Consider the following 57,671-nt stretch of genomic DNA (forward strand, 5'->3'; position numbering starts at 1 on the left):
TAGCCATCTGCTTTTAAGAGACAACTTGAACAGTCTAACATATCGACTGTTTCTTGTCAACACACAATTTCGATGGCTTATAAATAATTATATTGTTTGTCCTATCAAAAGTCAACAAAAAAGCATAACATCGATGGGAACAACTTTTACAATATACCATCGTTGAATCAAACTGTCAACGATTAATTTCAACGTTTTATTCTGAGCACAATCCTTCATTCAATTAATACAATCTAAGGCGGCTCGCGTTTCTGATACCCATGTTCGTGCCGCATAAGATAAATAGTGGTTTTTCTTCCATATCATTGACAGTCGCCAATTAAGCTCAGAATCTTCTATCGGAAGTGTAACGATTGACGCTGTTTCCTGTTCTAATTTTTTAATAATACGCTCTGGCAAAAATGCAATGCCGAATCCTTCAGAAACCATCTTCACAATAAACTCCCACTGTGAACTTTCGAATACAATTTTTGGTTGATAACCAGCTTTATTACAACAATTGATAATCATTCCACGCAAAGCAAAATCTTCTGGAAATAAAATAAAATGTTCATCACGAAGGTCTTCCAGGGCCACTTGGGACCTATTAGCCAGCGGATTCGATGCATTCACGACAAGACGCAAACAGTCATCAAAAAAAACAAATGAGTTAAAAAATTCTTCATTAACAGTTCCAACTGTGACCCCCACTTCTAACAATCCCTCAGTTACACAATCAGCAACCCTTTTAGCACCATATTCTGCAATATGAAGGCTGATCCCAGGAAAATCCTTGCGAAATTGACTGAGAATCGAGGGAAAAAAATGAATTCCGATCATCGGTGGAAGCCCGACTGTCAGTTTTCCTCTTTTAGCATGAGTCAAATCGCTTAATTCGTCAGACAAATGAGCAAAGGATTGAACAATTTGCTGCGCTTGTTCAAAAACAATCTTTCCTGCATCAGTTAATTCAATTTCTTTTCCGGTGCGATCAAGCAACACCATACCAAGTTCATCCTCTATATCTCTTACCATTTTACTAATCGTCGGCTGTGTTACATAAAGGTGATGTGCTGCCTTTGTGAAACTTTTTCTTACAGCTACTTCTAAAAAGTAGTGAAGATGTTTAATATCCGTGGTCACCGCCTCCAAGCTATAGGTGAAAGGAATACAAGTATTCTCGAAATCTATTGTACCTGTAAATTTAACTTTTGTATAATACACTGTGACATAGATCACATTCGTTTGTTCATAAATAAGGAAGTGTCTGTAATTTGTTAAAGCTTTTTCGCGTGGCTCTCCAGGTTTGCTATCTATATTTATTTGCTTTGCTTGGTAACATTTTGGTCAGGTGGTTGCATTTGCCGGTATCCGGCAGTATTATTGGGCTTTTTATCGTTCTTGCCCTACTACACTTCAAAATTTTGAAGTTGTCTGCAATAGAACTCGGAGCTGGTTTTTTAATGTCTGAAATGCTCCTTTTTTTTGTTCCTTCTGCAGTCGCAATTATTCAGTACAAAGATGAAATTCTTCAGCATGGTTCACAGTTTCTGTTTGTGATTTTGTTAAGCACAATTACAGTCATGATTGTCACAGGTCTAGTCGCCCAATTTTCTATTCGCAGGCTGGCAAATAAAAAGGGAGAGATTGAAAAATGATTGCATTCATTTGCATCCTGCTCACGGTTCTTGTTTATCTCTTATCAAAACAATTGTACAAAAAAATCAGATTTGCACTCCTTTCACCATTGCTTATTGCCCCATGCATCCTTTCATCCATGTTGGTTGGGTTTCATATAGATTATTCAGATTATGACAGCGGTGGACGTTGGTTAAGCAATATGCTTCAGCCTGCTGTAGTTGGTTTTGCCATACCGCTCTATAAATTCCGCAAGGTCATGAAAAAATATGCGAAGATCATTGCAATCAGCATGAGCTCAGGTGTTACAATTGCAATACTGAGTTCTGGTGTATTTAGTCATCTCGTAAAATTAAATGACAACTATTTACTTAGTCTGCTGCCTCGTTCGATAACTACGCCGATCGCAATGGCAGTGTCCGTTGATATTGGCGGGATGCCGACGATGACAGCTATCTTTGTCATCGTTACCGGAATTACGGGTTTGATTCTGGGCCCAATGATCATCCGATCTTTGCATATCAGAGAAAAATTGGCAAAGGGATTGCTCTTAGGCATGGGAGCCCATGGTGCCGGCACCTCAAAAGCGCTTGAATTTGGCAGTGAAGAAGGCGCAGCCGCAAGCCTTGCTATGGTGCTTGCAGCAATATTCACTCTTGTATTCGCACCAATCCTAACTCCGTTGATTCTTTTATAAAAAATCCTTATTATTAACATGATCAATGCCCTCCGTCACTTTGTCGGAGGGCATTTTATGCCTATACTTAAGGTTCTACGCGCCAGTCATTCATGGTATGATGTTTTATAGAATCTTTAGAGAGGCAGGTGACCGCTACGCTGGATTTTTGTGCCTATTTATTAAATGATCCAGTGTTCCCCACGCTTCTGATCGCCTTGGAACTCTCATTTTACATCATTCAACACTCATTCCGGACCGAACGCACTCAGTTCAATAAGTACATGCAGAAAGGCGTGCCTTCCGGCGCATGTATGCCAATTGCATTGGTTTTCAGTTCTTTGAATGCGGAAATGAGACATGTTATGTTCTGTCTCGTTCGAACGGTCAGACGCAGAGATTCCAAACAATCAGATTCGAAGGACCACTGTTCCCTCCTAGCATTCAGTTAATTGCTTCTTAAAAATGCTGGGGGGAACCGAATCTATGAATATGCTCATTGAACCTTTTACATTGATGATCCAAAGTACCGCATCTTTTTTTGGAAATAGTTATGGTGTGGCCATTATCGTTCTGACACTCTTGATCCGTTTACTGTTGGCTCCATTAATGATACGGCAATACGTCCGGCAATTTGACGTTAAGCAGAAAATGGACAAGTTGAAACCCGAATTAAACGACATTCAAAAAAGAATGTCAGAAACCAAAGACGCTGCAGAAAAACAAAAAATTCAAATGGAAATGATGGGACTCTATAAAAAGCATAATGTTAACCCGTTTTCAGCGGTCGGATGTCTGCCGATTATTGTGCAGATGCCGATATTGATGGGATTTTATTATGCCATCAGAAGTTCACATGAGATTGCAACGCATCATTTTCTCTGGTTTAGTTTGGGACACACAGATTTAGTACTTACGATTATCGCCGGTGTTGTTTATTTCTTGCAGTTTAAAATCAGTCAAAAAATGATGCCAAACGTTGGCGGTGCTGAGCAGCAATCTTCACTTCAGTGGATTGGATTAATGTCTCCGATCATGATCATATTTGCATCTTTGTCGACATCAGCTGCACTGCCGCTTTATTGGGTTGTAGGCGGGCTCTTTTTAATTGTACAAACCTATTTCTCACACATGTTGCTCCAAAGAATTAAGAAACAAACACCCGCCGTTTCAAAGGCGTAAAAAAAGAAGCGAATTTGAGGAAATCCTCAAATCCGCTTCTTTTTATCTGGTGAGCATTATTTTTCTTTACCAATGCCCTGAGCTGAAATAACATTGCCGATTGCAGCAGATGCTTCGTCAGCGTCTGAGCCGTCCGTAACAATTTTGAATTCTGCACCTTGCATAATGCCAAGAGCCATAACACCCATAATACTCTTCAGGTTGGCTTTCTTGCCATTATATTCGATGTTGATATTCGATTCAAACTTGCTTGCTTCACTTACAAGCACGGTTGCCGGACGTGCGTGAATACCCGTTTCATCAGTGACTACATACGTTTTTTCCATTTTTCTACTCGCTCCATTCATTTGCTTAATATTTGAATTGAACAGGATCCAATAATATATTGACCTGCAATATCTTTAAAGAACCGTTTTCATCTCTTCAGATGACAAGATTCTTCAAAAAGCTTAGTTATATTTTATCATTCATTTCCACTCATGTCATGGCCTAACAGCTAAAAAATTGAAATCAATTTAACTCTCCAAGTGATTTAATTTTTTGTCATTCCTAAAAGAACGCCGCCAAAAATGATCATAGCACATCCTATAAGTAGAAGTACCATCTGATTTCTTGACTTTTTTTCACCGAGAATAAAGATCCCGCCTAATGTAGAAAGCACCGTTCCAATTTGTGACATTGAAAAACTGATGGCGACCCCTTCTAGCTTTGTGGCAATAAGAAGGGCAAGATTGCCTCCGGCCCACATCAATCCTGAAATAATATTAAATGCGGTGTGCCGATTGTGAAGCATTTTCACTTTTTTGCCTGACAGAATGACCGCCCCGATAATCATACCAATTGATTGAGGAAGTATTGCCGACCATCCATCAATCTGAAACGAGCGGAGAATGACGAGATAAGATATATACCCAAGGGTAGATATAACTAGAAACACAAGTCCTTTAAACATTGAATTAATGTACTGCCCTTTGGACCGCCGCTCTCTCGATGTGAGCAAAACACCAATAACAATCAGCATTAATGCAGATATACCTATTATCATTCGAAAAGCGCTATCCCATTCATGGAAAATAAAAATTCCACATAATGCTGCTCCCGCAAGCTGCATTCCAGTAGAAAGTGGCATCGTTTTCGAGACACCGAGAATTTTCATTGCCGCAAACTGATAAAATTGTCCAACAGCCCAAAAAAGTCCTGATAACAGACTCACCGTAATGACCGTAGCATTGAGCTGCGGCGGCATAAAGAAAAAAAGAGCAATTGAAAAAAATAATGCACCGATCGTCATTCCAAACACCTGATGATGCGGTGTTCCTCCCACTTTTGCGCTGACAAGCGGAAGCGTTCCCCAAAGGAGTGCCGGAATAAGCGAAATCATGAGACCTGTCAAATCTTCCACACCTTCCAAAGCTTCACAATGATCAAATGAAAGCAAACGTGTGCCTATTGATCATGTTTGTTTTCAACAGTTGACTTCTATGTACGTCACAAAATGAAAACGGTTAGCAATTTTTTTGACAAAGTAAACTATACCATAAAAATTAATTTCTTGTCTCATTTTCTTTTCAAACAATTTAAGAGTCATTAATTAGCCACACGATTCAGCAAATTAAAATGGTTGCATTTGAATAAAACATTATAATTATCCTCCTTAAGAAATGTCCACGGACTCATACCACACTTTTATTTACATTCACCATCATTAGTTTAAAAACAAAATAAAGCACTCCACTTGTAAATTAAACAAATGAAGTGCTTTACATTGACTTTTAGAATTCTAAAATAATCCTTTACTTCACAAAATCCGCATGGATTCTTCGGCACGGTTTTCGATCCTCAATTTATCGGCGACCATGGCGATGAACTCGCTGTTTGTCGGTTTTGCTTTAGACATAGATACTGTGTAGCCGAACAGCTTTGAAATGGATTCAACATTTCCCCTGCTCCAAGCAACTTCAATTGCATGACGAATCGCTCTTTCAACGCGACTTGGCGTTGTTTTATATTTTTTGGCAATATCAGGATAGAGGACTTTCGTAATTGAGCCCAGAAGCTCGATATCATGGTAAACCATCGAAATGGCTTCGCGAAGATACATATAACCCTTTATATGCGCAGGTACTCCGATTTCGTGAATAATGTCGGTAATGCTGGCATTAAGATCGTGTTTTTTATCTGATGCAGAGGGGCGTTGGAGCGTGCTCGTTTGCGGCGAAAAAACTGGATTGAGTGCTTTTTTCCCGGCAACTTGACGAATATGATTGGCTAGATTCTCCATATCAAATGGCTTAAGGATAAAATAAGATACACCTAAATCTACAGCCTTCTTCGTGACATCTTCTTGACCAAACGCCGTGAGCATAATTATACCTGGTTTCGAAAGTTCAGAATCCGAATGAATACGTTCTAGAACTCCAATTCCGTCAAGATGCGGCATGATAATATCTAATAAAAGGACGTCGGGTGAAATGGTTTTCAGCATTTCAAGACAATCCTGACCATTGCTCGCAGTGCCAATAACTTCAATGTCATCTTGAGTTTTTAAGTATTCAGTAATCAACATAATTAATTCTTGGTTATCGTCAGTTAAGCAAACTTTAATCTTTTGCAACACAAAATCCCCCTTGTCGAATTTCTATATGTATCCTTTTCGACAAGAGGGAAGAGTTTCCTTTTTATTCTTTTTCACTTCAATCTATTTTTTTCTTGCATTTTCTTTCTGAAAGCAGGCTATGCTACTCATTTCGCACTTTTTCAACAAATAATGACAAGCGATTGTCGAATACTTTTTTATGATTAGCTTGCCATCTCTTTACGTATTACTTGATGACCATGATTCACATTTGTTTCGTCAATCATCCATTCGATATGCACACCATAACCGCTTGTCGGATCATTGACAAAAACATGTGTGACAGCGCCGACTAATTTTCCATTTTGAATGATCGGACTCCCGCTCATTCCTTGAATAATACCGCCGGTTGCTTTAAGCAATCTCGGATCGGTAATTTTTATGACTAAACCTTTTGTAGCCGGATGCTTTTGCGGGATTGAATTCAGAATTCGAATGTCAAAAGCTTCGACCTTATTACCGTTAAGGACTGTAAGAATTTTTGCCGGTCCTTCCTTGACTTGTTCTGCCTTTGCAATCGGAAGCGCTGCGTTCATCATTTCCGAACGCATCATGTAATTTTTCTCCATTTTTCCGAAAATGCCAAATGGAGTATTTTTGGAAACGGATCCGATGCTGACCGCATTTTCCGGAAAGAAAGCAATCTTTTCTCCAGGTTTTCCTTCTCTGCCCCGATCAATAGCCTGGACAATCGAGCGGACAATTCGTCCGTCTTTAACCATAATCGGCTGCCCTGTATCCCGATCAGAGATCACGTGTCCAAGCGCGCCATATGAACCGGTATTCGGGTCGTAAAAGGTCATCGTGCCGATTCCTGAGGCGGAGTCTCGAATGAAAAGCCCCATTTGACAGTGACGATTTTGTGCATCCATGATCGGTATCAAATGCTTCTTCACCATCGTTCGTTGGCGAATTAAAGTGACTTGAAGCTGATCCCCGCTTTTAGCAGCCCTCATCAGCCGACGCACATCTGTGATGGACTGCATTGATTTACCATTTATTTTTGTAATGACATCACCGACTCGAATGCCTGCTGATTCTCCAGGAGACTCCTCACCGCCTGTTGTTGTAACAAGATGATAACCGACAACAAGCACTCCCTTGGTGCTGAGCTGTACGCCTATAGACTGCCCGCCTGGTATCAACCGTATGTCTTTATCAGATACATTGGCGGGCAATGCCGTATGGTTCGATACGGCAATCGCATTTCTCATTTCCTTAGATCTACGAATAGCACGAACTTTTTTCTTTTTGACCAGCATCGTGATCGGCGATCCACTTGTCAGTTGAGTATCCGACTGAAAGTGCTCAGAATTTATTGATCCTGCACTCTGCCATGCATGGAAAACAAATTGCTCTGTTTTGACACCTGAACTAATGATTAAACAACTGAGCAGAATAATCGCGATCACAATGCCCATTTTTTTCCTATTTGTCATAACTCACTCTCCTCGCTCCGAACCCGCACCTTGTTTTGTGCATTTATTAAAGTTGCCTGAGCAAAGAAGAATTATGAGCTATCCGACAAAACGATTAATTCCAGTAAAGGATGAGTATCCCAACCTTTTTTATTGCTTGACCTTATCCGCCATCCGAATCAATTCTTGGGCATGTTGGCGAGAAAGGTCAGTCATCTCCGGTCCTGAAATCATCCTGCTGATTTCACGAACCTTATCCGTGTCACTCAGCTTTTTCACATGAGTACCGGTCCGATGATCTTTGGTCATATATTTTTCAATCAGAACATGACGATCTGCCATCGCCGCCACCTGCGGCAAATGAGTGATACAGAAAACTTGTGCATTCTGGGCCAAGCTGCTGATCTTTTCAGCCATTGCTTGTGCAGCCTTTCCGCTGACGCCTGTATCGACTTCATCAAATATTATGGTAACCGAGCCGATAATTTTCTTGAATACGGTTTTAAGTGCCAGCATAATTCGGGATAATTCACCGCCAGAAGCAATTTTTGCCAACGGCTTGAACGGTTCTCCCGGATTGGTTGTTATATAAAAAGAAACCTGATCAATTCCGTTCACATCAAATCCTGCAAAAGACTCAAGACTGTTGTTCATCTTAATATGGATTTCAATTAATGCGTGCTCCATGCACAAGTCTTTAAATTCGCGGTTAACAGCCTGAGCAAGTCTTCCGCTCGTTTTTTTTCTTGCTGTCGATAATTGCACTGCCTTTTCTCTAAGCGAGCTTAGAGCGGCTTTCAACTCTTCATTCAGCGCATCAAAATTTTGATCTCGTGAATTTAGTTCGTTAAGTTCTTTTTTTATTTGTTCAAAATAACTCAAAATCTCTTCAACGGTGTTGCCATACTTTCTTTTTAAAAAATGAATTTCATTCAATCGCGTCTCGATCTCATCCAGACGTTTCGGATTGTATTCCATTTGTTCTAAATATGATCGGATCGTTGAGGTCTGTTCTTCCAAAAGATAATAGCAATTGGATACCGATTCGGAAAAATGAGCAAGCTCCGGATCCAAGTCCCGAATTGAATCCAAACTGCCCGAAGCAAGTCGAAGCATATCCAATCCGGCATTTTCTCCGCCTAACGCCTGATAGCTTACTTCTAATGCGTGGAACACCTTTTCGAAATTCATTAATTTTCTTTTTTCTTCAAGAATTCGTTCTTCTTCACCGGATTTTAACTCTGCCGATTGGATTTCGCCGATTTGATATTGAAGCAGATCGATTCTCTGAGCAATTTCTTTCTCGTCACGATTGTATTTACTGCACTCTTCCGCAAGTTTTGCAACATGTTTATAGTCATCAGAATAAGCATGCTTAAGTTTAGAGATTACTGCGCCACCATATTGATCAACAAAGCTAATATGATTGGAGACATCCAAAAGCCGCTGATGCTCATGCTGACCATGAATATCAACGAGTCGTTCCCCAAATTGCTGAAGAATGGATAAGGTGACCAGCTTGCCATTTATTCGGCAGACGCTTTTTCCCGTTCGAGAAATTTCTCTTCTTATAATGAGCTGCCCGTCTGTCTGATCCATTCCTAATTGATCAAGCAAGTGTGAAACAGCTTCCTGACCCTCTATATCAAACAACGCCTCAAGTTCTGCTTTTTGCGTACCATGCCGCACATATTCTGCTGACCCGCGTCCGCCTGCAAGTAATGCAATGGCGTCAATAATAATCGACTTTCCGGCACCTGTTTCTCCGGTAAACACTGTCAATCCATTATCGAACGACACATTAAGTTTGTCTATAATTGCAAAATTTATGATTTGAAGTTCTGCTAACATCAAGGATTCACCCCTCTGATTCGAACACTCGTTCTCACATCTATTGTCTCTTGTTCAACTCAAACCGTCAATATATTAGCGTAAAATTTTGGAGATCATATAAAAAAGATAACAAAGCATACCCATTATCAGGTTTATGCCTTATTATCTTTGTGGTTAAAATTCTGGTGAGCCAAGCGGACAACTTCCTCGGGCGATTCCTGCAGCAAATTGACAGCTTGCCCTTTATTCGAGCGGAGATGGGCCAAAAATTCTATATTTCCATCTCCTCCTGTAATTGGCGAATAACTGAGGTCAAGCAGTGAAAAGCCGCAATCGAGTGCGAATTGAAGGATCTCATTCACAACCGATAAATGCACTTTCGGATCATGGACAATCCCTTTTTTTCCAACCTCATCTCTCCCCGCCTCAAATTGCGGTTTGATCAGTGCAACGACTTCTCCATTTTGCTTCAAAATATCGACTAATGGAGGCAGAATTTTTTTCAACGAGATAAATGATACATCAATCGATGCGAATTCCGGAAGACCTTCTTGAAAATTTTCAGGAGTGCAATAACGAAAATTTGTTTTTTCCATAACAATAACACGCGGATCACTGCGTAATTTCCAAGCTAATTGATTATATCCGACATCAAGTGCATAGACTTTTTTTGCACCATTTTGGAGTGCACAGTCTGTGAAACCGCCTGTTGATGCCCCGATGTCGAGCATTAGAACTCCATTGAGATCCAAATCAAACACCTTAAGCGCTTTTTCAAGTTTCAGTCCGCCGCGCCCAACATATGGAAGCGGATTACCTTTAATGTTTAACTCAAGTGTACTGTCAACTTTGCTGCCCGGTTTATCAATTCGCAAATCGCCGTGATAAACCATGCCTGCCATAACTGCTCGTTGTGCCTTCTCCCGCGATTCAAACAATCCTTTTTTAACAAGAAGGACGTCGATCCGTTCCCGATCTTTCATGAAGTAATGACCTTCCTAATTCTATTTGTTCTCGTCTGATCCTTTATTATTTGTTTCACTCGAATGCTGATCTGCTCACTGGTTAACCCTAGTTCGTGTAATAATTCGTTAACGCTGCCATGCTCAACAAAACAATCATCAATGCCCATTCGTTCAATGACTAAATCGTAAAAGCCTTGATCATGGAAATATTCCAATATGCTTGAACCGAATCCTCCGGCAAGTATGCCTTCCTCAACAGTTAAAATCGGTCCGCCATTCTCAGCAAGCTCAGACAGCATCTGAGTGTCAAGCGGCTTTATAAACCGCGCATTTACAACTTGTACTTGAATACCATCCGCCTCAAGCTGCTTAGCTGCAGTTAATGCCGTCTGCAGCATCGGTCCGAACGCCAGCACTGTTGCGTCGCACCCGTTGCGCATTATTTCCCAAGTACCGATTGGAATCTCATGTAAAGGTTCGTTCATCGCGACCCCAATACCGTTTCCTCGTGGGTAACGAAGAGCAATTGGCCCTTGATTATAGTTCATTGCCGTGTAAACCATGTTTCTCAGTTCATTCTCATCCTTGCCCATCATAATGGTTAAATTAGGCAAGCTGCGCAAAAAGCCGATATCAAAAATACCTTGATGCGTTTCTCCATCAGCGCCGACCAAGCCGGCACGATCCACAGCAATCACAACATTCAAGTCTTGCCTGCAAATATCATGTAAAATCTGATCATAGGCACGTTGCATAAATGTTGAGTAGATAGCTAATACAGGTTTCATTTTCTGTGTTGCTAAGCCGGCAGCAAAAGTTGCCGCATGCTGCTCGGCGATGCCTACATCAAACAACCGATCAGGGAATTCTTTACCAAAGCCCTCAAGTTTCGAGCCGACAACCATAGCGGGAGAAATAACAACAATTCGTTCATCTGCACGGGCAAGCTCCTGCAAGGTGTCATTGACGACCTTGCTGTACGCCGGAGCTTCCGCAATCGGTTTGATAAATGCTCCCGATTCTATTTTATATGGGCCGGTCCCATGCCATGTGCCGATTTCGTCTAATTCTGCAGGCTTGTAGCCTTTGCCCTTTTGGGTCAAAACATGAATAATGACCGGACCTTTTTTCTTTCTTGCATAGTTGAAACTATCCATGAGTGCATTCAAATTATGTCCGTCAACCGGACCGAGATAAGTAATCCCCAATTCTTCAAAGAACACTCCGGATACGAGCAAATATTTCAGCCGATCTTTTAAACGCTCAGCAACAGAAGCAATCTTGCCGCCAAACGCGGGAATCTTCTTCATAAGATACTCAAGATCTTCTTTCGCCTTATTATATTTATTCGCCGAGCGAATCCGATTCAGCATGTTATGAAGTGCACCGACATTAGGTGCTATCGACATCTCATTATCGTTCAGAATAATGATCATATTCCTGTTCTGATGTCCAATATCGTTCAGCGCCTCAAGCGCCATCCCGCCTGTTAATGCACCGTCGCCAATAACTGCAACGACTTCAAAGTTTTCGTGTTTCAGGTCGCGCGCAACCGCCATGCCAAGTGCAGCAGAAAGAGATGTCGAACTATGTCCTGCTTCCCAAACATCATGCTCACTCTCACTGCGTTTTGGAAATCCGCACAGACCTTTATATTGTCTTAGCGAGTCAAAACGGTCTCCTCTTCCTGTTAAGATCTTATGCACATAGGATTGGTGGCCGACGTCCCAAACTAATTTATCTTTTGGACTGTTAAATACTTTATGAAGTGCAAGCGTTAACTCAACCACGCCAAGATTCGGCGCAAGATGTCCTCCGGTTTTTGACAGCTTTTTGATAAGAAAAGAGCGAATATCGCCGGCGAGATCGTTCATCTGATTGACGGACATTTTTTTAAGAAGTTTTGGATTCTTAATTTTTGAAACATCCATGAATGTCACACATCCTTTTTTGCCGATTTTCTCTTCTTGCTCTTTTTTTTCTTCGTATCAAGAATCATAAGTATCGGAATATGCAGATGATCTTCAGCAAAATACATGACATATCCGACTTTATAAATGATTTTCGTTGAATTTTTAATTGCAAATCCCTTGCCCAGTGCCTTCACAAAAACAGTCAGAGCTGCGACACAACTTGTCACGATCACGGATATGACATATTCAACAACCCCGCTTTTATTGTAAACGAGCAGCGCCATCATTTCTACTACAACGACTGACGCAGCTGTACCGCTGATTATTGCACTTGCATCGCCAATAACATCGGTGCAAAATGTATTAACACGGTCAGCATTTTTTGTCAGCCAAACCGAATATTTTGCACCTTTCATCCCCTTTGATGCTATTGCATGAAAAGGTGCTTCGCTGGAAGCTGTAGAAGCAACACCGATTATATCAAAAAAGAGAGCAATAAGAATAATGACAAGAACGACAATAGTTCCACTAATTACGTTGGCATTACTGAGTACCGCAGTTGATACAATTGAAAAAATAGCCGCTAGCACAAACGTGATAACAGCTAAAGGCACCGCCCATTTTAATGCTTTTTTAAGCTCGTTTTTCATGAGTATTCCATCCTCATTCAATCGATCGCAGAACGGACGTTTCACATCCTTAAAAAATATCTTATTTCTATTTGGTCTGAATTATGTAGCGAGGTCATTTGAAAAGTAAACATTGCGGCTTAGGTCCAGTAGGTTTTCCCGCCGAGTTACCTGTTGTTGCCAAGCAGGCAGTTTCCTATTAAAACTCGGCCGATGTCGTCGCCGCGCACCGAACTGGAACGCCACTCAGACCGCACTATAATCCTTTTCAAATGCTGCAGATTTGCAGACAGTCTAGGAGATTTCCTCAAGCACTCTTGAAACTTTACTCTAGCCTCTTTTGCAGAATTGATTTCAGGAAGGCGCCCCTTCTCGTACCGGCCAAGTAGTTCAAAGTTATGCGCCGACCATCCCCTCTTTCCCACTCAAGGCAGGCTACGCTGTTCGCTTTACGAAACAGGTTTTCCACATAGTCATTGCCATTTCAAGCAAACAACGTACGTGTCTCCACGGGCGCAGGGTCTTCGCCCACATGCCGTTGCGGATCGCCCTACGCCCTTTACTCCCAGCACGAGCCCAAAGCTGGGCGCCTTAAGCCGGTACCAGGAACTTCATCGATGTGCCCTTTGACGGATTTTTAGCCCCGTCTTCAAGTAAAGTAGAGTGACTAGAATACTGCACCATCAATTTATTACGCTTAAGTTTATCATAAATTCGACATTGGCTCAAACATTGTCGTATTGATGTCAATAGGTACGATGAAGCAAATAGCTTGCAAGATCGGAAAGCAAACCATTCTTGAGCTCTATTTCTCTTAATTCAGCAAGTGAAGCATTTACTTCATGCTCGAGCTTTTCCTTAGCACCATTCATACCGAGAAGGCTGACATATGTGTTTTTATGGTTGGCGACATCACTGCCAATCGGCTTCCCAAGCGCTTTTTCATCACCAATAATATCAAGAATGTCATCGCCGATCTGAAAGGCGAGTCCAAGGTGTTCCGAATAGCGGATGAGTGCCTGTTTTTCCGATTCGTTAACTTTTGCAATCACAGCTGCGGCTTCTACCGGAAAACGTATGAGTTGTCCTGTTTTTCTTCTGTGAATGGACATGAGTTCATTTAGATTAAGCTTTTTATCCTCTGCTTCGAGATCGTCTTCCTGACCGCCAACCATTCCTTCAGGTCCGGCAGCCTTTGCAAGCAGATAAACAAGCATATTTTTTGTCTTTTCATCAATAATTTGATCGTTTGCGATCAATTGAAAGGCTGCGGTTAATAAACCGTCACCGGCTAAAATGGCTGTCCCTTCACCAAAAGCGCAATGATTTGTCGGCTTCCCGCGCCGCAGATCATCATCATCCATTGCCGGGAGATCATCATGAATTAATGAATAGGTATGTATCATTTCCAAACCAAGTGCAGTACTTAAGCCAGTCTCTTCTGCTTTTCCCAATGAATGCAAGGTAGCAAAGAGCAATATTGGACGAATTCTTTTTCCCCCTGCTCCTAATGAATAGAGCATCGATTGTTCCAATTTCGGAGTAATGACCGCATTTTGAAAAAGCATGGGAAGCTGTGCTTCAAACCATGCCTTTTTATCCGCCATATAAGTCTTCAGCAACTTAGTCATTGTTCGTCATCTCCCTGGACCGAGAATGGTTTTGTTTCGCCATTCGGTCCTATGAGCTGATCCATCTTTTTTTCGACCGTTTCAAGCTTATCATGACACAGCTTTGAAAGTGCCATACCTTCTTGAAAAAGCCCGATCGCCTTTTCAAGAGGCACATCATTTTCTTCCAATTGCTTCACAATTTGTTCCAGTTGGTCCATTGCTTCCTCAAATACAGGTTCTTTTTGATTGTTATTCATTGAATCACACATGTTCATCCGCCTCCTCAATACCCCAAACCTGGCAGTCTATTTTTCCATCGTGCAGCTTAAGATTAAACATATCGCCAGGTGCAACCTCACGCACCGACTTGATTAATTGCTCTTTTTCATTAAAGGCAAGTCCATAACCTCGGCTCATGATCTTAAGCGGGCTTAAACCATTCAGGTGAGTAACGAGCTTATCAAAACGAGCTTCCCGCTCTTTACAAAAGATCTTAAGAGCCCGTATTAATTGCTGTTGCTGATCAGCTAAGGAACGTTTTGCTCTCGTGACTAGCTGCTGCGGTCCGCTCTGACCTAATAAGCGGTCAATCATCGCAATCCGTTCGCGTTTTCGAAGAAGCTGCGCATTTGCCGCATTATTCAACCGTTCAACCAGTCTGTCGCACTCTTGCTCCTTTTGCAGAATAAGCTGTCCCGGATAGCGAAATGCGTATGACTGCTGCATACGATGCAGACGCAGCTTTTCTTCACGAAGCTTGCCGGTTATCGCCTGCACTAATCGTGTAGACGATTGATCGATTCTCCGCTCCAAATCAACGCGATTCGGAACCGCAAATTCACCTGCTGCCGTAGGTGTAGGTGCACGTTTATCAGCGACAAAGTCGGCAATGGTAAAATCCGTTTCATGCCCGACTGCAGAAATGATCGGAATCCGCGATTTGAAAATTGCTTCGGCAACGATCTCCTCATTGAATGCCCACAGATCTTCAATTGATCCGCCGCCGCGGCCGACAATCAGTACATCAAGATCAAGCATTTGATTTGCCTGATTAATAGCCGACGCTATTGAAGGAGCAGCTTCTGCGCCTTGAACGAGTACAGGAAATACGGTAATCCTTGCTGCGGGAAACCTTCGCTTAATCGTTGTGAATAAATCACGAATAGCAGCTCCGGTCGTTGAGGTAATAATGCCCACTTCATATGGAACTTCAGGGATGAGCTTCTTTAATGAAGGATCGAACATCCCATTCTCCTGAAGCTTTTTTTTCAACGCCTCATAGGCAAGATAAAGCTTGCCCAATCCATCTTGCTCCATATCGCGAATATAAATTTGATATTCCCCATAAGGTTCGTAAAGAGCAACAGAACCTTGAATGAGAACCTTCATGCCGTCTTGCGGTTCAAAGGTTAGTTGACGCGCATTACCTGCAAACATGACTGCGCGTATTCTTGAATTCTTGTCTTTAATTGTTAAATAAAGATGACCCCGAGAGTGTCGTTTAAAATTTGATATCTCACCGCGCAACCAAATATTTTGCAGATTTCCATCGGTCTCCATTAATTGTTTTATATATCGAGTCAGCTTGGTAACGCTAATATATCGATCATTTTCCATTATTGCTTACCCGCCTTTTCATGTTGACGCATTGCAGCAATTAATGTATTTTCGAGGAGCATCACTCGGGTCATCGGTCCGACACCGCCGGGAACCGGTGTGATGTAATCTGCTTTTTCCTTTACTTCTTCGAATGCTACGTCACCGACAAGCCTTCCGGAAGCGCTGCGATTCATACCGACATCAATAACAATTGCACCCGGCTTAATATCATTGGCGTGAATAAGTGCTTCGCTTCCCGCTGCGGCAACCAAGATGTCTGCCTGCTTCGTATACTTTGAAAGAGGCTTTGTCTTTGAATGACAAACCGTAACCGTTGCATCAAGATTTAGGAAAAGAAGAGCGGCAGGCTTCCCGACTATATTGCTTCGACCGACAATAACGACATGTTTCCCGGATATCGGCACATCAATTGCTTTTAGCATTTCAATAATTCCAGCTGGTGTACACGAAACAAAGCCTTCCTGTTTCGTCACCAGTCTGCCGACATTGATCGGATGAAAACCGTCAACATCTTTTTCAGGACTGATCGCTTGAATGACTTTTTGCTCGGAAATATGATCAGGAAGCGGCAATTGGACTAAAAGTCCATGTATCTTGTCATTCGCATTAAGTATTTCTATCTGCTCAAGCACTTGCTTTTCCGATACCGTTACGTCAAATTGAATTAATTCAGAATAAATGCCAACCTCTTTGCAGTCGCGAATTTTGCCTTTAACATAGGAAATGGATGCAGGGTCTTCTCCCACAAGAATAACAGCTAGTCCGGGGACATATCCTTGTTGTTTCATCGACTCAATTTGAGATTTCATCGCTTGTCTTTTTTTAGTAGCGATCAATTTCCCATCAATTCGTTGTGCACCCATCAGTCAACCATCCTTTTGCATTATAGACTTTTCGTTTCAATTTCCTTGGAAATACCTGATAAAACGCCGTTCACGAACTTTCTTGTTTGTTCATCGCTATAAATTTTGCATAACTCAATCGCTTCATTTACGGAGACGGTGATCGGTATATCATCAAAATAGAGAATTTCGCATACCGCAATTCGTAAAATTGTTTTATCGATATTCCCTATGCGATCCAGTGACCAGTTTTGCAAATGTTTGCTGATCAGTTGGTCTATATCCTCTTCATTTTTCAAGGTTTGATCCAATAAACGATCGACAAATGAATCAATTGGTTTTCCGCTGTCATTGACAGCTTCGAGCGCCATCGCTCGATCCGTCTTACTGAGCGTCATCTGGAATAAGGCCTGGAGCGCCATTTTACGTGCTTCTCTTCGGTTCATTACTGACTTCCTTTCAATTTCATACTCTCATTAATATTAACTTAACAAAACATATTATGTTGTCGCTGATTCCATTCGTTCACAAGACATGTAAAGAAGCAAAGGGAAAGCTTCTACCCTTTGCTTCTTAATCAATCTCGGAACCGGTCTTTTCTTTGTGGTCAAAACGGACACCCACAACATGAATGTTAATTTCGTGAACATCAAGCGCAGTCATCCGTTTCAGCGTCTGTACGATGTTGTCCTGTACCTTCTCAGCAACATCAGGAATGGAGACACCGTAGTTCATCGTCAATTGAACATCAATAGTTATGCCGTCATCGGTCAAGTCGACTTTAACGCCTTTTCGATAATTGCGTCCGCTCAGTTTCTCGACCATTCCTGAAGCAAAATTACCATGTAAATCACTGACACCGACTATTTCAACAGCGGCAAGACTTGCAATGACCTCAATGACCTCAGGAGAAATCTCGATTCTGCCTAGATCCTCTTGTTGTTCCTCAACTTCTATTGTGCGATTTTCGTTTTCGGGCATGAATGTCACACCTCCATAATTAGCTTTGTTCGTTAAGCGGGTACTTTTTCAAAAATTTAGTATTGAAGGCTCCACTTTCAAAAACCGGATGCTGCAACAATTGCAGATGGAAGGGAATCGTTGTTTTAATTCCTTCAATCACATATTCTCCAAGTGCACGTCGCATAATTGCGATTGCATCCTCTCTTGTCTTTCCATACGCAATGACCTTCGATACCATTGAATCATAATATGGCGGAATAAAATAGCCTTGATATACTGCTGAGTCCACGCGCACTCCGGGTCCTCCGGGAGCAAGGTAGGTTTCCACGCGTCCGCAAGACGGCATGAAATTCTTTTCAGAGTCTTCAGCGTTGATACGGCATTCAATTGCGTGACCATTCAGGTGAATATCATCTTGTTTTACCGATAAGGGTTCACCTGAAGCAATCCGAATTTGTTCCTTCACAAGATCCAAACCAGTTACCGCTTCCGTGACGCCATGCTCCACCTGTATTCTCGTATTCATTTCCATGAAGTAAAAAGAGCCGTTTGGTTCATAAATAAATTCAATCGTACCGGCACTACGGTAGTGAACGGCACGAGCAGCACGAACAGCAGCCATTCCCATCTCCTGACGTTTTGCTTCATTAAGTGCGGGTGACGGTGATTCCTCCAGCAATTTTTGCAGACGCCTTTGGATGGTACAATCACGTTCGCCCAAATGGATTACATTCCCCTGGGTGTCAGCAAGTACCTGGATTTCCACATGACGAAAATCCTCAATATATTTTTCAATATAAACTCCTGAGTTGCCGAAGGAAGTGTCCGCTTCTTGCTGTGTAATGGTAATGCCATGCCGTAATTCTTTTTCATTCTGGGCGACACGGATACCTTTTCCACCGCCGCCGGCTGTTGCTTTAATCAGGACCGGATAACCAATATCATTGGCGATCTTCACTCCGTCCTCAACGCTGCTGATAACCCCATTTGAACCTGGAACAACAGGTACCCCGGCATTTTTCATGGTTTGTTTGGCAATATCCTTGATGCCCATTTTACTGATTGCTTCAGAGGAAGGGCCAATGAACAAAAGGTTGCACTCCTCGCACATCTCAGCAAAGTCAGCATTTTCGGAAAGAAAGCCATAGCCGGGATGAACAGCGTCGCAGCCTGTCAGCATCGCAACACTGATCATGTTCGTATAGCTCAGATAACTGTCCTTAGGCGCATTCGGTCCGATGCAATAGGCTTCGTCAGCCAACTGGACATGAAGTGCCTCCTTATCGGCTTGCGAATAAATTGCGACCGTTTCTACGTTTAATTCTTTACATGCGCGGATAATTCTAACCGCGATCTCTCCTCTATTGGCAACTAAAACTTTTTTTATCATGAATAATAAACTCCTTAATCTTCCTTGACCAGAAATAATGGCTGACCGTATTCAACAAGTTGTCCGTCCTCCGCAAGAACGTCAACAATTGTTCCGCTGCATTCCGCTTCAATCTCATTGAAGAGTTTCATTGCTTCAACAATGCAGACGACTGTTTTCTTGTCTACTTTTGAACCCTTTTTAACAAAAGCGCCTGAATCCGGAGATGAAGAAGAGTAAAAGGTTCCGACCATCGGAGCCGTAATTTTATGCAGTGATGAATCATCCGTTGTCTCATCTGCTGTTGTATTTTCTGCTGGCGCACTCGCAGCAGCTTCCGGCTGAACTGCAGCAGGCTGTATATTTGCGATCTGTGGCACAGCTTGAAGGACTGCCTTTCCTGCGAATGCTTCGGCCTTTTTCAAGGTGATCTTTGCATCCTCTGCTTCAAATTTCAACTCGCTGATTGAAGATGAATCCATCTCCTTTATTAATGCTTTAATGTCTTCAATACTTAACAAATCCAGCACTCCTTTGTCCCGTACCTTTGTTCTCAATTATAGCATATCATCCATATCATTCCTGTTTCAATGACTGAACTCAAGGTAATTTGTTTGGGAAATGTATTTTTATTTTACTCATTTTCCGGAAATGATAGCCATTAAGTCCTACGAAGAACTTGTATAAAATGTTCCGGATCGCACAAAAAAACTGTCGCAGGAAATTGCAACAGTTTCTATTCTACCTAATTTTGTTCAAAAAATCTTCAATAATTTTATTTTCTTTTTACTTCTCATTAAGGGCATAGGTGACACTCACTACTCTGCCTGTGCCTAGATATTCATTAGCTAGTTGAATAAGCTGATTTGCTTGTTTATCTGTTAATTTTTTTGAATCCACAAAAATTTGCACTTGGCTTCCACTCGTTTTTACCACACTGTTTTTAAATCCTTTTGATTGAACAACATCTTCAAGCATCGTTTCATTATCTGCCAATGTTTTCAGATTCGCCATGGCGTCGTATGCCGAGCTCACTTCTTTTGCTGAGCTGTTTTTAGATGCAATCACATTTTCGTACTTTTTTTCTAATTGTGCACGTTCATCATTTTTACTCAATTCTATATCTGCCAATTTTGTCGCTGCAGCAGTAGCGGTTACTGTTTTTCCTGTTTTCACATCGGCTGTGGCAGGCTTGGCCTTTTCGGCGGCAGATTGCGCATCTTGACCAGAGTTGTTCCCTGGTGCGGACAACGCGTACACCGATAATACAACGATTAAACTTAGCATAGTCAGTAGCCAAACAGTTTGTTTCTTGATCATGTTTACTGCCCCCTCATTCATTTTTCTCCAACACTTTTACCTTGTAAGAAGGAATGTCCAATACAGTTGCAACTGCATCCATAATTTGCACCTTGACAGTAGGTTGCTGCGCACCTTGAGCAACAACGATGACGCCGCGGACAGTCGGTTGTTCTTTACCAATAACTACAGGAATTTTACTGCCATTTTGATCAATCATAACCACCTCCGTATCCTCATCCCGCTGACTGACCACACGTTTTCCACCTTTTTGATCCGTCTCACTCGTTTGATTGTCCTGTGTCTTGATATTGTTTTGATAGATTTTTTTTTCTGTTGAAGAGAAGTTCACCATGACGGACACATTTGATACGCCGCGAATCTGTTCTAATATATTTTTTAGATTTTGATTCACATAGGTTTCATATTTTTCAATTGATGTCATAGAACCTTGCTGGCTGCTTGTCTTAATGTTCGAAAGCGTCTTTGATTCCTTCGTGCTGAACGCCTGTTTGACTTCATGTTTTTGACTTGTCTGACTTCCTGAGAAATAGTGATTAGCCGCTAAAAGTGCCATGCCGACCAGTGCGAGCATGGTCAATTTTATAAAAGCTCCTTTTGTATTTTTAACAGGCTTCCCGTCTGTATCCTTTCCACCAAGGAACAAACGGGCTATACGCTCAATCCATCTTTTCAAGGGCTTTTCTTCCCTCCTTCACGATTTACTTTGATGAGGCTCTGACTGAGTTCCCATCGTTTGGCAAGGAAGGAGCGGACGCTTTTCACCTCATTGGATTCATGTACCTTGTTTTTTTCAGATTCGTTTTTTCCTAAGTCGATGGATACATTTTTAACGGGTTGAATGGTCCGAATTCCGGATTCTTGACTACGATGGTTTTGTTCCGATTTCCCGATGGTGACTGTAACCTTACCCAATGACAGTTCTTGTCCAACAACTTTTTGGCCAGATAATGCAATATCTGTGATCTGCAATCCGTATTTCTCATTCAACTCCTCCTTTACTTGATTTTTCATACGGACAGCCACTTGTTCTTGAATATATGCGGCTTGTGCCTTTTGTATTTCATTTTTTTGACGAGCTGTCTCACTTTTTATCGATGAATCATTTTGCTCTGATTTAAGACCTTGGAGAAGGCTGCTCGGATCCACTTGAAATAAACGAATGACCGGATCCATAAGTGCAACAATGAGTACAAGTCCAATGACAAATTTGATATATTTTTGAAAGACTCCCGACGGAACAAGTAATTCGAGAATTACAGCGAAAAGGACAATCAAAACTATTTCCGATACCCAGTTAATGAGATAACTCACAATTGCGCCTCCTATCGCACCATCAGCGAGAGATTTCCTGAAGCAACAATGATCGTAATCGCAAGAAAGAACATGAGGGAGACAACAGCGAGCGATGCAAATAAGTAAAAGACGCTTTTCGCCATGATAACCAAACAGTCAATAACGGGACCGCCGCCGAGCGGCTGCAGAACTGCTGCTGCTAAATTATAAATAAAGGCAAGCGACAATATTTTTAAAAGTGGAAAAATGGTAATACAAATTAGGATCAACAATCCTGCAATACCGATTGTATTCTTGAGCAGTACTGATGCGCCCATCACTGTGTCGGCAGCTTCTGTAAACATCCTGCCGACAACCGGAATAAAATTTCCCGTGAAAAATTTGGCGGATTTCACCATTAATCCATCAGATATGGAGGTTGCCGCACCTTGAACCGATATAACGCCTAGAAATATGGCAAAAAAGCCTGCCAAAGTAAAGAGCGCCACATTTTTGAACAATTCACTCAACCTTGTGAGCTTATAGTGATCCGACAAAGTGCTCACAATCGCGAGCAGCGCAGACATAACAAGCAGCGGGAGGACAAACGATGAAATCAGCCAACCGGACGCATTCACAAGAAAAATGATGAGCGGGTGAAAAAAAGCGACCGATGCAAGCCCGCCGGTTGCGGCGGTTAAGGCAAAGATGAGCGGAATGAGTGCGACCAGAAATTGACTCATCGCGTTCACTGTGTCAGTCGTATAACCTATAGCAAGTCGGAAACTGTTAAGAAGCAAGATTATCAGAACCAATGTAACAACAAGATAGGCAACCTTTGAGACCGCTTTATGTTCAAACGCTGATTGAATGGTTTGCAACAATGTGGAGAAAACGGTAAGCAGAATTAATGTACCAAGCAATTTACTGCTTACCACAAGCTCATGCAGAAAATAGTCCACAATGCCATCAATGAGCTTCTTAAAAAAACTTTGCTTGTTTGAATGCACAAAGTCTTTAAAATTAGGCTCCGTTTCTGGCAAGAACCCCCCATAATCGGTTACAACCTTATCCCAGTATTCTTCGATCTGACTTGTATCAATTTTATCCATCTGCTGATCTGACCATTTATTAATAACTTGATTGGGTTGGTCGGCATATGCAGGCTTGTCCGCACAAAGCACGAGAAAAAAGGCAGTCACCATGATAAAAAGAATATAACCACCTCTCTTTTTCACGACAAGTGACAACTCAACCACCCCCCATTTGCGGCATTAGATGCATAACCGTATCGACAATAGCCGTCAATATTGGGATCGCCATGACAAGAATAATCAGTTTACCGGCTAATTCAATTTTACCTGCAATCGAATTTTGTCCAGCATCTTTGGCGATTTGCGCGCCGAATTCGGAAATATAAGCAATCCCAATAATCTTTAGTATTGTGGCTACATAAACATTATTCAGGTGTGCGTTTTGCGCCATATTGTTCAACATATCCATGACTAGACGGATCTGATCAACCATCATAAGCAGAATAAATACACCGGCGACAAGCGATACGATTAACGCAAATGCTTGATTTTTTTCTTTTAAAATGAGTGCAAGAAAGGTGACAGCCAGTCCCAAGCCGACGATCTGAAGAATATCCATTGGCCAGTTCCTCTCTACATATAGAGAAATACTTGACGTATTTTTTCAAAAAGATCATCAATGAGTGTCGCAGCCATGTAGAGAATGACGATAAATCCAATTAGAGTGACCCATTGCGCCCAATCATCTTTGCCCATCTGCTTCAAAACCGTTTGAATCATGGCAACGATAATACCGATACCTGCTATCTGAAAGATTGTATTCACATCCAGTGACACCGGGAACTCCCTCCTCTCCCCTCGACCAATAACAAAATCATATTTATATGAATAAGAGAATAACCAGTACGCCTGTTAAAAAGCCCAAACTCCGCATCATCTTTTCATTTGATTTTTGAGACTGACGCGCATCCGATTCCTCACGCTCTAAATGTGCTAAAGCAAGTTGAATATGTTTCTTTTGGTTTTCCGCGTCCTCAGTTCCAAGTGTCGTGCCAAATTGAAGAATAATTTCTTTTTCCGGAATCTTCATAGCTGTTCTCGGCCAAAATTGTTCCACCGAATTGAGCCAAGCTTCCTGCAGCGGCAGACCTTTTTTGCGGAGCTGAGTGCTCAATAATGTAAAGAAATAGTTCAACGGAGATGGTATCTGCTTGGAAAGATCTTCGGCCAATTGATCAACCGGAACACGCCCATAAATGATTTCTGCTTCAATGGACTGAAGTGCGGAACGCCATTGTCTAATTTCTCTTGGCCGGTCTCGGAATCGTCTGGCAAGAATCAATCCGGCTGCGGTAGACGCAAATAAGATAAAAAGTGATCCGATAATTTTCATCACTGCCAGACCCCCTCTGTTGCAGACATTTTTCGCCCGAGTTGATCAAGGATCGTTAACCGACACCCCGCTTGATTTGAATAACTTCTACGGGATAAAACAACAAAACGATCAAATAGTTTGGCGTCGATTAACGGCCGAATGGACGGCCGCTGAGCCAACTGATCAAATGTGAATCCGTGAGCAGTAGCCATAACGGTCACACCGGCATTTAGCGCCTCAAACAGAGCTGCTGTATCCTCTGATCCGCCGATTTCATCCACAATGAGCACTTCCGGACTCATTGATCGAATCATCATCATCATTCCTTCGGCCTTTGGACATGCATCCATCACATCGGTACGTGCCCCCAACCGATTCTGGGGAACTCCATTCACGCAACCTGCAATTTCAGAGCGTTCATCAACAATCGCGGTCTTACGAGAAGCAATATAGCGTTCCGCAATGCCTTCACTTACAAGACGAGCTAAGTCTCTGAGCATCGTTGTTTTACCCGTCTGAGGTGCTCCGATTAACAGCGTATTAAACCAGCGTCGACGATTGTAAAGAAAAGGAACCAACGGAAGTGCGGCACCAATCTTTTGTTTGGCAAGTCGAATATTAAAAAAGGTTACATCACGCAAGCGCAGCACATGGCCACGCTCCGTGATCACGCGTCCGGCCAATCCGATTCGATGCCCACCTTGAATGGTTACGTAGCCCCGTTTCAGTTCCTCTTCAAGTGTGTACAATGAGTATTTTCCTATTTTCTGAAGCAGTTCCCGTGCCTGCTCCCTGCTGAAAATCGGCATCCTTGAATTGTCGCTTGGCAGCCATTGATTTCCGGATACGATTAACTCTAATGGCCGACCCGTGCGGCAGCGTATTTCCTCAAGCATACTGCGTTCTTTTTCAGGCATCCGAAGAATGATTTGCTGGAATGGTTCAGGGAGGTAGGGCAGAATCTCGTTCAATAGAATCACCTCGGATAAAGACTGCTGAACAGTTCTTTAGTTCTTCTCAAAATATATGCCGGCTTGTACACAATATGCTTGCTTCAATGCGGATTGATAAGAACATTACAAGGAAAATATGCAATGACTCGATTTGGGAAATATAGAAAATGTGGATGTAAGATAAAGGAATTTACTGTTCTTAGAGCAGCAGCAGCTTATTGACAAACATTTTGAGCATATAAAAAAACAGCTTCCGAAGAAGCTGTTTGCTATTGAATATTTATCTAAGTTAGTTATGCTCGGGAAACATAGAGTCCTGAGCGAGTGTCAATGACTAGTTTGTCCCCTTCGTTAACAAAGAATGGAACGCTGACAACGTACCCTGTTTCAAGTGTTGCCGGTTTCGATCCACCGGACGCTGTATCACCTTTAATACCTGGTTCCGTCGCTGTTACTTCGAGCTCAACGGTGTTAGGAAGTGCAACGCCAAGCGTTTCACCTTGATAGGATTGAATGTTGCATTCCATGTTTTCTTTTAGGAAATTCAGTTGTTCTGTGATTTGACTTGCGTCCAAATCAAGCTGTTCATACGTTTCCATATCCATAAATGTATAGGTAGAACCACTGGAATAGAGGTATTGCATTTTACGATTTTCAATTCTCGCCGGATTCACTTTTTCGCCGCCGCGGAATGTTTTTTCCTGAATCGCTCCTGTACGGAGGTTTCTTAATTTCGAACGCACAAATGCAGCACCTTTACCCGGCTTTACATGCTGGAATTCGATAACAGAGAGGATATCTCCGTCTACCTCAATCGTCAGACCTGTTTTAAAATCATTTACAGAAATCATAAGCTTCCTCCTTTAAATGCGCCGCTTGTTGCTATGGGGACCGTCCCCGTCACTCATTTTAAATAATGGAAAACAATGTCTGAAAACGCTCATGCCCACACCCATGAAAAAAGCATTCATTCCCCTGTTCAGGAAATAATGCATCGAAAAGCGCTCTAACAAGGATATTCCCGCTCGCATCGATGAACGGTGCGCAGACAAAATTCACTTTAGCCATTTTACCACAGCATCACTGATTTGAATAGTTGCTTCCCTTTGAATTTTCTTCAAAATCAAAAGAAATAGAGTAGCCGATAAATAATCCATACAGTGCATACAAGCAAAGTGTCGTTATCAATGTGTTCATATCCAATCTTGTCACAAACGGTAAGCCGTTAAGGAATGGGCGGAATAGAAAAAAGACGCATCCCCATAAGAAGAGACCAAACCCGATTGAAAACCAAATTGATTTTATTTTGCTAAAGATCAGCATATAAATTAAAGCAGCAAAAATAGAGAGGATACTGCAGCCGGCAATAGCAAGTAATTGACCGCCTATTTCATTTCTCCATCCCCAAAAGGTAAGCGGTGCAAATAATAAGGATGGACCAACTTTGCTGAAGTTTAACAAATGGCAGATGAGCCCCATCCCAGACCAAAATAATCCACCAAACAAGCCGGTGACCGCCGTGCGTCCGATTGATTTTGATAACTGATTTTTTTTCTTTCCCTTTACCGATTTTTTTTGTCTAGCCATGATCGTTCCCCTTTTAAGCCTGATTCATGTGCTTCATTATGCCCATTTCAATATTATTCATATACTAAGTGGTAAAAAAGGTCCATGCTACCGACGGAAATACGCTTCCAACTAGAAAACTATGAATAGATCACGAATACAATCCTAGAGGTTTTAAGTAAATTCGGGTAGAATAAGAATAAGTGTAGAGATATTAAATTATTGATGAGAATCGGGCTGATTAGTTAATGGAAAAAATTCTTCCTATATATGGTGGGCAGGCAGTCATTGAAGGTGTGATGATGGGCGGCAAATACACGACAGTTACGGCTGTGCGTCGAAAAGATCAATCAGTCACTTATTTTGAGGCACCAAAAAAAGAATTTCATTCCCTTGCATTTTTCCGAAAGATTCCGGTTCTTCGAGGAATTGTGGCAATTATTGAGGCAAGTGCAATCGGCACAAAGCATCTGAATTATGCTTCTGAAGTCTTCGATGAAGAACCTGGTGCAAAGGTCGAGACAACCGAAGAACCAAAAAAAGGGTTTCATTTAGAAGCCGTAATCGGACTTACCGCAATAGGCATCATTTCATTTCTTTTTGCCAAATTTATTTTCACACTTGTTCCTGCATTCATTGCGAGTTTATTCGAACCGATTATCTCTGGTACCGTTGCTCAAGTACTGCTTGAAGGTTTCTTCAAAATTCTGCTCCTTATCGGCTATGTTTATTTTGTTTCATTAACGCCTATTATGAAAAGGCTGTTTCAATATCACGGAGCTGAGCATAAAGTAATTAATACATTTGAAAGTGGAGATGAACTGACTGTTGTTAATGTGCGCAATCACTCAAGACTTCATTACAGATGCGGTTCAAGCTTTATCCTGTTTACTGCGATAATCAGTATCTTTCTTTACTTTTTTGTTCCGACAGAACCGTTATGGCTCAGACTTGTTTATCGAATAGCGCTAATCCCTCTTGACCTTGGGCTCGCCTATGAAATTCTTAGACTTACAAATAAAGTGCGTCACATACCTGTGTTAGAATGGCTCGGCTATCCAGGGCTGTGGGTTCAGTTGCTAACAACAAAAGAACCAGATGATGATCAGATTGAAATCGGTATTCATGCCTTTGAAGAGATGCGTCGCAGAGAATCAGTCATTGAAAAACAACAAGCACTCGTGCGGCAGGTGCTTTAAAAAAAACGGAGGTGAGTGTCCGTGAGAACATTTTTCTATTCCTTAACCTTCCTTGTAATTGGGGGTCTCGGACTTTTCGGCCTGCTCTCCATGTTCTTACCTAGTCAAAAAAGCGTGATCGTTACGCAGTTGATTATTATCACGTTAATTATCATTATAGGCTTGTTCTTTTTCAGACGTCTCGCCGAATGGACGGGAAACGGAGATCAGGCACGTTATAATAGAGCTCTGCGTCAGTCACGCAAAAGAAAGAAAATGGCTTCAAACGGTCGCAGGACGCGAAGCATTCATCCTGCGTCAAAATTTAAAGTAATAAAGAACGGGTCCCATTCACTTAAAACACTGACACATCAATCGGCGAAAGATCATGGACATTTAACCGTAATCGAAGGTCGCAAGAATAAGAAGAAGAAAAGACTGCTTTTTTAAATAAGGCTTGAATAATCACATTTTTATTTTTTAAAAGGGACCGGCTGAATTCTGCCGATCCCTTTACTTCAGCTTTTGTTAATAAGACCACTGTTCAAGAAATTTTTGTGCATAATCTGCGCCAATTTTAAACAAACGCTCCCGTTCCTGTTCGGATATTTGAAAATCTTTCGTTTTCACTTTATCCACCGGCAGGCAAATAATATTCGTACCTTTTAATTTTTCAATGACTCGCTCATCATGAGCTTCACGCATCGCTTTAAAAAGGCCACGGAAGAGTTCTGCTGCATTTCGAATCTTTAACGCTTCTTTGAAATCCGAATCTTTGTCTGCGATCTGTAATCCTAAAAATGGTCTGGCAGGCAATTCATCCTCCTTATTGTAAATCCATAATGGAAAATTACTCAAGATGCCCCCGTCAACGATTAGCGACTTTACTCCACTTGCATCATAAAGGGGCACTGGTTCAAAAAAGAACGGCAAACAGCAGCTCATTCTCACAGCACGTGCGACTGAGAAGTGATCCGGATCTAATCCATAATCCTTTAAATCATCGGGAATCACGACAAGCCTTGCTTTCGTAACATCAGAAACAATAATTTTCAATCGGTCTTTAGGTAAATCAGCAAACTCTTCTATTCCCTTGGCCTTGAGAAGACCAGCAATCCAATGTTCAAGGTAATCCCCTTTAAAAAGACCCATCTTGAAATACAGACGAAACCATTTAAATAGTGGAAAGCGCATACGCACTGAAGGCTCAAGTAGTTTATTTGTATCCATTTCGCTCATTATTTTTTTCAAATCTTTAGAAGTGTATCCTGCAGCAATTAATGCTGCGACGATAGAGCCTGCACTTGTACCCGCTGTTCGCTTAAATGTATACCCTGCTTTTTCAAGTACTTGCAGCGCTCCGGCAAATGCAAATCCTTTGACACCTCCACCGGAAAATACAATATCAATAATCACACCGCTCCCCCCTCATTTATCATTAAATGAACATAGCATTAGAAAAACCGGTCACAAGCCCGGTCCCTAATCTCCAGTCATGTGTCATTGGTTTGTGTCTTTACGGTGCTGAATCATCACTTCGGTTGCTCACATCAACTGAGCGCGACCGCAGGCGCACCGCGAGCCTCCTCAGATAAGCAGAAATCTGCAGGGTCTCGCTGGCACGCGATCAACAGGGCCGCACCCGCAGGCATCTCGCACCTCTGCTTTGATTCTCGGCTAAGACACTGGTTTATTCGTTTAAATACGGGGCAAAATATTATACTTTCTTATCTTGTTAGAAAACTTGGCTTCGCCAAGCTTCTGACGAAGGCGAAGACTTAGTTGTACTTATACTATACTCAGCTGAATTTTAAACTTTCTTATAATATAAAAAAGAGACCGGAAGTTTTATTCTTCCGATCTCTTTTAATTATTCTTCTTCGTCGCTTCGTTCTTTTATTTCAAACAATTGGCTTACTCGTTTCGGGTCTTCTTCAAAGTACTGGACAACATCACCAATTCGGTCAATGGAATCCCAACTGAGATGATGCTCAATCCCCTCAACATCTTTATAGACATTTTCTTCATGAACGCCAATCAGTTTCAGAAAATCCTCCAGCAGTTCATGTCTATATACCAGCCGCTTGCCCATTTTCTTTCCTTTTGGGGTTAAAATAAATCCACGGTATTTTTCATAAATTAAGTACTGGTCTTTGTCTAATTTTTGCACCATTTTCGTAACCGATGACGAGTGAACGTCCAATGCCTCGGCAATATCAGAAACGCGTGCATAGCCTTTATCTTGAATTAACCAGTAAATTCGCTCAATGTAGTCTTCCATACTCGGAGTAGGCGACATCGTGTCTCCCCCTAACAACTTCCCATTTTCACTACCTCATGTTACTATAACAGCGCTTAAAAAACAAGGAAATACCTTTTATTATCAACATAGCCTATTCTGCAATTCAATAATTAAAGCGATTCCAAGCCTTTCATAAAATGGCACAAATCGTTATAATGAGAATTGAAATGAATTAGGAGGACAACGAGTCATGGGCTGGATCTTTTTACTTGCGATGGTTGCCGCATATTTTGGTTATTTTTTTATTGCCAGATATTTGCAGCGGCGCTATCTTACCACACTATCAGAAGTTGATTTTCGGGCCGGTTACCGCAAAGCACAATTGATCGATGTGCGAGAACCCGACGAATTTAAAAACGGTCACATTCTTGGCGCAAGAAACATCCCATTAACACAATTAAAAATGCGCCATACGGAAGTTCGGCATGATATGCCGATCTACCTGTACGACAGCAATGGCACACGCAGCGCTCGCGCGGCTGCAGTTCTGAAACGAATGAAATACACTAATTTGTATCATCTTGACGGCGGATTCAAAAAATGGAACGGGCGAATTAAAAAAGGATAAGAAAAGCACTTCATTTGTAGAATTTCATCGCACAAAAAAGCACCTTCTCTGAAGGTGCTTTTTATCATTCATATGACTGTTATTGATTTACATAACGCAGAACCGGATGGCGGGCTGCCTGTGTTTCATCAAGTCTGCCGATCACTGTTTGATGCGGCGCTTCTTGAACGAGTTCAGGTGTGTTTATTGCTTCTTTTGTAATCTCAATCAAATGATCCGCAAACGCATCCAGAGTTTCCTTTGACTCTGTCTCTGTAGGTTCAATCATCAAAGCTTCGTCAACGAGGAGTGGGAAATAAATCGTTGGTGGATAATAGCCAAAATCAAGCAGGCGCTTTGCCATATCAAGCGTACGCACCCCTAACTCCTTCTGTCTGCTTCCCGAGAGCACAAATTCATGCTTACACAGCTGTTTAAAAGGTGTTTCAAAATGATCAGAAAGCCGTTTCAACAAATAGTTTGCATTCAAGACAGCATCTTTGGATACCTGGAACAGCCCTTTGCTGCCCATTGTACGGATGTAGGCATAAGCGCGTACATTAATCCCGAAATTTCCGTAAAATGCCTTGACACGGCCAATGGATTGCGGTCGGTCATTATCGAATCCAAAGGTACCGTCTTCTTTTTTCACAATCAGCGGCTTAGGCAGAAACGGTTCCAGTTCTGCTTTAACGCCTACAGGACCTGATCCTGGTCCGCCGCCTCCGTGAGGACCGGTAAATGTTTTATGCAAATTAAGATGAACCACATCATAACCCATGTCTCCAGGACGCGTCACACCCATGATGGCGTTCATATTTGCTCCGTCATAATAGACTTTTCCGCCTGCTGCATGAATGATTTCTGCGATTTCCTGAATGTGCGTTTCAAACAGACCTAAAGTATTGGGATTCGTAAGCATCAGCGCGGCAGTTGTTTCATCGGCAACGCGTTTCAAATCCTCCAAATCAACAAGTCCGTTTTCATCAGACTTAACAGTGACAGCATCAAATCCTGCTACAGCTGCTGAAGCAGGGTTCGTGCCGTGAGCAGTATCCGGAACAATGACCTTGGTACGTTTCAGGTCGCCATTCGCTTCATGGAATGCACGAATAATCATCAAACCTGTCCATTCACCATGTGCACCAGCTGCAGGCTGCAACGTGACTGCGTCCATGCCCGTTATTTCTTGTAGGTTTTCTTGGAGACGATAGAGCAGTTCGAGAGCGCCTTGTACTGATTTTTCATCCTGATAAGGATGGATGTGAGTCAATCCGTCCAGGCGGGCAACGACTTCATTAACTTTTGGATTATATTTCATGGTACAGGATCCTAGCGGATAGAAACCATTGTCAACGCCGAAATTTCTACGTGATAAAGCCATATAATGCCGAACTAACTCCAGCTCCGAAACTTCTGGCCAGTTTGGTTCTTTTTCACGTAAATAATCCTTGCCTACCATTTCAGCCAATGGTACTGCTGGAACGTCAAGCACAGGCAGACTGTAAGCAGTTCTTCCTTGTTTGCTTTGCTCGAAAATGAGCGGCTGATTTTGATTATCCACCTATAATCCCTCCTAGCGCTTCTGCAAATTGATCGATTTCACTTTTCGATCGCATCTCAGTGACCGCAACAAGCATTTTATTTTTACATTGAGCATAGGACTTGCCTAAGTCATATCCGCCAATGATCCCTTTTTCCAAGAGCGCATTGTTGACCTCTGACACAGGTTTTCCGCATTCGATGACAAATTCATTGAAATACGAATGGTCAGAACTGACGCTAATACCATTTCCTTTCAATTGCGTTACAGCGTAATGCGCCTTTTGAATGTTCTGTTCAGCCAATTCACGAATTCCTTTCTTACCAAAAGCATTCATGGCGACAGAAGATGCCAAGGCATTTAATGCTTGGTTGGAACAGATGTTGGATGTCGCTTTTTCTCGACGGATATGCTGCTCACGTGCCTGCAGCGTCAGAACGTAGCCGCGCTGGCCTTTCTCATCGACTGTTTCGCCAACCAAACGGCCCGGTACTTTACGGATCAATTTCTTAGAAACCGCGAAATAGCCGCAATGCGGTCCGCCAAACGATTCGGATATACCTAGAGTTTGGCAATCACCGACCACAATGTCCGCGTTGAATTCTCCAGGAGGAGTAAGCAAGCCAAGCGAAAGTGGATTGCTTGCAACAATGAGTTGAGTTTTCTTCACACCATGAGCAATAGTCTCAATTTCTTTCAGCGGCTCAATCTGTCCAAAGAAATTCGGATACTGTACGATGACACATGCTGTGCTGTCATCAACTGCTGCTTCTAATGCCTGCAAATCCGTACCACCATCTTTTTCAGGAATGGTAACAACCTCTAATCTTCGTCCATGTGCATAGGTCGCCAGAACCTGACGGTATTCAGGATGAACGGTTTCCGATACAACGATCTTTTTGTTGCGTGTTACACCGCTTGAGAGCAGCGCCGCTTCAGCAAGTGAGGTTGAACCGTCATACATCGAAGAGTTTGCAGCCTCCATACCAGTCAATTCACAAATAAGTGTTTGGAATTCAAAAATTGCTTGTAATTCGCCCTGCGACACTTCCGCTTGATAAGGTGTGTACGCCGTATAAAATTCCCCCCGCGAAATAACGCTGTCCACAACGGATGGAATATAGTGGTCATAGATGCCGGCGCCTAAAAAAGACGGATAATCACTTGAGCTCACATTTTTCTTTGCAAGTCCTGTAAGAAAGCGAACCAGTTCAGGTTCGGAGAGCTTCGGTTCAAGTTTTAATTCCCCTTTAAAGCGGATCTTTTCCGGTACATCTGAAAATAAATCTTCGTCTGATTGAACGCCAATGACATCAAGCATCTCCCGGCGATCTTCCTCCGTTACCGGAAGATAGCGAAACTCTGACATTTGATTTCCTCCTCAGGATCTTTTATAGAAAGGTGCTTTAACAACCTTTGCCTTTTTCCGTTTTCCTCGAATATCTACATCAAGCAAGGTTCCTAATTGAGTCCATTCAACAGCGACTAAAGCAAGCCCTAAGTTCTTGCCAAGGGTTGGAGATTGTGTTCCTGTCGTTACTTCGCCAACTTTAGTATCACCTGCGTAAACACTGTAATGTGTACGCGGGATTGCGCGGTCAATCATTTCAAGACCGATGACTTTACGTGTCAATCCTTCGTCTTTTTGCTGTTTCAATGCTGCCTTCCCTATAAACTCTCCAGTCTTTCCTGTTTTTACAGCAAAGCCTATTCCGGCTTCCAGCGGAGTTATAGATGAGCTTAATTCTTGACCATATAATGGCAGTCGCGCTTCGAAGCGCAATGTATCGCGTGCGCCTAATCCACAGGGAATCAATCCATCCGCATCACCTGCAGCAAGCAGCAGATCCCAAAGCATAGATGCTTTTTCCCAAGGACAGTAGATTTCAAGGCCATCCTCACCAGTGTAGCCTGTTCTTGAGACCAAGCAAGGTACGTCCTGTAGCGGAACTTGGGTGGCAAATTTAAAATGTTTAATGGTTGATAAGTCATAATTGGTAATTTTTTGAACAATTGATATGGCGAGCGGTCCTTGCACAGCAAGCAACGCTATTTTATCTGATTGATTGATCACTTTTAATTTTTCCGGAGCATGTTCGGAGAGCCAGTTGAAATCCTTTTCTATGTTCGCCGCATTGACAACGAGTTGGTATTTGTTTTGATCCAAGCAGTAGATCAATAAGTCATCGACAGTTCCGCCATTCTCATAACACATCGCAGTGTAGAGTGCGTCACCCGGTTGCGCCTTGGAAACGTCATTCGTGACCATCTTTTGAAGAAATTGTTCAGCTTCTTCGCCGCAAACCAAAAATTCGCCCATATGGGACACATCGAAAATACCTGCTGCTTTTCGTACTGCATTATGCTCGTTCTTGATTCCCGTAATTTGTACAGGCAACAGAAAGCCGCCGAAGTCAATCAGTTTTACATCATGGCTTTTGTAATAATCATACAATGGCGTTGTTTTCAATTCCGGCATTCCGTTATTCCTCCCGATAAGGTAAATTTGTGAATTAATCGATAAATAGAAATAAAATGAATGAAAGCAAAAAAGGACAGCAGAAGACACTATGCATGTCTTCCCCTGTCCTTATACCTGAAAGTTTATCGCTCACAAAAGCGGTATCCCCTTTGGTAGCCCCGTGGCACTCTCCAGAGGTGCGTCCATTGTAAGTCCTGTTTGCCTGAGAGATTCACTGTTCGTTTGCTCCTTCGGCGACCGCATTGAAGCGATCTCTCCCCACAACGTCATCCGCAATCCATTCAATTGAATAAAAATCGTTTAACTCAAGGCAATGTCGTACATACTAACAATGTTATCCTACCATTTTATCAGTGAAGTTAGCAATACTTTGTTCACAAAATTTTAACATATAAAGGTGTTTTCGATGAAGCCTCTTATCCAATTTGACAGAACCTGGCACGACTCATTCTTCAAACGAATAAATGAAGACGGACCCTGGGCGAAATCAGACCTCTTTTCACTTGCTTATCTAGCTGAAGAAGAGCGCAATGTCCCCTCATTCCATGGGCTGATTGCTCCCGGACGACTTCCTCAGCTCAAATTGCATCCTCACCAAATCGAGACAGCGCGAATTGTCATTGAAGAAATGCATGGCAAAGCCATTCTCGCGGATGAAGTCGGACTTGGCAAAACCATTGAAGCAGGATTAATCATTAAAGAATATATGATACGTGGACTCGTTAAAAAGGTGCTAATTCTAGTCCCCGCTTCCTTAGTCCTTCAATGGGTAACCGAACTAAATACAAAATTCTACATACCCGCTGTCCCCCAGCGCAAAGCCTATGTCTGGAGTCAGTGTGATATTGTTGTCTCATCAATTGATACAGCCAAAAGGCAACCGCATCACGACATCATTATGGAGCAGGATTATGACTTAATTATTATTGATGAAGCGCATAAACTGAAAAACCATAAAACAAAAAACTACCAATTTGTCCAATCGCTAAAGAAAAAGTTTTGTCTATTGCTTACGGCAACACCGATCCAAAACCGTTTAAGTGAAATTTTTTATCTTGTGTCACTTTTGAAACCCGGTTACCTTGGAGATGCTGAGAGTTTCTCGAAAAACTACAAATCGGGAATTCGTTCTGTAAAAAATGAAGACAAACTGAAAGCACTCGTTAATCAGGTTATGGTTCGTAATCGCAGGGAGGATACGGGACTTCACTGGCCGAAACGCATTATCAAATCCTTCGATATCCCGTTCTCAGAAGCAGAGCAGACTTTCTATGAAAGTTTAAGCGAACTAAAACAAAACGGTGTCATTCAGCCCTTTTCACTGCTTACTCTTCAACGGGAAGCATGCAGCAGTCGTGAAGCCGCTTTTGTCACTTTGAATAAAATATACAAATCTACAGCCACGCCGATGAACGAACGGTTGTGGCACAATCTTTTTGATAAATTAAACCGTGTGAATCAAAATGCTAAAGCAAATAAGGCTCTGGAATTAATCAAGCAGATTAATGATAAAGTTATTATTTTTACGGAATATCGTGCTACTCAGCTTTACCTGCAATGGTTTCTGAAAAAAAACGATATTTCTTCCGTTCCTTTTAGCGGAGGCTTCAGGAGAAACAAAAAAGATTGGATGCGCATGCTCTTTCAAAACAAAGTTCAAGTATTGGTTGCGACAGAAGCAGGCGGAGAGGGCATTAATTTGCAATTTGCAAGTCACTTGATTAATTATGATCTGCCTTGGAACCCGATGCGCATTGAACAGAGAATCGGGCGAATTCATCGACTTGGTCAAGAAAACGATGTACATATTTATAATTTTGCTACTCGTGGAACTGTTGAAAGCCACATTCTACATTTGTTGTATAACAAAATTCACTTGTTTGAGCAAGTGATCGGTGACCTGGATAAAATCCTATCTCACATTGATTTAAAAAATGTCGATCAACAGGTCAGCCGTATTTTCGAAGAATCTGAGTCTGATGGGGAAATAAAGGTAAAGTTAGATAATCTCAGCAGTGTCATAAATTTTGAACAGAATCAATTAGAAACGGGGGATCACCATGCAGCAAGCGGAAATTCGTGATTTTCTCATCCGTTTTTTCTCAAGTTCGGACTGTTCGTTGCTTCCTGTCCAAAACCAATCTCAACTTAAGGTCAAATTAACAAAACAAATGGACAAATTGCTAATGAATCGACCCTTTTACTGGCATTACATTGAACAAATCGGTGCCGATGCGGAAACAGCGACCCTTACTTTCAGGTTCAATGATCAAAGCGATGAAGGAGAATTCATCCATTTCGGTTCCCCGCGCCTCCATCAAATTTTCAATACAGCGGAACAAATGGGACGCTATATCCGTCTTTATCAAGTTGTCTCTTCACAAGCCTCTCCCGCTTTGGAACCTTGGCTTGGAATAAATATGAAAATCAGTTATCAATGCGATTTAAAAAAAGATCGTTTGATTTCTATTGGCCTTCAAATGGTAAACGGAACACTCATTGAAGGCTTTCAATCCATGCTAGGCAAACTTGAACTCATTGCGAGACTCCCGGATTATTGCTACACTTTGAGTCCGTTGATCACTGTCAAAAGCGGCATTCAGCGAATTGAACGATTTATCGCATCTGAATTGGAAACGGAACCGTTTGAATGGGCGGATCAGGCGAGCGAACGATGGAAGAAAGATGAAGATTTGCTTGATGCTTTTTATGAACAGGCAGAGAAAAAACCGGAACGATATAATCAGGAAAAAAAAGCATTAGAGGAGCAATATAAACCGAGAATAAACGTCAGATTGATCAACGCCGGTCTTTTCTATTTGCAATCATCAACGTTCATGCCTCAATTTATTAAAGACCGTTAATCATTTGAAAAACCGGCAACAAAATAGAAAGAAATAAAACGAGTACAAATCCGCCGATAATGATCAGAACGATGGGCTGAGTGATCGAAAGCAGCCATTGTGTCTTTTGTTCCATTCGTTTCATAAGCTCGCCGCTTAGACGATACAGTGCATTTCCAAAAGAACCTTGTTCACAGCCTTGTTTGATTATCATTTGAAATTCAGGCAAATAGTAAATAATGCCTTCGATCGACGATTCAAAGGGATGACCTTGGATTAATAGTTCTTCGATTCTTTTGGATTCTAATTTCAAAAATGGTGAAGCCCCTTTTTTAGAGAGAATGTCGATACCCTGTTTTATTGTCAGCCCTGAACGAAGCAGTCCGCTTAATTGAAAGGCTAATTGATGGGTAAAATGTATCCGGATAAACTCGCTAAGAAACGGAACCCGCGCTGCAAATGAGATTCTCTTCAAAAGTGCGCAGCGCCGATATACATACAAGCCTAACAGGATGGCAAAGATCAAACAGGCAATGATCACCAGTATGGTCATCATGTGGGCCGCAAGATAGAGCATCATTCGAGTGATGGCAGGAAGTTCGAGCGAGAGCGACTGATAGAGCTGAATAAAGTTAGGGAGAAGAAACTTACCGACTACATACAGAACAAGTGAGAGAAACCATAGGAGAAAAAGCGGATAGCGCATTAAACGACGCAAAGTCTGAGCATAGAGCTCGCGGCGCAGGATCATCGTGCCGTTCTCAATCAGCGCCTCCGGTAATGCACCGGTCGCTTCCGCAAAATAAATGACACTCGCTACATCTTGTGGAAATTTATCATCGCGAAGGATCTCATGCAGCTTACTTCCTGCTTTCAAACGATCAATCATCCTTTCTATCTTTAAACGAAAAAATTTCTGCTTCCGACCCGCCTGTAATGCCAATGCGATATTCAATGGATAGCCGTTTTTCAAGCTTTCACCTAGATCAACTAACAACTGTGCCTGCTCTTTCTTAGTCCAATTTTTTTGAAAAGCCATCTGAATTCCTCCCTGCTGTATTTTTGGGAATCCAGCCTGTTTCAATACCTTCTTCCAGATAGTCCTCAATTGTTTTATATGCTGACGCTGCGGGGCGCGACAGCTGCCCAGACAAATAATCGTGAAGCGGCATACCTGCGAGAATCTCGTATACACCTGTGCGTTTCGGATGATGACGATGCGGACAATTACGATCACAAGCTTTGCCGCAGTCAGGGCATTGAATGGTCACCAGTCTCTCGGCAATAACCGCCGTAAGAGTTTCCTTCAGATCAAATTTAGGTATTCCCAATTCAAACATTCTCTGCAGTGTGGACAACGCATTTGAAGCATGAACGGTCGAAAGTACCAGATGCCCAGTTAACGACGCACGCACCGCAATTTTTGCCGTTTCTTCATCACGAATTTCCCCGATCATAATAATATCTGGATCATGCCTTAGAATCGCACGAAATCCTTTGGCATAAGTAAAATTTGCCTTTTCATTCACTTCCATTTGGATAAATGAGTCATTCTTCTTTTCAATGGGATCTTCAATGGTAATCACTCGTGCGTGGTATCTTCTTTGCAACGTAGAAAGCAATGCATAGAGAGTTGTCGTCTTCCCGGAACCTGTGGGACCCGATATGAGAATTAGTCCGTTTTCATAAGCAAGCAAGGAAGCAAGTCCACGTTTCGCTTCATCAAAGACGGTTAATTCTTCAATAGTAAGTTCATTTCTATGAGGAAGGATTCGAATCACAAGACTTTCTTTGTTCGGGGTAGGCAACACAGACATACGTAATGAAACAGGGACACGATTGATGACCATTTGCATCGCTCCGCTTTGAGGAAGACGATGTTCGCCAATATCCATTCCCGAACAAAACTTAAAGTGGTTGATGATGCGCTCTGCTGACAATGCATCAAAAACTTCATGTTCAAAAAGATATCCATTAATCCTGAACTCTACCAACGTGTTGTCAATTCTCGGGGTAAAATGAATATCTGAGGCACCGACACTGCATGCTTCATTCAGCAATTGCCGGCTTTGTTTTACTGTATTCTTTTCCAATTGATCCATAGCACCACCTGCTTTCATTGTGAAATAAAAACAGGCTCGTTTCCGGTTTTCAGGGGTAATTAAACATTCCACAATCAGCCCTGATTTTCCTTCTTTTCCATAAGAAAATTAATCATTCAAGCGGCCGGCATCACAGATGCCGACCGCAAACAATCCTATCCAATTGATTTTTCCTTTTGGAGCGTCTTATTAAATGCAAGCCGTTGCAGATCCTCTTGATGGTAACCCACAATCAGATGCTTCCCATCGGTAATGATTGGCCGTTTTAATAGTTTTGGCTCATCAGAGAGAAGTTGAAGAGCCTTACTCAGCGGCAAATCATTCAAATTTACATTCAATCGCTTATACGTTTCGCTACGTGTTGCGAGTAAATCATCAATTCCCGATTTTGATAATTTGATCAGCTCCATCAACTCGTTTGCATCAGGTCGATTGCGAAAAAGATGGCGTTCTTCATAGCTCACATGATGATCTTTAAACCATCCTTTTGTTTTTCTGCAAGATGTACAACTTGGGTATGTGTAGAAAATCAGTTTGCTCATTAGCTTCCCTCCTTGAATTAATTTAGCCCTTATTAATCTATTACCCTTTTTTAACGAATTGAAACCATTAATCATCACCATACGACACGAAGTTTTATTAATTATTTTTTGTGGTTTTAGAAGATTGTTTATCCGACACTCGTTATGTTCCTAAATAGATCGTTGATTTCTTTTCAATGACGATTGGATGCTCAACCGAGCCAATGATTCTTGATCCCGGTTCAATATGAACTTCTTTGTCCATAATTACATTTCTCAAATAAACGCCTTTACCAACAACGCAACCTTTCATAAGAATTGATCCAATGATTTTCGATTCCATATCAATAGTAACATTGCGTGAAAGAAGTGAATGGCTGATCATTCCGTTAATCATGCAACCATTGGCTACAAGTGAATTCGATACAGCAGCGTTTTTTCCATAATATGAAGGCACTTCATTTTTTATCTTTGTATGAATTCGATACTCACCTCCAAAAAGTGCACTCCGATTTGACTCTTCAATCATATCCATGTGGGCATCATAATAGGATTTGATCGAATGAATGTTTTTAAGATAGCCGGTATATTCGTAACCATTTGTCTTAATTTTTTTTACGGATTGATGGAGCGCATCGCGCAAACTGTAAACCTCATTCCATGCCATGAACCGTCTAATTAGTTTCGTAAAAAGCGAACACCTCATGACATAGATTTCCATATTCACTGCAGATGGGCCATCCTGGTTAAGCAAACAGGATTTCATTTTACGAACGCAGTTATTTTCATCCAATTCAATGCAAGTCACTGGTTGATCGTCTGTGTCAAAACCAGAAACCGTTTTGTAGACTAATGTGATTTCAGCTTGTTGTTCTAAATGATGACGCAAAATCGCTTGAATATCAATTGTGCATAAAGCACGTGAACCCATAATCACAACAAAATCAGATCTTGATTTTTCAATAAATTCCAAATTATTATGGAAAGCCTCAAGATTATCGCGAATCAGTCCATTGACCTGCTCAGTACCTGAATCAAAAAAGAATATTCCTCCATTGAGGCTGTCCAGATCCCAATCACTGCCGCTTAAAACATGGTCATAAATGGATCGATATTGCCCATTCATAAAGATACCAATTGATTCTACACCAGCAGATACAAGATTGGATAAGGGAAAATCGATGAGTCGATATCTGCTGCAAAATGGCAATCCAGCAACTGGTCGATACCTAGTAAGCGGATTCGTTAACTGTTTCGATTCGGACAGATTTAAGATACCGCAAATTTTATAGTGATTCATTGTGGTCACCCCCGCACATGTGCCTCTTATGATATAGATAAATATATTCATAAATGAATACAGTATGTTTCACAATATCATAAGGCAGATGACCGAACGTTCAGCACCTCCTGTCAGAATAATATAACCCGCTTTGAATATGGGAAATTCTTCTCCGACCTTGTAATACGAATGAGCAATACCAAACAATTTTATATTAGAAAAACCGAAGTGGTTGGTTCACTCCGGCATTCTGCATTTTCTATTTATTTGTTTTTTTACACTAAAGAATTTACATCAGTGGATAAAATTCAATGGATTAACAGCTCCATTGTGCGGTGGCGGAGTCCAGCGGCCATTGTAAAGTTCAAAATGAAGATGCGTACCAAATGATTCGCCTGTATTGCCCATTGCTCCGATTGACTGACCCTGTGACACACTTTGACCATCGGAAACGTAAATTGCTGACAAATGTGCATAAACAGTAGTATAAAGCTGTCCATTGATGACATGTGAGATCATGACACAATTTCCGTAACTTGACGAAGTATATGCCTTGAACACCGTGCCGTCTGCAGCGGCGTGAATCGGAGTACCGGTGCTGTTCGCAATGTCGATTCCAGGATGAAATTCACCGTCAAATGATCGATAGCCAAAACCGGAAGAAATATAACCCGCTGCCGGCATAATGAACTGACTGCTGTTTTTTTCTTCTGAATTACTTGAAGACGTAGAAGTAACCGTCTCAGCAGCCGTCTGGGTGTTATTCGAAACAGTAACCGATTTTGCTGAAGCTGTCTCTGTCTTCGCCTTCTCGTTCTGTTTTTCCTGTGCCTCTTGCTTCGCTTTCGCTTCAGCAGCCGCCCGCTCTTTCGCCTTTGCCTGCTGTGCGGCAAAATCCGCTAATTGCTGCTTAATGACCGATTCTTGAGCACTCAAAATACCTGTTTGCTCATTGGACGACATCACTGTCTTTTCAATATCTGATGCCTGATTTTTCAATTCTCCAAGCAAATTCTGCTTATGTTCATTTTCTTGCTTAAGACTAGTATTCATTGTTTGAAGATTATGTAGATCGTTCGTTGTTTGATCGAGAACCGTTTGAAGCCTTTTGCGTTTTGTAACCTGTGCCTGCTTATCTTGTTTCTGATCATTAATTATTTTATTATCTTGATCGGTAATCATTTTCAAAACAAGCAGCCGATCAAGAAAATTACCGAAACTCTTCGAGCCCATTAAAACATCTAGATAGCTGACCGCGCCACCGCTTATATAAATGGATCGCAATCTGCCTTTAAGCAGCTCGGTACGTGTATCAATACGTGCATCAATTTTTTTTATTTCTTTCTTTAGTTGAACCACACTTGCTTTGTTTTGACGAACTCTTTCTTTGGTATTGTCGATTTTGTTACTCATGGAGGCAATCTTTTTATCTGATTCTTTAATATTTTTGATCACTGTATCTTGCTTCTTCTGATTCTCAGAAAGATTCTTTTTCGAAGCAGCTAGTTTATCCTTATTTTGTTGTTTTTGATTTTGAATATCATTTAGCTTATTGTTAAGTTTCGTTTGCGTATCCGCGAATACAGTTCCACTGTTAATTCCCAATATCAAGGAGCAAGAAAGACATATCGTCGTTATCATTTTAATTTTCGTTGGTTTGAACATAACTCTACTCCTTACGCACATCAAGAAAGCACGTACAATTTATCTTATTTGAAAAAGCCTGCTCTGCTTGCTATGAGATTATCTTACTAGAAACTTATTTGCCTAGTTCTATTATAACAACACATTGCGCGTTTTTCCGACAAAATTTGATTACATCTTTGTTTCGATTGATAAAAAAAGATTAATAGATTGTAAGTCATATTAGAAAACTCGGCTTCGCCAATCCGCTGGCAAACCATTTGTTGCATCAACACTGAAGTTCTCTAAATCTTTATCCTTACTTGTTAATGTAATAAAGGGATCCCCTTTAATTTGGAGATCCCTTTGTTAAGCCTATTCGTCAATTAGTATGATGCAATCAAAGCATTAATAGCCGAGATTACGATTCACAATATTTTCCAGGGGTTTGTTCTTGCTGAATTTATCTATATTTCTCTTAATCAATGATGCCCTTTTACTATACTTGCCAGGTCCTACTCCCAATGAGTGAGAGGTGATCAGCAAATTAGGGAGATCCCACAGTTGGTTATTCTCGGGCAGCGGCTCATTTTCGGTCACATCAAGACCTGCACCACCAATTTCTCCCGAACTCAGCGCATGAATCAAAGCACGTTCGTCAACGGTGCCCCCTCGCCCAACATTGATGAAAATTGCGCCGTTCTTCATTGACTCAAAGCTTTTGTTGTTGAATACATGCTCGGTTTCCTTAGTTAAAGGAAGTACATTGATAACAAAATCCGAAGCAGCAAGCACCTTATTAAGATCGTCCATTGTGAAAACTTCATCTGCATCCTCCGGAACCTTTCCTGCCGTTCTTTTTACAGCAAGAATTTGAGCGCCGAATGCTTTTAACCGATGAGCAATTTCCGACCCTATGTCGCCGTAACCGATGATTGCGACCGTTGAACCGTCAATCTGCAGACACTGATTTCCTGAGTTCCAGATTCGCCTCTCCGTTTGCTTTACATAAAGTGGAATTTCTCTTGTGAGTGCAAGAAGAAGCGCCATCGTATGTTCCGCCCCTAACACCCCGAACACACCGCTGGCATTGGTGAGCGTCACATCTCGTGCCAGATCCGGATGCTGCGCCATTTGATTTGCGCCTGCACTCGGCAACTGCAGCCAGCGCAGCGAAGGCATTGCTCGGAGCAATTTAGCTGAGGGACCGCCGATAAATGCCACAGCATCCTCGATAGAGACATCGCTAGGAACCTCTTCATTCCATACAGTGATAAACTCAAATCGATCCGCGTACTCTTTTTTCAATTCTTCAACGTCAATTTCAGGCAAATTGAATTCTTCATCAAAACCAAATAGGATCTTCTCCAACTTGTTCACCCGTCTTTCTGTTTCCAAAGTCTTGAGCACTTTATAGAAAACTCATCTTTCTAAACTAATCATTTCATTCATAAGTATAGTAAAATCGGCGTGATGAAGCCATAAAAAGGCTCTATGGGCTATCGAATTAAAATTATGCTATATTTGCATTATAAAGTACAATAAAAAAGATTGGTTTTTCAAACGCTTTTGGATTGACGCTTCATTAGCAAGCGACTAGTATAAAGTTCACACTGTTGGTTTTATCCATAAATCATAAGCGATGTACCATTTTGTATTCAATATTTTTATCAGCTCATTACCTTCATTTTGAATGACACAAGAGAGCACAAACAAAAATCAAAACAAATGAACAGGATCTTTTTAAGGAGAGAAGACACATGACATTGCAATTAATCTCAAGAATTGCCCCGCAAGAATATATTTCGGAAGTTGGTGCTTACGATCGGCTAGCGTCGGCACTCGAAGCACGTTTTATCAAACGTGTACTTTTTCTTCATGGCACAAAATCTCTGAAAAAGGCGTCTAGCTATCTGCCGGATCTAACGAAAAAAGGTTTCCAGGTCATCGATGTTCAATTTAATGGCGAGTGCTCGAACAATGAAATTCAGAGAATAATTGATTTGGTCAAAAACGATAAAATTGACGCAATCATCGGACTTGGCGGTGGAAAGGTATTAGATACAGCGAAAGCTGCCGGATATAAAGCCGGATCGGTCCCAGTCATCCTGCTCCCAACAATGGCCAGCAATTGTGCCGCGTGGTCCTGTCTTTCTGTGCTCTATAAAGACAACGGCGAATGTATCGGTCATGAAATCTATCCGTCACAAACCAGTCTCGTTCTTGTTGAACCACGAGTGATCTTGGACTCGCCAATTGATTATTTTATCGCCGGTGTGGCAGATACCATTGCGAAATGGTATGAATCTGATCTGTTGCTTCAGCAAGCAACTCGAAGAAGCCTCGCACTCTTCTTCGCTCGAGAAGCTGCACGTCAATGTCTTGAAATTCCTCTGAATCACGCAGAAAAAGCTATTCAGGATATGCGAGACGGCAAGCTTACCGACGATTGGACTCAAGTCATGGAAACAAATATTATGGCAAGCGGATTGGTTGCAGGATTCGGTGATGAATACGGCAGAGCAACGGCGGCTCACGCAGTTCATGATGCACTCACCATCAGGCCGGAAACACATCATCTGCTCCATGGAATAAAGGTATCTTATGGTCTTTTAGTGGAATTGGTTATTGAGAACAAGCCGAAAGAAATGCAGCGTCTGTTGCCCTTTTACCGTGCGCTCGGACTCCCTCTGTCTCTAGCCGATCTCTCATTAGGTAATTTAACCAACAATGAAATTCGAGAGATTGCTGTCTCTGTTCTAAAACCGACTTCACTGATCCATATGCATCCGATGAAGTGCACAGTTGATACCGTGTATAACGCGATGATCGAACTGGAAAAATGGTCAGCACAAAATGCTGTAAAGTAATTTAAAAGGCTTCGTGTTCACCACAGAATTTGCTTCGGCAAAGCGGTAGCTTTCACGAATCCCTGTTTATTGTATATAAACGAAATAGGAGTGAACCACTATTAGTGATTCACTCCTATTTTTTATTCTCTTTGAGTAATTGGAAACCAGCCTTTCCGTTTCGTGATAATCGACCATAGGCAGTCCGGAACAACCAGTTCGCTTTGTTGATCTAAATTAAGGGCAGTTTTAATTTGATTCGTCTTACCGTTTCTCACCTTATCCGACCAGTCTGGGTCCATGATTGCTTGACGTCCCAATGCAATCAGATCAGCACCATCACGTAATCCGGCTACAGCTTGCTCAGGAAAATGAATACCTCCTACCGCGATCAAAGGAACTTTTCCATCTATATGCTGCGCAATTCGATGAATAATTGTTGGTGCATCTTCTTCGCTCCCATTAGGTCGAGAAGAACTATCACCTTGAGACACATGAATGTAATGAATACCACGTTTCATGAGTTCATCTATTAATTGAAGCGTATCATTTAGGTCATATCCTCGATCATGGAACATTTCTTCCGGAGACAGACGATACCCGACAATGAATGAATCATCTCCATACTTCTTAGCAATAGCGTTTACTTCTTCAAGAACTGAAAGTGGGAATTTCAAGCGGTGTTCTAAACTACCGCCCCATTGATCATTTCTTCTATTGAAATGTGCCGAAACAAATTGTTGGATCAAATAATGATTTGCGCCATGAATTTCTACACCATCAAATCCAGCTCTGATTGCCTGACGAACTGCGATTCCATATTCCCGAATGACTGTTTCGATCTGCTCATCGCTCATAGCCACCGGAACTTCATTCGGTTCGGAATAGGAAGGAACGGCACTTGCACTATATAGTTGACCGAATAACGTGTACGCTCTTTTTGCTTCGCTTCCCCCATGATGAATTTGGAGAATAGCCTTGGCCCCGCCAGATTTCATCGCATCAGCCATCTTCTTCAACCGAGGCAAAACGGCATCGTCAAAGGCAATAAATTGTCGGTCAAAAGCCACACCAGTAGGTGAGACAGCAATGCAAGCAGATATAAATAAACCAGCTAGTCGCGCCCGCCGTTCATAATAAGCAATCTCCTGGTCAGACACCGTACCATTTATATTTCCCGACCAAGTCGTCATTGGAGCAATCGCAAGCCGGTTTTTCAATTTTATACCATTCGGTAATGTTAAAGGTTGGAACAAAGGATCATAATTATTCACTTTAATAAACATCCTTTCTATATAACTGCACGTCATCACAAAAGTATGAATTAATAGTCTAACTACTTCGACAAGAGCTCCGCGCCAACCATCTTATTCAGTAAGTTCAAGTTCGACAGGGCAATGATCAGATCCGATTACATCTCGGAGAATTTTGGCATCAATGATGTGTTCTTTCAATCGTTGTGATGTGACAAAATAGTCAATACGCCAACCGATATTCCTTTGTCTTGCGTTAAATTGGAACGACCACCATGAATAAGCACCGGTCTGATTCGGATAAAGCGTCCGATAGGTGTCAATAAATCCATTGCTCAGCAAAGCAGAAAAATCTGCACGTTCTTCCTGAGTAAAGCCTGAGTTTCCACTGTTATTCCGCGGATATGTCAGGTCTATTTCCTGATGAGCAACATTCAGGTCTCCGCAAAAGATGACCGGCTTAATCCGATCTAATTTTTTAATATAGTTTGTGAATGCCGCACCCCACTGAAGCCGATAGTTTAGTCGAGTTAAATCACGTTTTGCATTAGGTGTATAAACCGTCATCAAATAGTAGCTTTCATACTCAAGTGTAATCAGTCTTCCCTCTTGATCATGTGCTTTGATACCCATTCCATAGGTAACATTAATGGGTTCTTTTTTAGTGAAAATTGCCGTTCCGGAGTAACCTTTGCGCACAGCATCATTCCAATATTGAAAATATCCCGGCGTTTCAAATTGAACTTGATCTCGATGCATTTTCGTTTCTTGAATGCACAGTGCGTCGACTCCGGTTTCTTGTAGCCAAGCGTAAACATCCATTTTCCGCTGCAAGGCGCGAAAACCATTTACATTCCATGAGATAAATTTCATCATATTCTCCTTAATTAGTCATGTTTCCGCGGATAAGTCAGGTTTAATCCATAATTTGCTGAAATCAGCCCAACCAAACGCATTTAGTTTAATACCTTCTAGAGCCGAATGAAAGGTTACTTCTCGGCGGCTGTGATATGTATAGATGAGTAGTCTTTCATTTCTCACATAATTTTCAATCAGATGGAAGACTCGGTATCTTGCAGCCCTGTTCCCTGCTTGAAGAAATTGGTCGATTAAAAGGTCAATCCTACATGCCTGTTTTTGATTGATCAATCGTCGAATTAAGCTGCTTTCATCTCGAAATAGATGAGCAATACCAAGTTCGAGATTTTCTTCCATCACTTCTCCGCCAAGTACCATATCCGCTTCATCGGTTAGCTTCTCATTATAGAAATCGCTCATCGACAATGGATAGAGTTCAAGGTTCATTCCTATTTGTTTCGCTCGTTCCTGAATCCACTGTGCATCTGCTTTCACTGGCGGGTGATCAAAATAATAGAATTTAAGCTTTTGTCCACCATAATTACTTAAAGAAAGGTAGTGTTTCATTTGACCATCCGTAACAGAAACTTGCAGTGAATCTCCAGATTGCGTTTCAAGAAAACTATTTGAGATTCGGATGCGATCTCCTCCGAGTTCACAAATCATCGCTTGACGATCAATAATCAAATCTATCGTTTTTCTAAACCAGTAATCCTGTTGCGTTCCGTCTTTCTTAAAATTGAACATAATATAATTGCTGCCGATTTCCTCATGAATCTCTTCATGAGCGGAAGATTGACGCTGTGTGTTAGGTACATCATAAATTTTCTGCTGGCTGATCAGATTCGGCACATAATAGAGTTCCACTCGATTCAGTAATGCACACAGGCTGAAATAATCTCCGAAACGTTCGAGTACAAGTTGTTTACTATTGTATTTTACGATTCTAAAGGGACCTGTTCCAATAATGTGACTCGGATTGAATCCAACATCAGCAGAAAGAATGGCTAGATTTAAGGAACTGAAAAAAAGAAGAGCCGGTGTCGGTTTGGTAAAGATTAACGTTAGCGCATAGGGATGATGAGCAGAAACATGACTCAATGATTGAAAAAACCAACGGCACGGTACCTGATTTGAAGGGTCGCATATACGCCTAATGGTGAACAGAACATCCTCTGAAGTCAACTCTCTCCCATGGTGAAAGGTGACTCCTTTTCGCAGATAGAAAGTCCACTTCTTCTGATCTGATGATGCTTCCCAAGAATGAGCCAGATGAGGTACGAAAGTATCTGAATCTATATTATAGTTTATTAAACAATCAAACAGCTGCCGGGCAATATGCGATTCACTCGTTATTGCGGCAAATGCGGGATCCAATGTCGCGAGCTGACGTCTCATTGGAATACGTAAAATATCCATTTCCTTAGACTTCTTATTTTCCGTTCGATAGCCGAATTCTTGTTTCATTGTTTTATAGCATTTCTCTGATAAGGAATCAGGCAGTGAATGCGATTGAATAAAAGCGAGTGCCTTGTCTAATTGATGCGACTTAATAAATTGATCAATCTGCTCCTCAACGAACGAACTCAAAGGTTTGAGAAAAGCTACCTGCGATTTATTGCCCCTCCCTCGCCCGCTCACCCAATGAATCCAATGGTTATCCTCCAGTTTATGAATAATCAGTTTTGCATTGCGCTCGGAGCAATAAAAAATCCGTGCACACTCACTGATACTTGTCTCCACTTGTTTATGAGATGCATGAGCTTTAGCCAAATAGAATTCTGTGTAATAATCAAATGCATTCATCCAATTCCCCGCTTCCCTTTCCCTTCCTTATTTCATTGTACGCGATTTCCTCTGCAAAAAAGGGGAAATGATTTATTTCATTTTACACTTTTTTCATTGTTACGTTTATACAACAATGAAGTATACCAATTGCAACAACGACAGGGGCTGAACGCATGAACACATTTCTAAATTTGCACAGGAATATTAAAATTCGACTGCTCACTTCCTTTATTTCACGATTTGTCGGGAATATGGTTTTCCCATTTATGGCCATATACTTTGCAAAAGAGTTCGGTACCGCGACAACTGGCTTTCTTCTTTTACTCAATGTGATGGCTTCATTGAGCGTAAGTTTCTTCGGAGGTTATACTTCCGACCGCTTCGGCAGAAAACGAATTATGATCATCGCTCAACTGATACAAATCGTCGCTTTTTCATTAATGGCAGCAGCAAATTCTCCTTGGTTCTTGTCACCGGAAATTACGTTTGTGATGATGCTCCTTCAAAGTATCAGCAGCGGTTTCATGAATCCCGCTGCTGAAGCAATGTTGATTGATGTAAGCACAAAAGAGAATCGGCAATTTATGTACAGTGTCAATTACTGGTCGGTGAATCTTTCAATTGCTGCCGGGACCATTATCGGAGGCTTGTATTTTAACAGCCATCGTTTCACGCTTTTTATCATTCTGACTGTAACCTCGCTATTTGTTTTCAGTCTACTCGCATTCTTTATGAATGAAAGTAACACACAGAGTACTTCAAAGGATCAAACGGCGAACATCAATCGGTTCATTCGAGATATGAGCAAGAGCTACCAAACAGTCATGACCGACCATCGCTTTCTCGTTTTTTGTCTCGCTCATTTACTGATTCTTTCACTCGAATTTCAAATGAACAACTATATAGCGATACGCCTGTCGCGCGAGTTTCATTCATTGATCTGGAACAGAAGTGTAGACGGCTTGACCTTACTGAGTTGGCTGCGTGTTGAGAACACTGTACTCATCGTTTTATTTACATTACTTGTCAACCAATGGATGAAGCATTATCGTCCTCATTATGTTCTTTTTACCGGACTCGTCCTTTATAGTTCCGGCTATGTAATACTCGCGTTTAGTAATCACTGGCTGCTTCTGTTCTTCATGATTATTGTATCTTCATTGGGGGAGCTGATGTATGTTCCAAATTGCCAAACGATGCTCGCCTCCATGGCACAGGAACATGTACGCGGTGCATACATGGCTGTGTACGGACTTGTTTTCCAAGGTGCAAAAATCATTGGGTCGCTTGGTGTCATTATTGGTGCTTTTCTTCCATCGTTCGGGATGGCTATTCTTTTTTCGCTACTCAGTTGTGCCGGTATCTATTGCTTTTACTGGTCAATCCACATGAAGCAACAGAAAATCATCAGTAAAATGATAAACACATAAATTAAAAAACATGGAGGAACTGCCTATGAGATTCGTACTCATATTCGGACCGCAAGCGGTTGGAAAGATGACCGTTGGGCAAGAACTTGCTAAGATAACCGATTTGAAATTGCTCCATAATCACATGACTATTGATCCACTTGTGCCTTTATTCGGTTTTACACCTGAAATGTGGCGACTGTGTCATATGTTCCGAAAAGAGATATTCAAATCAGCAGTCTGCAGTAATATGTACGGCATTATTTTCACAACCGTATGGGCTTTTAACAAGAAAGAGGATTGGATGAATATAAATGAAATTTGCCAACTTTTTAGAGCAAAAGGGGCAGATATCTATTTTGTCGAATTAGAGGCATGTACCGATATTCGGCTTCAGCGAAATCGAACCCCGCATCGACTCGCTGAAAAACCAACGAAAAGAAACATTGAACAATCCGAGCAAAACTTGCTTGAATCAGTGAAAACGGATCGTCTGAACTCACGTCAAGGTGAAATAAAAGAAAAAAATTATTTACGGATTAATAATACTTATTTAAACGCCGAGCAAGTCGCCTTAAAAATAAAGCAGACATTCCATTTATAAAAATGGTTTGCGCTTCTTTAATGATTCGCATCAAAGATTTGATATACTTGCATCTGAAACCGAGAGTTAATGCAGAACTGAAACGTAAAAGAACCGAAAGACAGTTTGCTGTCTCTCGGTTCTTTATTGACTTTACTCATTATTTACCGCTGAATTCCTCTGAATAGCTGTTTAAGAGATCATGTTTTGCATTCCAAACCTTCCACGACAGATCCACAAAATAATTATGCGGATTTTCAAATCGGAGCACTTCAGCCCACTGGCGCTGAACCTGCTCTTGGGCAAATTTGCGAATTTCCTTTACAGAAGGACTCTTATAGCAAAGCGTCCCGCCTTTGAAGATCTGTTTGCGTAGCAACTCAGCCTTGTAGCGTTTTAATTTTTTCTTCTTCCATGTAAACACCGGATCAAACAACGTCAACGGCTTTGATTCATCGATCGTCTCCGATTCGTCACAAATGAGATCTGCAATCGCCTTATCTGCATCTTTATCATAAATACGATAAATTTTCTTAAAACCCGGGTTCGTTATTTTTTCTTCATTTTCACTAATCTTAATTCTTGGGACAACTTCCCCATTTTTTTCAACAGCAACAAGTTTGTATACACCGCCGAACACTGGTTCTGAACGTGCGGTAATCAACCGTTCGCCAACGCCGAACGAATTAATTTGCGCACCTTCGGCAAGTACATCTTTTATTATATGTTCATCAAGGGAATTGGAAATGACAATGATCGCTTTAGGAAATCCTGCATCATCTAACGCTTTTCTCACTTTTTTTGTTAAGTAAGTAATATCGCCGGAATCAATTCGTATCCCCAACGGTTCATGACCTTTCGCACGCAATTCTTTGAAGACTTTAATGGCATTCGGAAGTCCAGATTTCAGAACATTGAACGTGTCAATCAGCACCAGACATTGATCCGGATAAGCATTTGCCCATGCTCGAAACGCTTCCAATTCACTGTCAAACAATTGGACCCAGCTGTGAGCCATCGTACCGGATACGGGGATATCAAACATCATTCCAGCCAATGTGTTGGCAGTCGCCGAGCATCCGCCAATCACTGCTGCACGTGCACCATAAATTGCACCATCATAACCTTGTGCACGTCTCGAACCGAATTCCATAACAGGACGATTGCCGGCAACACGGCAGATACGGCTTGCTTTTGTGGCGATTAAGGTCTGGTGATTAATTGTGACAAGAATCATCGTCTCAAGAAGCTGCGCTTGAATTGCAGGTCCTCGAACTGTTACGAGCGGTTCGTTAGGGAACACCGGATAGCCTTCAGGAATTGCCCAAACATCACAAGAAAATGTGAATGTAGAAAGATAATCAAGAAATTTTTCCGAGAAAGCCTTGGTTGAACGCAAATAGTTAATATCATCTTCTGTAAACCGAAGATTTTCGAGATATTCAATCAGTTGTTCCACACCGGACATGATACAATAGCCTCCGCCATCCGGAACCCTGCGAAAATACATGTCGAAATAAACAATCTGGTCACCTACCCCTTCAGCGAGATAGCTGTTCCCCATCGTTAGTTCGTAAAAATCAACCAGCATCGTGAGATCTCTGTCATTCCTCACGTCAAACCTGGATTCCATCGTCTAATTTCCTCCAATATATCATTTATGTAGTTTAAAGGTAGATGTTGAATCGAGTATACTATTGGGAAACAATCTTGTAAACTGTGACTTAATTCAAATCATTCGAGCACTGCAGCATATAATATAATTTGCTCGTTTCTTCACTGTATTAAAAACGAGTGTTCACAAAGCCTTAAATATAGGTTAAAGTTTTCTCAATATCGTTCATTTATTATATAATAAGATTAGGTGCACATACTGATCAGAAAATGAGGAGCTTCCCCGAATAGTATATTTCAAAGTTGACCCTCTATAAAATCAGCATGATGCGCTATTGGGAGGTGAAGTCGATTGCTGCCCTTTAATGTACTTTACGAAATGGAATGCCGTCTATTCAAAAAAATAAACCGTCACTTTGAACGTAAACTATGGAATGCTTATTTTCGCACAATCACCAATATCGGTGGCGCTGTATTGGAGATTCTGCTTGTCCTTTTTCTACTCATCTTTGCACACGGGCAATTGCGCTTGACCGCGTTGGCATGCGCTGTATCCTTGACGATCAGCCATATTGTTGTCCAAGTATTTAAGCTGTGTTTCCCAAGAAAACGCCCTTATTTAATTCTTGATGGGACGAATCATCCAATCAATCCCTTGCAGGATCATTCATTCCCGTCAGGTCATACTACTGCCATTTTCTCAGTTATTATACCGCTTATTTTATTTCATCCGACACTCAGTCTTATTTTGCTTCCTGTTGGTTTCAGTGTCGCTGTTTCACGGATATTTCTTGGACTACATTATCCGTCAGACGTCTTGGCCGGTATGCTGCTTGGCAGCGTCACAGGATATGTTTGCTTTTTAAAAATCGTCATTCCCTTCTAATTCTGCGGAAAAAGCAGTCGATAAATCAATCGGCTGTTTTTTTTGTACTATAAAAAAGTTTAAAATTTAGTGGAGTATAGTATATGCGGTCCGGCAAAACGCCGCGTCCTGCAGCTCACCGGACACTAGGCCGTCCATGGCCGTCGCAACCAAGTCTTCGCCTTTGCCAGAGGCTTGGCGAAGCCATGTTTTCTAATATTTCATATTCTTTTTTGAAAAAATGCTGGCTGAATCCCTTTGGATGATCATTTATTGAACCATACTCACTATAACCGAATTTACAACAACGTTTAGGAACCTGCACCCACTTTAATTCCAAATTAATGCTGAATAAACGCTGTTCTCCATCAGAAAAAAATTATTGCCTGATTCATAAAACATTCTTTTCGTGCAACATTCGCTGTATACTAAAAAAAGACCAAGTAACGGAGGGAAAACTGTGATAAAACTAATTGCCATTGACATGGACGGAACACTGCTGAATGAAAATAAGCAAATATCGATGCGAACGCAAAAAGTGTTAAAAACGGCTAAAGATCAAGGAGTTAAGGTGGTTTTATGCACGGGTCGCCCACTCCTTGGGATCAAAGAATTTTTAAATCTTCTCGGCTTGACTGATCAGGGAGACTACGCAATTACGTATAATGGCGGACTTGTGCAGCATGCGGATACAGGGGATGTGATCTCGGAAAAAGTATTGACTCGTGACCAGCTTCTTTCGATTTATGAGCTCAGTCAATCACTCAAGGTACCGATGAATTTTATCGATTTGCATCGTGTTTACTGTCCCCCTTATCCTGAGGGAATGCCTTCATTATACAGTCAAATTATGAAGGCGCTTCCTTTTGAACAAACCAATATGGAGCAAATTCCAGAATCATTTAAGGCGAACAAAGCGATTTTCTGTATCAGCCAGAATCTACTAGATCCCGCTATAGAAAAAATACCGAAGCGCTATTTTGAAAATTTTACCATGATGAAATCAAGACCCTTTTTACTTGAGATTCTAAATAAAGAGGTAGACAAGGGTAAAGGACTGCAAGCACTTGGAAACTTCCTTGACATTGCTCCTGAAGAAATGATGACGCTGGGTGATGAAGCGAACGATCTGGCCATGATTAAATATGCCGGACTCGGCGTTGCAATGGGAAATGCTATTGAGCAATTAAAAAATGAAGCGCAGTTTGTGACAAAAACAAACCGAGAAGACGGCGTCGCGTACGCCATTGAAAAATTTGTTCTTAATTAAAACCTATTCTAAATGATTCGGTTACGGTGGTTTACCTTTTGAGAACCTCTTTTTTCATCATTTATTTGCGCCAACAAGTAGGTCACGTAATAAAAAACGTTCGCCAGAAACGGGGAACGTTTTTTATATGACATCGTTTACTGATTATATTACTCTGAACATGCAACTCGCTCACTGTATAGTCGCTCCAATTTGTAACTCCAAATGCTGAGGAAGGCAGCCGAGAGAACCATCAATGCCCCAATCCAAGTTGTGTTGATGAGTCCAATATGTTCGACAACGAGACCGCCGATGAACGATCCTAATGCCACGCCGCCATTAAATGCCGCAATATTCACTGCTGATGCAACCGCTACGCCTTCCGGAACAAAGCGCTCGGCAAGCAGAACCGCGTAAAGCTGCAATCCTGGCACATTCATAAATGCGAATAATCCCATAAATACTACTGTTAATAATCCAATCCATTTGTTAGAGGCTGTAAAATACAACAAGAAAATTGAAGCTGTTTGAAATAAAAACATATAAATTAGAGCTTTCATCGGATTAGCATTTGATACCTTTCCCCCGACTGTATTCCCAACCGCAATCGCTATTCCGTAAATAAACAAAATAAGGGCAACTGCACTCGGTGAATATCCAGAGATTTTCTCCAACAAAGGCGATAAATAAGTAAATACGACAAATGTACCGCCATATCCAAGAGCCGTGATTACGAATACGAGAAGCAATGGACCAGTTTTAATTAACTTGAATTGATCTGTAAACTTTATCTTAGTCGACTTTTTAAGATTTGATGGAATAAGAATGCTGTTCGCAATCAATGCGATCAGCCCAATAGCAACGATAATTACAAATGCTGCCCGCCAGCCAAGGATCTGCCCTATAAACGTGCCGATCGGAACCCCGGTTACAGTCGCAAGCGTGACACCTGTAAACATAATCGCAATTGCACTCGCTCTTTTGTTCGGTGCAACGATATCTGCTGCTATTGTCGAACCGATCGACATAAAAACTCCATGTGAAAATGAAGAAAGAATTCTGGCTGCAAGAAGTACAAAGATCGATGTTGCTCCTGCTGCAAGTGAGTTTGCAATGAGAAACACGATCATGATCAGCATCAGCAATTGCTTTTTTGGTATTTTTATGGTTAGAGAAGTCAGTACCGGAGCGCCTACTGTAACCCCCAGTGCGTAGAGCGTTACAGTCAAACCTGCAAGCGAATAGGACACATGAAATTCATTCATAATGAGTGGGAGAAGCCCCACGCTGATAAATTCAGTCGTTCCAATTGCGAACGCGCTAATCGCTAATGAGATTAGTGAAAACAAACTACCTTTTGAAGACATAAGAGATCTCCTTCCAAAAATAATGTTCATTACTGAGTGCATATGCTATTATGGAAGGTGCATCCCATTTCGACAAGTACGCACTTTTTTGTATGGTAGGTACTTTTTAGTAACAAATGGAGGTTTATAATGACGAAAAAATATAACATATCCGTTGAAGCGACACTTGAAGTGATTGGTGGGAAATGGAAACCGGTGATCCTTTGTCATTTGATCCACGGGAAGAAAAGAACCGGTGAACTGAAACGATTAATACCAAATATTACTCAAAAGATGCTCACGCAACAACTGCGTGAACTGGAACATGATGGCATTATAAATCGAATTGTCTATAATCAAGTGCCCCCAAAAGTCGAATATGAGTTAAGCGAATATGGAGATTCACTGAGAGAGATTCTTAGTTCACTCTGTAAATGGGGCGAACACCACATTGAAAAAACATACGGAACCACAAAGGATTATCTAGAAGACAGCGTACTTAACCGGTAATACAAAAGCCGTCCGAGAAATTGCCCCGGACGGCTTTTGTAATAGACTCATATGGCTTAGATCGAAAAATTAATAAGAATCAATAGGCTGCTTAGACTTTCTTACAAGTGCCATAACACCTGCAAT

General features: G+C 41.6%; 59 protein-coding genes and 1 riboswitch (1 of these 60 running past the window's edge). Of the genes, 14 read left to right on the forward strand and 45 right to left on the reverse strand.

All coding sequences use genetic code 11. The features are described 5' to 3' along the window. Window positions 1-219: 219 nt before the first annotated feature. On the reverse strand, window positions 220-1,122 hold the full coding sequence (locus AC1MBV_RS10840) for a LysR family transcriptional regulator (RefSeq protein ID WP_255749561.1): 903 nt from the start codon (window positions 1,120-1,122) through the stop codon (window positions 220-222). A gap of 131 nt (window positions 1,123-1,253) precedes the next feature. On the opposite strand from AC1MBV_RS10840, the gene AC1MBV_RS10845 reads away from it, so the two are divergent. The 3 genes from AC1MBV_RS10845 (at window position 1,254) to yidC (ending at window position 3,475) form a co-directional block, all read left to right on the forward strand. Further along, window positions 1,254-1,637: a CidA/LrgA family protein gene (locus AC1MBV_RS10845; RefSeq protein WP_255749562.1), complete on the forward strand. Its 384-nt coding sequence runs from the start codon at window positions 1,254-1,256 to the stop codon at window positions 1,635-1,637. Further along, window positions 1,634-2,314, forward strand: coding sequence for an LrgB family protein (locus tag AC1MBV_RS10850; RefSeq protein ID WP_255749563.1), 681 nt, complete (start codon window positions 1,634-1,636; stop codon window positions 2,312-2,314). The genes AC1MBV_RS10845 and AC1MBV_RS10850 overlap by 4 nt, the downstream gene beginning before the upstream one ends. 465 nt (window positions 2,315-2,779) lie before the next feature. Continuing rightward, on the forward strand, window positions 2,780-3,475 hold the full coding sequence (gene yidC, locus AC1MBV_RS10855) for a membrane protein insertase YidC (RefSeq protein WP_255749564.1): 696 nt from the start codon (window positions 2,780-2,782) through the stop codon (window positions 3,473-3,475). A gap of 56 nt (window positions 3,476-3,531) precedes the next feature. Here yidC and AC1MBV_RS10860 read toward each other — a convergent pair whose 3' ends face one another. The 27 genes from AC1MBV_RS10860 to AC1MBV_RS10990 all read right to left on the reverse strand — a co-directional run bounded on the left by AC1MBV_RS10860 (window position 3,532) and on the right by AC1MBV_RS10990 (window position 26,819). Continuing rightward, complete coding sequence (locus AC1MBV_RS10860) at window positions 3,532-3,801, reverse strand: phosphocarrier protein HPr (RefSeq protein WP_255749565.1); 270 nt, start codon at window positions 3,799-3,801, stop codon at window positions 3,532-3,534. 206 nt (window positions 3,802-4,007) lie between these two features. Then, window positions 4,008-4,877, reverse strand: a complete 870-nt coding sequence (locus AC1MBV_RS10865; RefSeq protein WP_370646181.1) for a GRP family sugar transporter — start codon at window positions 4,875-4,877, stop codon at window positions 4,008-4,010. 396 nt (window positions 4,878-5,273) lie between these two features. After that, window positions 5,274-6,089 carry a sporulation transcription factor Spo0A gene (gene spo0A / locus AC1MBV_RS10870; RefSeq protein WP_255749567.1) on the reverse strand — a complete coding sequence of 272 codons (816 nt, stop codon included), beginning with the start codon at window positions 6,087-6,089 and terminating at the stop codon, window positions 5,274-5,276. A 185-nt stretch (window positions 6,090-6,274) separates the two neighbouring features. Beyond that, window positions 6,275-7,549 (reverse strand): SpoIVB peptidase, encoded by a 1,275-nt coding sequence (gene spoIVB / locus AC1MBV_RS10875; protein WP_255749568.1) that lies wholly within the window; start codon window positions 7,547-7,549, stop codon window positions 6,275-6,277. A gap of 129 nt (window positions 7,550-7,678) precedes the next feature. Then, a complete protein-coding gene (gene recN, locus AC1MBV_RS10880) occupies window positions 7,679-9,379 on the reverse strand; it encodes a DNA repair protein RecN (protein WP_255749569.1) in 1,701 nt (566 codons plus the stop codon). Window positions 9,380-9,513: 134 nt separating this feature from the next. Then, window positions 9,514-10,344: a TlyA family RNA methyltransferase gene (locus tag AC1MBV_RS10885; RefSeq protein WP_255749570.1), complete on the reverse strand. Its 831-nt coding sequence runs from the start codon at window positions 10,342-10,344 to the stop codon at window positions 9,514-9,516. Continuing rightward, window positions 10,341-12,257, reverse strand: a complete 1,917-nt coding sequence (dxs, locus tag AC1MBV_RS10890; RefSeq protein ID WP_480948286.1) for a 1-deoxy-D-xylulose-5-phosphate synthase — start codon at window positions 12,255-12,257, stop codon at window positions 10,341-10,343. Before dxs ends, AC1MBV_RS10885 begins: the two co-directional genes overlap by 4 nt. Before the next feature lie 5 nt (window positions 12,258-12,262). After that, complete coding sequence (locus AC1MBV_RS10895) at window positions 12,263-12,889, reverse strand: hypothetical protein (RefSeq protein WP_255749572.1); 627 nt, start codon at window positions 12,887-12,889, stop codon at window positions 12,263-12,265. Between the two features lie 725 nt (window positions 12,890-13,614). Next, a complete protein-coding gene (locus AC1MBV_RS10900) occupies window positions 13,615-14,499 on the reverse strand; it encodes a polyprenyl synthetase family protein (RefSeq protein WP_255749573.1) in 885 nt (294 codons plus the stop codon). Beyond that, window positions 14,496-14,738: an exodeoxyribonuclease VII small subunit gene (gene xseB, locus AC1MBV_RS10905; protein WP_480948287.1), complete on the reverse strand. Its 243-nt coding sequence runs from the start codon at window positions 14,736-14,738 to the stop codon at window positions 14,496-14,498. The genes AC1MBV_RS10900 and xseB overlap by 4 nt, the downstream gene beginning before the upstream one ends. A gap of 4 nt (window positions 14,739-14,742) precedes the next feature. Then, on the reverse strand, window positions 14,743-16,098 hold the full coding sequence (gene xseA / locus AC1MBV_RS10910; protein WP_255749575.1) for an exodeoxyribonuclease VII large subunit: 1,356 nt from the start codon (window positions 16,096-16,098) through the stop codon (window positions 14,743-14,745). Then, complete coding sequence (gene folD / locus AC1MBV_RS10915) at window positions 16,098-16,964, reverse strand: bifunctional methylenetetrahydrofolate dehydrogenase/methenyltetrahydrofolate cyclohydrolase FolD (protein ID WP_480948288.1); 867 nt, start codon at window positions 16,962-16,964, stop codon at window positions 16,098-16,100. Before folD ends, xseA begins: the two co-directional genes overlap by 1 nt. Window positions 16,965-16,984: 20 nt before the next feature. Beyond that, complete coding sequence (gene nusB, locus AC1MBV_RS10920) at window positions 16,985-17,389, reverse strand: transcription antitermination factor NusB (RefSeq protein ID WP_255749577.1); 405 nt, start codon at window positions 17,387-17,389, stop codon at window positions 16,985-16,987. Between the two features lie 127 nt (window positions 17,390-17,516). Beyond that, window positions 17,517-17,924: an Asp23/Gls24 family envelope stress response protein gene (locus AC1MBV_RS10925; RefSeq protein ID WP_255749578.1), complete on the reverse strand. Its 408-nt coding sequence runs from the start codon at window positions 17,922-17,924 to the stop codon at window positions 17,517-17,519. A 19-nt stretch (window positions 17,925-17,943) separates the two neighbouring features. Next, window positions 17,944-19,296, reverse strand: a complete 1,353-nt coding sequence (gene accC / locus AC1MBV_RS10930; protein WP_255749579.1) for an acetyl-CoA carboxylase biotin carboxylase subunit — start codon at window positions 19,294-19,296, stop codon at window positions 17,944-17,946. Window positions 19,297-19,310: 14 nt separating this feature from the next. Next, entirely contained in the window at window positions 19,311-19,796 is a 486-nt protein-coding gene (accB, locus tag AC1MBV_RS10935; protein WP_255749580.1) for an acetyl-CoA carboxylase biotin carboxyl carrier protein, read from the reverse strand. A gap of 265 nt (window positions 19,797-20,061) precedes the next feature. Next, window positions 20,062-20,595 (reverse strand): SpoIIIAH-like family protein, encoded by a 534-nt coding sequence (locus tag AC1MBV_RS10940; RefSeq protein ID WP_255749581.1) that lies wholly within the window; start codon window positions 20,593-20,595, stop codon window positions 20,062-20,064. A gap of 13 nt (window positions 20,596-20,608) precedes the next feature. Continuing rightward, the gene (spoIIIAG, locus tag AC1MBV_RS10945) at window positions 20,609-21,271 is read right to left on the reverse strand and encodes a stage III sporulation protein AG (protein WP_480948289.1); all 663 of its coding nucleotides are present in this window, start codon (window positions 21,269-21,271) and stop codon (window positions 20,609-20,611) included. Continuing rightward, window positions 21,268-21,909: a stage III sporulation protein AF gene (spoIIIAF, locus tag AC1MBV_RS10950; RefSeq protein WP_480948290.1), complete on the reverse strand. Its 642-nt coding sequence runs from the start codon at window positions 21,907-21,909 to the stop codon at window positions 21,268-21,270. Before spoIIIAF ends, spoIIIAG begins: the two co-directional genes overlap by 4 nt. An 11-nt stretch (window positions 21,910-21,920) precedes the next feature. Further along, a complete protein-coding gene (gene spoIIIAE / locus AC1MBV_RS10955; RefSeq protein ID WP_370646186.1) occupies window positions 21,921-23,075 on the reverse strand; it encodes a stage III sporulation protein AE in 1,155 nt (384 codons plus the stop codon). Window positions 23,076-23,121: 46 nt separating this feature from the next. Beyond that, window positions 23,122-23,523, reverse strand: coding sequence for a stage III sporulation protein AD (spoIIIAD, locus tag AC1MBV_RS10960; RefSeq protein ID WP_255749585.1), 402 nt, complete (start codon window positions 23,521-23,523; stop codon window positions 23,122-23,124). Between the two features lie 14 nt (window positions 23,524-23,537). After that, window positions 23,538-23,741, reverse strand: a complete 204-nt coding sequence (gene spoIIIAC / locus AC1MBV_RS10965) for a stage III sporulation protein AC (RefSeq protein ID WP_023511026.1) — start codon at window positions 23,739-23,741, stop codon at window positions 23,538-23,540. A gap of 43 nt (window positions 23,742-23,784) precedes the next feature. Further along, on the reverse strand, window positions 23,785-24,297 hold the full coding sequence (gene spoIIIAB, locus AC1MBV_RS10970) for a stage III sporulation protein SpoIIIAB (RefSeq protein ID WP_255749592.1): 513 nt from the start codon (window positions 24,295-24,297) through the stop codon (window positions 23,785-23,787). Continuing rightward, window positions 24,297-25,250 (reverse strand): stage III sporulation protein AA, encoded by a 954-nt coding sequence (gene spoIIIAA, locus AC1MBV_RS10975; RefSeq protein ID WP_480948776.1) that lies wholly within the window; start codon window positions 25,248-25,250, stop codon window positions 24,297-24,299. The genes spoIIIAB and spoIIIAA overlap by 1 nt, the downstream gene beginning before the upstream one ends. Window positions 25,251-25,525: 275 nt before the next feature. Further along, entirely contained in the window at window positions 25,526-26,083 is a 558-nt protein-coding gene (efp, locus tag AC1MBV_RS10980; protein ID WP_255749587.1) for an elongation factor P, read from the reverse strand. 58 nt (window positions 26,084-26,141) lie between these two features. After that, on the reverse strand, window positions 26,142-26,300 hold the full coding sequence (locus AC1MBV_RS10985) for a hypothetical protein (protein WP_480948291.1): 159 nt from the start codon (window positions 26,298-26,300) through the stop codon (window positions 26,142-26,144). 12 nt (window positions 26,301-26,312) lie between these two features. Next, window positions 26,313-26,819 (reverse strand): YqhR family membrane protein, encoded by a 507-nt coding sequence (locus AC1MBV_RS10990; RefSeq protein ID WP_255749588.1) that lies wholly within the window; start codon window positions 26,817-26,819, stop codon window positions 26,313-26,315. Window positions 26,820-27,046: 227 nt separating this feature from the next. Here AC1MBV_RS10990 and AC1MBV_RS10995 point away from each other — a divergent pair, with 227 nt between their 5' ends. Next, window positions 27,047-27,997 (forward strand): DUF1385 domain-containing protein, encoded by a 951-nt coding sequence (locus tag AC1MBV_RS10995; protein WP_480948292.1) that lies wholly within the window; start codon window positions 27,047-27,049, stop codon window positions 27,995-27,997. Window positions 27,998-28,018: 21 nt separating this feature from the next. Then, on the forward strand, window positions 28,019-28,426 hold the full coding sequence (locus AC1MBV_RS11000; protein ID WP_480948293.1) for an SA1362 family protein: 408 nt from the start codon (window positions 28,019-28,021) through the stop codon (window positions 28,424-28,426). Window positions 28,427-28,504: 78 nt separating this feature from the next. On the opposite strand, the gene AC1MBV_RS11005 is transcribed toward AC1MBV_RS11000, so the two are convergent. Then, window positions 28,505-29,392 carry a patatin-like phospholipase family protein gene (locus AC1MBV_RS11005; RefSeq protein WP_255749591.1) on the reverse strand — a complete coding sequence of 296 codons (888 nt, stop codon included), beginning with the start codon at window positions 29,390-29,392 and terminating at the stop codon, window positions 28,505-28,507. A gap of 454 nt (window positions 29,393-29,846) precedes the next feature. Then, a complete protein-coding gene (gene mntR, locus AC1MBV_RS11010; protein WP_255749348.1) occupies window positions 29,847-30,275 on the reverse strand; it encodes a transcriptional regulator MntR in 429 nt (142 codons plus the stop codon). A gap of 193 nt (window positions 30,276-30,468) precedes the next feature. Here mntR and AC1MBV_RS11015 point away from each other — a divergent pair, with 193 nt between their 5' ends. Continuing rightward, on the forward strand, window positions 30,469-30,846 hold the full coding sequence (locus tag AC1MBV_RS11015) for a rhodanese-like domain-containing protein (RefSeq protein WP_255749349.1): 378 nt from the start codon (window positions 30,469-30,471) through the stop codon (window positions 30,844-30,846). A gap of 79 nt (window positions 30,847-30,925) precedes the next feature. On the opposite strand, the gene gcvPB is transcribed toward AC1MBV_RS11015, so the two are convergent. The 3 genes from gcvPB to gcvT are packed head-to-tail and all read right to left on the reverse strand — an operon-like array spanning window position 30,926 to window position 34,847. Then, window positions 30,926-32,389 (reverse strand): aminomethyl-transferring glycine dehydrogenase subunit GcvPB, encoded by a 1,464-nt coding sequence (gene gcvPB / locus AC1MBV_RS11020; protein WP_480948294.1) that lies wholly within the window; start codon window positions 32,387-32,389, stop codon window positions 30,926-30,928. After that, window positions 32,382-33,737 carry an aminomethyl-transferring glycine dehydrogenase subunit GcvPA gene (gene gcvPA, locus AC1MBV_RS11025; RefSeq protein WP_480948295.1) on the reverse strand — a complete coding sequence of 452 codons (1,356 nt, stop codon included), beginning with the start codon at window positions 33,735-33,737 and terminating at the stop codon, window positions 32,382-32,384. The genes gcvPB and gcvPA overlap by 8 nt, the downstream gene beginning before the upstream one ends. A gap of 12 nt (window positions 33,738-33,749) precedes the next feature. Further along, entirely contained in the window at window positions 33,750-34,847 is a 1,098-nt protein-coding gene (gcvT, locus tag AC1MBV_RS11030; protein WP_480948296.1) for a glycine cleavage system aminomethyltransferase GcvT, read from the reverse strand. A 182-nt stretch (window positions 34,848-35,029) separates the two neighbouring features. Further along, a riboswitch (glycine riboswitch) is annotated at window positions 35,030-35,120 on the reverse strand. Between the two features lie 136 nt (window positions 35,121-35,256). On the opposite strand from gcvT, the gene AC1MBV_RS11035 reads away from it, so the two are divergent. Together AC1MBV_RS11035 and AC1MBV_RS11040 are read left to right on the forward strand one after the other, a co-directional pair. After that, complete coding sequence (locus tag AC1MBV_RS11035; protein WP_480948297.1) at window positions 35,257-36,933, forward strand: DEAD/DEAH box helicase; 1,677 nt, start codon at window positions 35,257-35,259, stop codon at window positions 36,931-36,933. After that, window positions 36,911-37,714 (forward strand): YqhG family protein, encoded by an 804-nt coding sequence (locus AC1MBV_RS11040; RefSeq protein ID WP_255749355.1) that lies wholly within the window; start codon window positions 36,911-36,913, stop codon window positions 37,712-37,714. Before AC1MBV_RS11035 ends, AC1MBV_RS11040 begins: the two co-directional genes overlap by 23 nt. On the opposite strand, the gene comGB is transcribed toward AC1MBV_RS11040, so the two are convergent. The 6 genes from comGB to AC1MBV_RS11070 form a co-directional block, all read right to left on the reverse strand. Next, the gene (gene comGB / locus AC1MBV_RS11045; protein ID WP_480948298.1) at window positions 37,701-38,732 is read right to left on the reverse strand and encodes a competence type IV pilus assembly protein ComGB; all 1,032 of its coding nucleotides are present in this window, start codon (window positions 38,730-38,732) and stop codon (window positions 37,701-37,703) included. The two genes, AC1MBV_RS11040 and comGB, sit on opposite strands and share 14 nt — an antisense overlap. Continuing rightward, entirely contained in the window at window positions 38,707-39,795 is a 1,089-nt protein-coding gene (comGA, locus tag AC1MBV_RS11050; protein WP_480948299.1) for a competence type IV pilus ATPase ComGA, read from the reverse strand. The genes comGB and comGA overlap by 26 nt, the downstream gene beginning before the upstream one ends. 155 nt (window positions 39,796-39,950) lie before the next feature. Beyond that, window positions 39,951-40,337, reverse strand: a complete 387-nt coding sequence (locus tag AC1MBV_RS11055; RefSeq protein ID WP_255749358.1) for a Spx/MgsR family RNA polymerase-binding regulatory protein — start codon at window positions 40,335-40,337, stop codon at window positions 39,951-39,953. Between the two features lie 142 nt (window positions 40,338-40,479). Beyond that, on the reverse strand, window positions 40,480-41,616 hold the full coding sequence (gene glgD, locus AC1MBV_RS11060; protein WP_480948300.1) for a glucose-1-phosphate adenylyltransferase subunit GlgD: 1,137 nt from the start codon (window positions 41,614-41,616) through the stop codon (window positions 40,480-40,482). Window positions 41,617-41,892: 276 nt separating this feature from the next. Continuing rightward, on the reverse strand, window positions 41,893-43,203 hold the full coding sequence (locus AC1MBV_RS11065) for a murein hydrolase activator EnvC family protein (RefSeq protein WP_480948301.1): 1,311 nt from the start codon (window positions 43,201-43,203) through the stop codon (window positions 41,893-41,895). A 426-nt stretch (window positions 43,204-43,629) separates the two neighbouring features. Beyond that, a complete protein-coding gene (locus AC1MBV_RS11070) occupies window positions 43,630-44,601 on the reverse strand; it encodes a D-2-hydroxyacid dehydrogenase (protein ID WP_480948302.1) in 972 nt (323 codons plus the stop codon). A 380-nt stretch (window positions 44,602-44,981) separates the two neighbouring features. On the opposite strand from AC1MBV_RS11070, the gene AC1MBV_RS11075 reads away from it, so the two are divergent. After that, window positions 44,982-46,091, forward strand: coding sequence for an iron-containing alcohol dehydrogenase family protein (locus AC1MBV_RS11075; RefSeq protein ID WP_255749365.1), 1,110 nt, complete (start codon window positions 44,982-44,984; stop codon window positions 46,089-46,091). A 122-nt stretch (window positions 46,092-46,213) separates the two neighbouring features. On the opposite strand, the gene AC1MBV_RS11080 is transcribed toward AC1MBV_RS11075, so the two are convergent. The 3 genes from AC1MBV_RS11080 to AC1MBV_RS11090 form a co-directional block, all read right to left on the reverse strand. Further along, complete coding sequence (locus AC1MBV_RS11080) at window positions 46,214-47,344, reverse strand: NADH-dependent flavin oxidoreductase (protein ID WP_255749366.1); 1,131 nt, start codon at window positions 47,342-47,344, stop codon at window positions 46,214-46,216. A gap of 93 nt (window positions 47,345-47,437) precedes the next feature. After that, window positions 47,438-48,196, reverse strand: coding sequence for an exodeoxyribonuclease III (locus tag AC1MBV_RS11085; RefSeq protein ID WP_480948303.1), 759 nt, complete (start codon window positions 48,194-48,196; stop codon window positions 47,438-47,440). An 18-nt stretch (window positions 48,197-48,214) separates the two neighbouring features. Next, window positions 48,215-49,987 carry an ABC transporter substrate-binding protein gene (locus tag AC1MBV_RS11090; RefSeq protein WP_480948304.1) on the reverse strand — a complete coding sequence of 591 codons (1,773 nt, stop codon included), beginning with the start codon at window positions 49,985-49,987 and terminating at the stop codon, window positions 48,215-48,217. A gap of 155 nt (window positions 49,988-50,142) precedes the next feature. On the opposite strand from AC1MBV_RS11090, the gene AC1MBV_RS11095 reads away from it, so the two are divergent. Then, entirely contained in the window at window positions 50,143-51,399 is a 1,257-nt protein-coding gene (locus AC1MBV_RS11095) for an MDR family MFS transporter (RefSeq protein WP_480948305.1), read from the forward strand. 25 nt (window positions 51,400-51,424) lie between these two features. Next, window positions 51,425-51,982, forward strand: a complete 558-nt coding sequence (locus AC1MBV_RS11100) for a DEAD/DEAH box helicase family protein (protein ID WP_480948306.1) — start codon at window positions 51,425-51,427, stop codon at window positions 51,980-51,982. 139 nt (window positions 51,983-52,121) lie between these two features. Here the strand turns inward: AC1MBV_RS11100 and AC1MBV_RS11105 are convergent, their stop codons facing one another. Then, window positions 52,122-53,594, reverse strand: coding sequence for a nicotinate phosphoribosyltransferase (locus AC1MBV_RS11105; RefSeq protein ID WP_255749375.1), 1,473 nt, complete (start codon window positions 53,592-53,594; stop codon window positions 52,122-52,124). Window positions 53,595-53,930: 336 nt separating this feature from the next. Between AC1MBV_RS11105 and AC1MBV_RS11110 the strand changes: the two genes are divergently transcribed. Together AC1MBV_RS11110 and yidA are read left to right on the forward strand one after the other, a co-directional pair. After that, window positions 53,931-54,461, forward strand: a complete 531-nt coding sequence (locus AC1MBV_RS11110) for a phosphatase PAP2 family protein (protein WP_480948777.1) — start codon at window positions 53,931-53,933, stop codon at window positions 54,459-54,461. A 439-nt stretch (window positions 54,462-54,900) separates the two neighbouring features. Beyond that, window positions 54,901-55,710 (forward strand): sugar-phosphatase, encoded by an 810-nt coding sequence (gene yidA, locus AC1MBV_RS11115; RefSeq protein WP_255749377.1) that lies wholly within the window; start codon window positions 54,901-54,903, stop codon window positions 55,708-55,710. Between the two features lie 149 nt (window positions 55,711-55,859). Here yidA and AC1MBV_RS11120 read toward each other — a convergent pair whose 3' ends face one another. Then, entirely contained in the window at window positions 55,860-57,086 is a 1,227-nt protein-coding gene (locus AC1MBV_RS11120) for an MFS transporter (RefSeq protein WP_480948307.1), read from the reverse strand. A 96-nt stretch (window positions 57,087-57,182) separates the two neighbouring features. Here AC1MBV_RS11120 and AC1MBV_RS11125 point away from each other — a divergent pair, with 96 nt between their 5' ends. Continuing rightward, a complete protein-coding gene (locus AC1MBV_RS11125) occupies window positions 57,183-57,545 on the forward strand; it encodes a winged helix-turn-helix transcriptional regulator (protein WP_370646163.1) in 363 nt (120 codons plus the stop codon). 69 nt (window positions 57,546-57,614) lie between these two features. Here AC1MBV_RS11125 and AC1MBV_RS11130 read toward each other — a convergent pair whose 3' ends face one another. Continuing rightward, window positions 57,615-57,671 carry the end of a DUF4064 domain-containing protein gene (locus tag AC1MBV_RS11130; protein ID WP_255749383.1) on the reverse strand. 351 nt of this gene lie beyond the right edge of the window, so only the last 57 of its 408 coding nucleotides appear in the window; the start codon falls outside the window, past its right edge; it ends in the stop codon at window positions 57,615-57,617.

The sequence above is a fragment of the Sporolactobacillus sp. PKPK-6 genome, assembly GCF_056678885.1.

Bases quoted from the DNA above. Each gene is read 5' to 3' on its own strand.
- spoIIIAD (WP_255749585.1), bottom strand. From the start codon at position 23,523: ATGGATATTCTTCAGATCGTCGGCTTGGGACTGGCTGTCACCTTTCTT.
- AC1MBV_RS11100 (WP_480948306.1), top strand. From the start codon at position 51,425: ATGAGATTCGTACTCATATTCGGACCGCAAGCGGTTGGAAAGATGACC.
- AC1MBV_RS10860 (WP_255749565.1), bottom strand. From the start codon at position 3,801: ATGGAAAAAACGTATGTAGTCACTGATGAAACGGGTATTCACGCACGT.
- AC1MBV_RS10990 (WP_255749588.1), bottom strand. From the start codon at position 26,819: ATGGCTAGACAAAAAAAATCGGTAAAGGGAAAGAAAAAAAATCAGTTA.
- AC1MBV_RS11095 (WP_480948305.1), top strand. From the start codon at position 50,143: ATGAACACATTTCTAAATTTGCACAGGAATATTAAAATTCGACTGCTC.
- spoIIIAB (WP_255749592.1), bottom strand. From the start codon at position 24,297: ATGAAAATTATCGGATCACTTTTTATCTTATTTGCGTCTACCGCAGCC.
- xseA (WP_255749575.1), bottom strand. From the start codon at position 16,098: ATGGAAAATGATCGATATATTAGCGTTACCAAGCTGACTCGATATATA.
- AC1MBV_RS10900 (WP_255749573.1), bottom strand. From the start codon at position 14,499: ATGACTAAGTTGCTGAAGACTTATATGGCGGATAAAAAGGCATGGTTT.
- AC1MBV_RS11035 (WP_480948297.1), top strand. From the start codon at position 35,257: ATGAAGCCTCTTATCCAATTTGACAGAACCTGGCACGACTCATTCTTC.
- AC1MBV_RS10895 (WP_255749572.1), bottom strand. From the start codon at position 12,889: ATGAAAAACGAGCTTAAAAAAGCATTAAAATGGGCGGTGCCTTTAGCT.
- spoIIIAE (WP_370646186.1), bottom strand. From the start codon at position 23,075: ATGGTGACTGCCTTTTTTCTCGTGCTTTGTGCGGACAAGCCTGCATAT.
- AC1MBV_RS11105 (WP_255749375.1), bottom strand. From the start codon at position 53,594: ATGGAATCCAGGTTTGACGTGAGGAATGACAGAGATCTCACGATGCTG.
- AC1MBV_RS10995 (WP_480948292.1), top strand. From the start codon at position 27,047: ATGGAAAAAATTCTTCCTATATATGGTGGGCAGGCAGTCATTGAAGGT.
- gcvPA (WP_480948295.1), bottom strand. From the start codon at position 33,737: ATGTCAGAGTTTCGCTATCTTCCGGTAACGGAGGAAGATCGCCGGGAG.
- AC1MBV_RS11090 (WP_480948304.1), bottom strand. From the start codon at position 49,987: ATGAATGCATTTGATTATTACACAGAATTCTATTTGGCTAAAGCTCAT.
- folD (WP_480948288.1), bottom strand. From the start codon at position 16,964: ATGGGTGCACAACGAATTGATGGGAAATTGATCGCTACTAAAAAAAGA.
- glgD (WP_480948300.1), bottom strand. From the start codon at position 41,616: ATGAATCACTATAAAATTTGCGGTATCTTAAATCTGTCCGAATCGAAA.
- dxs (WP_480948286.1), bottom strand. From the start codon at position 12,257: ATGGATGTTTCAAAAATTAAGAATCCAAAACTTCTTAAAAAAATGTCC.
- xseB (WP_480948287.1), bottom strand. From the start codon at position 14,738: ATGAATAACAATCAAAAAGAACCTGTATTTGAGGAAGCAATGGACCAA.
- comGA (WP_480948299.1), bottom strand. From the start codon at position 39,795: ATGGATCAATTGGAAAAGAATACAGTAAAACAAAGCCGGCAATTGCTG.
- efp (WP_255749587.1), bottom strand. From the start codon at position 26,083: ATGATTTCTGTAAATGATTTTAAAACAGGTCTGACGATTGAGGTAGAC.
- AC1MBV_RS11040 (WP_255749355.1), top strand. From the start codon at position 36,911: ATGCAGCAAGCGGAAATTCGTGATTTTCTCATCCGTTTTTTCTCAAGT.
- AC1MBV_RS10940 (WP_255749581.1), bottom strand. From the start codon at position 20,595: ATGATCAAGAAACAAACTGTTTGGCTACTGACTATGCTAAGTTTAATC.
- AC1MBV_RS11085 (WP_480948303.1), bottom strand. From the start codon at position 48,196: ATGAAATTTATCTCATGGAATGTAAATGGTTTTCGCGCCTTGCAGCGG.
- comGB (WP_480948298.1), bottom strand. From the start codon at position 38,732: ATGGCTTTTCAAAAAAATTGGACTAAGAAAGAGCAGGCACAGTTGTTA.
- AC1MBV_RS10985 (WP_480948291.1), bottom strand. From the start codon at position 26,300: ATGGCTAAAGTGAATTTTGTCTGCGCACCGTTCATCGATGCGAGCGGG.
- recN (WP_255749569.1), bottom strand. From the start codon at position 9,379: ATGTTAGCAGAACTTCAAATCATAAATTTTGCAATTATAGACAAACTT.
- AC1MBV_RS11015 (WP_255749349.1), top strand. From the start codon at position 30,469: ATGGGCTGGATCTTTTTACTTGCGATGGTTGCCGCATATTTTGGTTAT.
- nusB (WP_255749577.1), bottom strand. From the start codon at position 17,389: ATGAACCGAAGAGAAGCACGTAAAATGGCGCTCCAGGCCTTATTCCAG.
- AC1MBV_RS10850 (WP_255749563.1), top strand. From the start codon at position 1,634: ATGATTGCATTCATTTGCATCCTGCTCACGGTTCTTGTTTATCTCTTA.
- AC1MBV_RS11075 (WP_255749365.1), top strand. From the start codon at position 44,982: ATGACATTGCAATTAATCTCAAGAATTGCCCCGCAAGAATATATTTCG.
- AC1MBV_RS10925 (WP_255749578.1), bottom strand. From the start codon at position 17,924: ATGCCCGAAAACGAAAATCGCACAATAGAAGTTGAGGAACAACAAGAG.
- yidC (WP_255749564.1), top strand. From the start codon at position 2,780: ATGAATATGCTCATTGAACCTTTTACATTGATGATCCAAAGTACCGCA.
- accC (WP_255749579.1), bottom strand. From the start codon at position 19,296: ATGATAAAAAAAGTTTTAGTTGCCAATAGAGGAGAGATCGCGGTTAGA.
- gcvT (WP_480948296.1), bottom strand. From the start codon at position 34,847: ATGCCGGAATTGAAAACAACGCCATTGTATGATTATTACAAAAGCCAT.
- AC1MBV_RS10885 (WP_255749570.1), bottom strand. From the start codon at position 10,344: ATGAAAGATCGGGAACGGATCGACGTCCTTCTTGTTAAAAAAGGATTG.
- AC1MBV_RS11055 (WP_255749358.1), bottom strand. From the start codon at position 40,337: ATGAGCAAACTGATTTTCTACACATACCCAAGTTGTACATCTTGCAGA.
- AC1MBV_RS11120 (WP_480948307.1), bottom strand. From the start codon at position 57,086: ATGAACATTATTTTTGGAAGGAGATCTCTTATGTCTTCAAAAGGTAGT.
- spoIVB (WP_255749568.1), bottom strand. From the start codon at position 7,549: ATGACAAATAGGAAAAAAATGGGCATTGTGATCGCGATTATTCTGCTC.
- mntR (WP_255749348.1), bottom strand. From the start codon at position 30,275: ATGTCGCCTACTCCGAGTATGGAAGACTACATTGAGCGAATTTACTGG.